This window comes from Bradyrhizobium ingae (assembly GCF_055791185.1).
In genome coordinates this window covers 394,997-451,902 of record NZ_JBVUBB010000001.1, presented here as the reverse complement: position 1 = coordinate 451,902, position 56,906 = coordinate 394,997, and the positions used below count along the sequence as shown (strand labels likewise).

Sequence of the window (56,906 nt, the reverse complement as noted above, 5' to 3'; positions counted from 1 at the left end):
TCGAAGACGATGCCGATGGCCGTGGGAGAAAGGCCGACCGAGGGCTCGTCGACCAGCAGGATCTTGGGTCGCTGCAGCACCGCCATCGCCACCTCGAGCAATTGCTGCTCGCCGCCGGACATGTTTCCCGCCAGCGTATTGCGGCGCGTCTTCAGGATCGGAAAGAGGTCGTAGACATAATCCCGCTCCGCCTTCACTTTGGCATCGCGCAAAGTGTAGGCGGCCATCTGGAGATTCTCGTCGACCGTCATGACCGGAAAATTGCAGCGCCCCTGTGGGACCCAGGAAATGCCCTCGGCCAGGATCGCGCGGGACTTGAAGGCGCTGATGTCCTTGCCCCGCCAGTTGATGCTGCCTCCTTTGACGGTGGTCATGCCATAGAGCGTCTTGAGCAGTGTCGATTTGCCTGCGCCGTTCGGGCCCATTAGGGCGACGAACTGCCCCTGGGGCACGTCGAGATCGACGCCATTGAGGATGTCGAGCGAGCCATAGCCCGCGCGCAGTCCCTTGATCGAGAGAGAGGGTTCAGCCACCGAGATAGGCCTCCCGTACTGCCTGGTTCCGGACAATCTCGTCGGGCGTTCCCTCCGCGAGCTTGCGTCCCTGATCGAGCACGACCACGCGCTTGCAGAGGCTCGTGACCACGTCGATGTTGTGCTCGATGATCAGAAAGCTGACGCCGAATGACGTGTTGGCAAGCCGGATGCTGTCGACGACGCGTTCGATGAGCTTGGGGTTGATGCCGGCCATCGGCTCGTCAAGCAGGATCAGCTTCGGCTCCGGCATCAGCATCGAGGCGAACTGGATCAGCTTCTGCTGGCCGCCCGACAGCTTGCCGGCGGGCTGAAAACGCACGTCCCACAGACCCGCGATCTTGATCAACTCGCGGGCCCGCTCCCGCAGTGCCGCGACCCGGTTGCGCGCCGCCGCACCGATCCCGAACGTCGACAGAATACCGGGAAAGGTGAACATCTGGCCCGCGATGACCAGGTTTTCCTCGATATCAAGGGCGCTGAACACGACCGTCTTCTGGAACGAACGCAGCATGCGGCCTTCGCGCGCGATGTCGTTCAGGGACCAGCCGGTGATGTCCTGGCCATCCAGCTTCACCGCTCCCGCGTTGGGCTTCGCAAGTCCCGTCACACAATCGAAGAACGTCGACTTGCCCGAGCCGTTCGGGCCGATCAGGCCGCAGATCTCGCCGCGCTCGACGTGGAGATCGACCGCGTCCACCGCGCGGACCGCACCGTAGGATTTGCAGAGGCCGGAGATGTCGAGGATGGGAAGGCCGGTCATTTACGCCTCTCCAGGAACGACCAGAAGCGGCCGATGAGGGGCGCGAAGCCGCTCGGGAACCAGAACACGAGACCGAGCAGGAAGAAGCCGTAAGCGATCATGCGCAGCTCGGGCGCAACGCGGAGGGCTTCGGTGAGGCCGACGAACAGCAGGCTGCCGAAGATAACGCCCGAAATGGTCCCTGCCCCTCCCCCGAGAACGATGATCAGCATCGTGGTCGAATAATACATCTGGAAAGTGAGTGGGCTGACCACGGTGAGGTAATGTGCATAGAGGCTGCCACCGAAGCCGGCAAAGGCGGCGCTGATCATGAAGACCAGCAGCTTGTAGTGCCACGTCGGGATGCCGACGGATTCTGCCAGGGTCTCGTTCTCGCGAATGGCGATCATATTCCGGCCCGCCGGCGACCGGACAATGAGGTAGACAATCAGTGTCGCGATCGCAGCGATAGCGAGGACCAGATAGTAAAAACCCACTGTCCCCGAGACCGTGAACGAGGCCGGGCCCAGCGCGAAGTAAGGTTTTGGAATGGCGGCGAGGCCCATGTCGCCCCGCGTCAGACTGATCCAGTTCTTGGCGATGGCCTGGCCGATGATGACGAAGCCGAGCGTACACATCACGAAGGACGTAGCGCGCAGCCTCAATGCGGGAACGCCGAGCGGCAGCGCGATGGCGCCGGCGGCGATCCCGGCCGCCGGGAAGTTCACATAGAACGGCGTGCCGAAATGCACCGCCAGCAGCGCGGACGCATAGGCGCCGATGCCGAAGAACGCCGCCTGCGCGAGCGATAAGAGCCCGGTATAGCCGAGCAGCAGGTTAAGTCCGTGCGCGGGCAGCAGGAAGATCAGCGCGATGATCAGCGCATGCAGCGGATAGTTCCCGAGGAAGAGCGGCGCGATGCATGCGAGGGCGATCAGCGCGACACCGAACGGAAGTCGAAGATCCCGCGCCGTCACTGGCAATGGGAGTTCGGCTGGTGTCATGTTGGGCCCTCGCACGATCTCGGACAACTGCGACTACCTCGGTTAAAAGCGTGCCTGGGCGGAGAACAGCCCGTGCGGACGCCACATCAAGACGAGCATCAGGGTCGCAAACCCCACGGTGTCGCGGAATTGCAGGCCGACATAGGTCGCGACCAGACTTTCCGCGATACCCAGGATCATCGCCGCGATGAACGTGCCGCGGACATTGCCAAGGCCGCCCATGATGATGATGGGCAGCGTCTTGAACGTGATGAGCTCACCCATGCCGCCGTAGACGCTGACATTCACCGGCGCGGTCAGCACGCCTGAGAGAGCCGCAAGGGAGGCGCCGATAATGAACGTCCACAGCGCAATGTGGCGAACATCGATGCCGACGACGGCGCAGCACTCGATGTTCTGCGACACCGCACGCATCGCCTTCCCCATGCGGCTATAGGTGACCATCAATTCGAGGCCGATGAACACGACGAGGCCAACGAGCAGGATCAGGATTCGCTGTTCGGCCAGCGTGAATCCGAAGATGCTCACGGGCTCGATATAGCCGCCCGAGAAGAACTTGTAGCTGCCGCCAAAGAGGAGAATGGTCGTGTTCTGGAGGATCAGCGCGACACCGAGTGTCGCAAGGACGCCGGCTTCGGCCGGCGCCCCCACGATCCGTTGCATCACGAAGTTGCCGACGACGACCGCGATCAATGCAGTCGCCACCACACCGATCACCACCGCCACCGGATATGGCAAATCGAAATAGTCGATGGCGAACCATGCCCCGAAGGTACCGAGCATGTAGTATTCGCCATGGGCGAAGTTGATCGCCCGCAGGACGCCGAAGATCATCGTCATGCCGACGGCAACGATCGCATAAACCGATCCGGAGACGATGCCGTTAATGACCTGCTCGACGACCGTGTAGAACATGCGCCTGACCGTTCCGTTTGGGCCTACTTGGGATAGTCGATCTCGCCCGTAAAGGTGCCCTTGATGACGGGCTTGCCCTTCTCGATCTCCAGCAGAATCATGGGCAAGCGCGCCTGGTTATGGTCATCGAAGGTCACCTCTCCGACCGCGCTCTCATAGTGAATTGCCGAGAGTGCAGCCCGGACCTTCTCGCGGTCAATGCTGTTGGCCTGCTCGATCGCCTTGGCCAGCAGATGCACCGTCTCCCAGTGCACGTAGGCATGATTGTTCGGCGCCTCGCCGTACTCGGCGATGAATTTTTCGACGAAGGCCTTGCTTTTCGGGGAATCGTACGCCGGAAGCCAGGCCGCCGCCTCGATCGCCCCTTCGAGCGCCTTCGGCGCCGCCTTGATCGTGCTTGCCGTATTGAACTCGGCATTCCCGATCAGTGGAATCTTGCCGGCGATCCCGCCTTCGATCATCTGGCGTCCGACGATGGGCGTCGTATCTGCGTTGCCATACATGATGATGGCCTGCGCGCCGGAATCGCGGATCTTGGAAAGCACGCTGCGGAAATCGACTTCACCTTCCTTATAGTAGTCCTCGGTCAGGATCTGGCTGTTGAAGCGAGGCAGGTACTTCTTGGTGAAGGCGATCGCCGCGCGCCCGTAATCGGTGTCGACCGAGAGGACGGCGTATTTCGTAAAGCCCTTCTTCTCGGCGGCATACTGCAGCACGATCAGCGCACGGTTCTCGTCCGTCGGATAATTGCGGAAGGTCCATTTGAAGCCACCGACGCCCGCCTTGTAGGTGATCATCGGGTTCGACGAAGCCGCGTTGAGGAGAAGGACGCCCGCGTCCTCGGCGACCGGCTGCATCGCCAGCGTAACCGAGCTGGAAACGTCGCCGATGATGTAGTCGACCTGGTCCTGATCGATCAGACGCCGGGTCGCCGAAACACCTTCGACCGGTGTTCCCTGGCTGTCCGCCGGCAGGACCTTGATTTTGCGCCCGCCCGCGCCTCCGGCTGCGTTGATCTCTTTCGCCGCCATCTCTGCGCCGCGCAGCGAAAACGCGCCGTATCGCGCATTCGGACCACTCATCGGCGCAACAAGGCCGAGCTTGACCGTGCCGTCTTCGCTTCGCGCGAACGCACCGGAGGAAATGGCCTGAAGGCCAATCAGGGCGGTTCCGATGCAAAATCCCCGCCGGCTCACGTCAATCGTCATTTCCCCGCTCCGCTGCTGCCAAGATTTGTGCATCTGCTAAGTCCGCCGCGTTTTTGATCTTGCGCTTAGAATTTTTTGCTTCGGCCGACGGTAAAAAATAGATTTACGCCCGCGTGTGGGGGAAGCACGACTGCGGTCTGCCGCCATAGCGATTTTTTATGGCGACGGCGCGCCTGGCCCATTCGGTTTGCCGCACTCAAGATAGAGCTTGTGGCGCGACCCAGCACTGGGACGGCCTCGGACGAACTCACCTATCTGCTTACTCGATACATCGTCCCAAGTGCGTTTTCGCACGGCACTGCGCAGCATTTCACGTAAGGGCTAGTCGCCTGTCTTCTTCGAAGGTCGCGCAGACTTCCGCTCTACCCGAGTGACGTCCAAGTCAGATCAAGCGCGCAGACATGGCGCTAACAAATGTCCGCTTGAATCAGATTGTCCCTGTGCTCGCTGCCCACCGCGCCTTTCGTCTTGCGCGTGCCGGCAAGCGTCGCTTCCGTGCCCTGGCCAAAAAATCGTAGATCGGCATTACGCCGACCAATGATGCCCCTACCCACGTCGGGAAGCCCTGCTGGCATTGGCTGTTATGAGATTTTTCTTGATCTCCCGGTGCACACGCCGCCCACTAACTGTTTGAGAAACTTAAACTCTCGCTCCAATCCATCATGGGCAAGCTTGAGCCAGCTCCGGCAAGCGATATCCGACTAGAGACAATAGAAAAGTTCTTAAACGGGCTTCGCTTCCAATTCCCAGATCCGAGCGACCATAGCATGTCTTGAACGTGCTCGTCACTGAAGCCGAGCGATCCCGGATGCCATTCCCACTCGAGTCCGTAAGGCAGCCAGCTTGCAGGCTCGACCTTCAGTTCGCCTTCGCCTTCACGTACCGGCCGGGCGCCGGTTCGCCACGCGGGTAGAGGTTACTTCCGAGCTGCGCGCGCGCCGGTAGCTGCTCTCCCGACTGCGGCTTGAGCCAGCCGATCCAGTCGTTCCACCAGCTGCCCGGCTTCTCTTCCGCACCCGCCAGCCATGTTGCCGGATCCTCGCATCGCTCGTCCGAAACCCAATAGCTCCGCTTGTTCTTCGATGCCGGGTTGATTACGCCGGCAATGTGTCCGCTCGCGCCGAGGACGAAGCGCGTATCGCCCCCGAACAAGCCTGTCGTCCGGTAGGCGGATCGCCATGGCACAATGTGGTCCTCGACGGTTGCCAGGACATAGGCCGGTAAATCGACCTGCCCCAAATCGACAGGCGTGCCGCACATCATCAACTTGCCGGGCTCGCGGAGATTGTTCTCCAGATACATATTGCGGATATACCAGCAATACATCGGGCCAGGCAGATTGGTTACGTCTGCGTTCCAGAACAGGAGATCGAAGCGCTCGGGCGGCTTTCCCTTCAAATAATGGTTGATCACATTCGGCCATATCAATTCTTTCGAACGCAGGGTCTGGAAGACGAATCCCAGCTCCGCGCCGCGGTAGATGCCACCATTTCCGATCGTCAATTCGCGCTGTCGCACGCTCTCTTCGTCCACGAACACGCCGAGATCGCCCGGCTCGCGGAAATCGAGCATGGTGGTCAGCAGGGTGACGCTGGCGACCTTTTCGTCGCCGCGAGTCCGCAGGATCGCGAGCGCCGACGACAGGATAGTGCCTCCGACACACCAGCCGACAACATTGATCTTGTCGGCTCCCGCGATCGATTGGACGATCTCGATAGCGCGCATCGCACCGTGCTCGACATAGTCGTCCCAGCCAAAATGCCCGCAGGACGCGTCGGGATTGCGCCAGGACACCACGAACACGGTCTGGCCGTGCTCAACGGCAAACCGGACGAAGGAATTGGCCGGCTGCAGGTCCAGGATGTAGAACTTGTTGATGCACGGCGGCACGATCAACAGGGGCCGTGCGGCCACCTGCTCGGTTGCCGGCTCGTACTGAATGAGCTGAAACAGCTCGTTCTCGAACACGATCGCGCCTTTGGACGTCGCGACGTTCTTGCCGACCTCGAATGCGGTCTCGTCCGTGATCGTCAAATTGCCCTTGCCCAGATCCGCCACCAGATTGTCCAGGCCGGTCTTGAGGCTCTGACCATCGGTATCGGTCGCAAGCTTGATCACATCCGGATTGGTGCCGATAAAATTGGTCGGGCTCATCGCTTCGACGAGTTGGCGCGTGAAGAAGCGCAGCCGATTTTTTCCCTTTTCGTCCATATCCAGGGCTTCGACGAAGGCGGTGCAGTAGCGCGAATTCAACAAATAGGATTGCTTCAACAGGCTGTAGAGCGGAGTCTCCCGCCACTCCGTGCTGCTGAACCTGCGGTCGCCGCGCACCGGTTCGACGCCCCCATTGCCCTGCCCTCCTGCCGCGGATGTCATGAAGTGCTCCGTGAGTTGGTACAGGCCCTTCAGATAGTCGGCCTGCAACTCGACGATTCGTCCCGACGACGCCAGAGACGGGGTTATCGCCGCGCCGTCGCGTTCATCGCTTGTCGGCCATCCCAGCGATCGCCACAGGCTCGCGCCCGCCTTCGCGAACGCGTCGACGAACTCATCAGGCATATTGAATGGCCGATCCATTGGACTTCCCTCACTCTGCACCCAGGATGATGTATTGCGTTTCGACCGGGGGCGGCTTCTATTCGGCGCCCTCTTCATTCTTCGCCGTGCGCATGCCACATCTGCCTGCCTGCATGGCACCGTCGCTTCGAAACGTCAGTTTCCCGCGCGAACGACCGAGCCCTCGCGGATGCCGTCGACGTTCACGGCGAGACGCTTGATCTTGTCGTACAAGGTCTGCTTCGGGATGCCCAAGAGCGTCGCGGTTGCCTGCACGTCGCCCTGCTTGCGCCGCAGCGCATCCTCGATGATCGATCGCTCGATGTTCTCGAGCTGTCGCGGCAACGACGGATCCGACGTGCCAAACCCGGATTTGTTGATGGCCTTGCCGTCGAGGACACCCAGCACGAAGCGGTCGGCGACGTTGCGCAGCTCGCGTACATTGCCGGGCCAGGAATAGGCCAGCAGAGCGGACATCGTCTGCTCGTCCAAGATCGGCGCATCACGCTCGAACCGCCTGGCGGCGTCCAGCGTGAAATGCTCGAACAACAGGGGAATGTCTTCGCGGCGCTCGCGAAGCGGGGGCAGCTCGATGAAAGCGACACCGAGGCGGTAATAGAGATCGGCACGAAACAGCTTCTTTTCGCTCAGCTCCAACAAGTTCGTCTTGCTCGCGGCGACCACCCGGCAATCCACCGAGATCGGCTTGTTGGTTCCGACGCGCTCGATCGACCGGTCCTGCAACGAGCGGAGCAACTTCACCTGAACGCTCAGCGGCATGCTTTCGATTTCGTCGAGGAACAGCGTTCCGCCATTGGCATACTCGATCTTGCCAATGCGCTGGCGGGTGGCTCCGGTGAAGGCTCCGACTTCGTGGCCGAACAGCTCGCTCTCGACCAGCGACTCCGGCAGGCCGCCGCAATTGACGGCGACGTAGTTGCCGGCGCGCCGCCCGCTGTGATTGTGCAGGCAACGCGCGACCACGTCCTTGCCGGTGCCGGTCTCGCCGTAGATCGTCACGTCCACATTGGTCGAGGCCAGGGTGGAGACCAGCCTGCGCACTTCCTGGATCTGCGGCGACCGGCCGAGCAGGCTCGCCTCGATTCCCTGGCGATCCGACAGCGCGGACCGCAGCGAGCGAACCTCAAGAGTGAGGCGCCGCTTCTCGGCCGCCCGCCGTACGACGGATACGAGTTGCTCCGACGAGCACGGCTTCTCGATGAAGTCGTAGGCACCGTTTCGCATCGCCTGCACGGCCATCGAGATATCGCCGTGTCCGGTGATCAGGATCACGGGCAGGTCCGGATCCAGCCTGCGCAGATCGGCCTGCCAATCAAGCCCGCTCTTGCCGCGCAGCCGCACGTCGCAGACCACGACAAAGGGCATGTCGGCGCGCACGGATGCGTTGGCGGTCTCGACCGAGGCAAAGCCTGCGACCGAGAACCCCGCAAGCTCGAGGGCCTGAACGCCGCCGATGCGGACATCCTCGTCGTCCTCGACGTAAATCACGCCAATGGATTGGTCATCGCCCATGCGACGTCGCCTCTGTCATCTCGGCCAATGGAAGGGTCACGACAAATTCGGCGCCATCAGGAAGATTTCGCCCATGCAATTCGCCGCCAAAAGAACGCGCGATGTGGTTGGACAGCATCAGGCCAAGACCGAGGCCCTTGCCCGCCGGCTTGGTCGTCACGAATGGCTCGAACATGCGCCTGAGGACATCGGGGGCGATCGCGGGCCCGCTATTGCTGATCGCGATGCGGCAGCGAGCAGCGTGCCCCTCCTCCCTGGCCGCCCCAATCACAATCGACTTTCGTTCGGCGCCCTCGACGGCATCCAGCGCATTCGCCACGATGTTGCATAGCAATTGCTCGAGCCTCGTCTGGTCGGCAACGACGCTGAGGTCGGCCTCGATCGTCGTGGCGACGCGAACGCCGCTCTCCTTGATGCGCGCGGCGAATATCTTGAGCGTCTCGCTCATGGCTTGTTCAACCGATGTCGCGCCAAGGGGGCTGCTAGACTTGTAGGCGAAAACCCTGAGCTGGCCGGTCAGCCGCCCGAGCCGGCGTACCAGCTCGCCGATCCGGGTGAGGTTGCTGCGGGCATCGGCGATCGACCCGCGATCGACGAGCAGAACAGCGTTGTCGGCAGCAGTCTGCAGCGCAGCCAAGGGCTGATTCAGTTCATGCACAATTCCAGCCGACATCTGTCCGAGGGCGGCCAGCTTGCCGGCATGGACCAGCTCATCCTGCGCCGCGCGTAGCTCGGCGGTTCGTTCCTGCACCCTGGTCTCGAGCATGTCGTGCGCCGCCTGCAACGCGGCCTGATTGGCCAGCCGTTGCCTGATCGCTCTGCGCCGCTGCACCACGAGCCCCAGCGCCAGCAAGGCAGCGACGGAGGCAAGCCCCGACAGCGTGCAGATAATCAGCGCGGTCTGCCGGATCGGCGCCTCGTCATCAAGGAGGACGAGCTTCCAGAGGCCCCGATTGATCGGAAGCTCGCTGACCGTATAGGCCGTTCCGTTCCCGGTCGCGACGCGCGCGCTACCGTCTTCCGGCCGAGCGACGACGGTCCAATCGAGTGGTGTCAGATTGTAGTCCGCATAAGGCTTGGACCGCGCAATATCGTCGAGCATCTCGAGCGACAGCGGCGCCATCGGGCGATAGCGCCACGCGTCGCGGGAGGCGAGTATCGTCACGCCCCGTTGGTCGACGAGAAGTGCATCGCCGGCAAGATCGCGCCATCCGCGTTCGAACGAATCCAGATTGATCTTGACGGTTGCGATCCCCTTGGTGACTCCGCCGTCCTTCAGGGCATAGGACAGATAATAGCCGGCGCGCGCACTGGTGATGCCAACACCGAAAAACGCACCCCGGCCGCGCGCAAGGGCCTCGCTCACATAGGGACGATATGAAAGATTGCGGCCGACCGGCGTACCGGGATCCTCGAAGTCGGCCGCGGCCAAGGCTTCGCCGGAGACGCTCAGAACGTAAAGATTGTCAGCCCCAGCAAGCAGATTGATCGACTTCAGGTACAGGCTGACCGATTGTTGCAGCGCGGGATCGGCGGGAGCGCCAAGCAACTTGAAGACGCTTGGCGAGGTCTCGAGCAGCGACGGCAAATATTCAAATCGGGAGAGATAACCGTCGAGCCTGGCAGCCTCCACCGCAAGCCGCTGCTGGGCGGCAACGTGCAAATGGTCAAGTCCCCGCTGGAACGCCAGGGCGTATCCGAGCCACGAAGCGGCTGTAACCAAGGCGAGAGCCGCTATTCCGCGAACAAGCCAACGCATGGAGCTGGACGCAGCCGAACCGACTTCAGACCTCCCTTTGATGGTCACCGGGAATGGAATCTCCGTCATCTTGCGAACCAGGACCAACCGAGGAGCGTCGGCCATGGCAAACGATGGCTCACGCATAGTCCAACTCTATGGTTTTGCCCCGGAATACGCGATAGGAAAATCCAGTATAGGCGACGATGACGGGCAGCGTGAGACAGACCCCGATCAGGATGATCCTGAGCGAATCCGGGCTGCTGGCAGCCTCCCATACCGTGAGCCTGTCGATCACCACGAAGGGATAGATGCTGTAGCTGAGGCCGAGAAAGCTCAGCAGGAAGACCAGCACGAGCAAGGCAAACGGCAACCAGCAGAGCGCGCCGCGCACGGCGGACGAGCCGAGCACCACGCGCACGGTCACGAGCGCGATCCCCGCGGTTACCGGAATCGATGCCACGGCAATGATTGCCGGCAAGGTGAACCAGCGCGCACGAACGGTCTCGCTGATCCACGGCGTTGCCATCGAAATCAGGATCAGGCCGAGGACCATCGGCGGCCAGGCGATCTTGCTCCACGCAATCGCCTTGCCTTGCAGCGCGCCATCCGTCTTCATCACCAGCCACGTGGCGCCGAGCAACGCGTAGGCCATCGGCAGCGCGACCGCGATGGCCCCGGCAAAGATCGGATAATTCCAGCCCTGGCCAAAACCGCTGATATAGCGGCCAAGCATCCATCCCTGACAGACGGAGGCAAGCATTGAGCCCGCGATGAACAGGCGGTCCCACATCACCTTCCGGCTGGCTTTGGCCTTGACCCTGAAATCGAAGGCTGCGCCGCGCAAGATCAGTCCGACCAGCATGAGCGTGGTCGGCAGGTACAGTTCCGACAGCACCAGCCCGTGCGCCTTGGGGAAGGCAATCAGGAGTAGGCCAACACCAAGCACGAGCCAAGTCTCGTTGGCGTCCCAGAACGGACCGATCGATGCGACCATCGTATCCCGCTCCTCGGGCGTCGCCCGGTGCATCAGCATGCCGACCCCGAGATCGTATCCGTCGCTCACGACGTAGACGAGCAGCGACACCCCCATCAGCCCGATGAAGATCAGCGGCAGCAGCTCGTCGAATGACATCGAGGTCATGCGAATTCTCCCTCGCGCTGATATGGCTTCGGCTCCCCCGGCACGGCGGCCGACGTACTTGCGTACGGCTTCTTATCGGCGGTCTCGGCGAGGTATTTGAGCACGCCGATATAGGCCGCGAGCAGCGCCAGATAGAGCGCGACATAGACGGAGAGGGTCACCGCGATGCTCGACGAAGGCACCCGGGAAGCGACATCAGCGGTTCGAACGAGACCGGACACGATGAAGGGCTGGCGGCCGATTTCCGTGACATACCATCCGGCTATGGTCGCCACCCAGCCGGCGAAGGTCATGACCGCGAACATCCGCAGCATCGGCCGCGGCACTCTGGCGAAATCCCAGCCATCGCGCCAATGCCACCACAGGCCGACCCAGCTGACGAGAAGCATCAATATGCCGGTGCCCACCATGATCCGAAACGACCAGAACAAGGGCAGGACCGGCGGATGAGCCGAGGGAAACTCGTTCAGCCCCTTGAGCTCCCCGTCCGAATCGTGCCGTAGAATCAGGCTCGCGAGCTTCGGCACCGCCAGCTCGAAATGGTTCGTTCTCGCCGCGTCATCGGGGATGGCGAACAGCAGGAGCGGCGCGCCTCGCGTGGTTTCCCAAATGCCCTCGACCGCCGCGATCTTCTGCGGCTGATGCTTGAGCGTATTGAGCCCGTGGAAATCGCCCGCCACCATCTGTGCCGGCGCCGCCAGCGCGGCCAGGATCAGCCCGGTGCGCAGCACGCGTGACGCACTGGTGGTCGCGACGCCTTTCAGCAGCTGCCAGGCGCTGATCCCGATTAACAGGAATGCGCAGGTCAGCACGGATGCGAGCACCATATGGACCAGGCGATACGGGAACGAGGGATTGAAGACGATCTCCAGCCAGCTGCGCGCATGAAACTGCCCGTTGACGATCTCGTAACCGGCAGGCGTCTGCATCCACGAATTGAGAGCCAGGATCCAGAAGGCGCTCATCAGCGTGCCGAACGCGACCAGGATGGTCGCACCGAGGTGAACGATCTCGCCGACGCGCCGATGGCCGAACAGCATGACGCCGAGGAAGCCCGCCTCCAGGAAGAACGCGGTCAACACCTCATAGCCGAGTAGCGGGCCGGCGATATTGCCGACGCGCTCCATGTAGCCCGGCCAGTTGGTTCCGAACTGGAAGCTCATGGTGACGCCGCTGACGACACCGAGCGCGAATGTCAGGGCGAACACCTTCGTCCACTGACGGTAGGCGCGGAGCCAGTCGCGCTTCTGCTGCGGATCGGTCGCGCGCAGGTACTTGAACCTGAAGAACAGGAGCATCCAGCCGAGCGCGATCGAAATCGACGGGAACAGAATATGGAAGGTTATGTTGGCGGCGAATTGCATGCGCGCAAGGAACACGGCGTCCATCAACATCCCTCCCCGTCCCAGGCAACATCTCGTAATTGGCTCAAAAGCGTGTCAATGCAGCTTCACATGCGGCTCGGTGCGCCGGGTGATCAGACGGGCCAGCGTATCGAGCACGACCTTGGTCGAACCATGCAGCGCATGTTCGTGCATCTTGTAGAGCGACAGGTACATCATCCGTGCGAACATGCCTTCGAACACCAGACTGCCGCCAACAAGCGCCCCCATCATCGAGCCGACCGTGCTGAATTCGCCGAGCGATACCAGCGATCCGAAGTCCCGGTAGCGATAGTCTTTCAGCGGCTCGCCCCGAAGATAGCGCGGGATCTGCGAATAGAGATGGGACGCTTGCTGATGCGCCGCCTGCGCGCGCGGCGGGACGCTGCCGCGCTCGCCCCATGCGCAGGCCGAGCAATCGCCGATGGCAAAGATGCCGTCGTCCCGCGTCGTCTGCAATGTCGGCCGCACCACCAGCTGATTGATGCGATTGGTCTCGAGGCCGGCGATATCCTTCAGGAAGTCTGGCGCCTTGACCCCAGCCGCCCAGACGATCAGTTCGGCGGGGATGGTCCGGCCGTCTGTCAGGCTCACGCGGTCGGAACCAACCTCGGAGACTTTGGCGCCGGTCAGCACATTGACCCCGAGCCTGGCGAGCAGCTTCTCCGTCTCCTTCGAGACCCGTTCGGGCAGAGCAGGAAGCACTCGATCGGCGGCTTCGATCAAGGTGATCCTGATGTCCTTGTGCGGATCGACCTGGTCGAGGCCATACGCCACCACCTCCCGCGTCGTCCTGTGGAGCTCGGCGGCCAGCTCGACACCGGTGGCCCCGGCACCGATGATCGCGACCTTCAGCTGGTGCATTGCCAGCGGCGCCGATTGGGCATGGGCGCGAATGCAGGCGGTGACCATACGCTCGTGGAACCGCCGCGCATCGAGCTGCGATTCCAGCTTGATCGCATGATCGGCGACGCCGCGCGTGCCGAAATCGTTGTTCTGGCTTCCGACGGCCATCACGAGGACGTCATAGTCGAAGGCCCGTTTCGGAGTGACCTCCCGGCCTTCGGAATCGAGATAGGGCGCGACCAGGACCTGGCGCTTGTCACGGTCGATCCCGATCATCTCGCCGATGCGGTAGCGGAAGCCGTGCCAATAGGACTGCGCGAGATAATCGACCTCGTGAGCCGAGATATCCATGCTGCCGGCTGCGATCTCGTGCAGCTTCGGCTTCCACACATGGGTACGGTTTCGCTCGATCAGCGTGACGTCGAGCTTGCCCTTGCGTCCGTATTTGTCGCCGAGGCGCGTCGCAAGCTCCAGTCCGCCGGCTCCGCCGCCGACGATCACAATCCGGGGTCTTTCCAATTGCGACTTGCCCATGATGGCCTCGACCAAGCGCGCTCACAACGCGTCTACGAATATCCTCCGGATCAGGCCCGCTCGGACACCGCATCCGCGACAGCGACCGCCGCCATGTTCACGATGCGCCGCACGGTGGACGATGGCGTCAGGATGTGGGCCGGCTTCGCCGCGCCGAGCAAGATGCCGCCGACCGTCAGTCCCTGCCCCGCCGCCATTCTGAGCAGATTGTAGGAGATGTTGGCGGCGTCGAGATTCGGCATCACCAGCACGTTCGCCGGTCCCTCGAAGCCGGACTCCGGAAACTCGTGGTGCAAAACCGACGGCGACAAGGCGGCGTCGCCGCGCATCTCGCCTTCGACGGCAAGATCGGGGGATCGCGCGAGAATGATCGCCCGCGCTTCCCGCATCTTGTGCGCCTCCGGAACCGCGGAGCTTCCGAAGCTCGAATGCGACAGCAACGCCACCCGCGGGGTAATCCCAAAGCGCCTCACCTCCGCCGCAGCCATCAGTGCGATGTCGGCGATCTGTTCGGCGGTCGGATTGAGATTGCAATGGGTGTCGCAGATGAAAAGCTGATGCTGCTGCAGGATCAGCATCTGCATCACGGCGAGCGTGCGCACGCCCTCGCGCGGTCCAATCACGTTGCGGATCGCCGCCAAGTGATCGGACGTTCTGCCGATGACCCCGCACAGCATCGCATCGCCGAGCCCTCTTTCGAGCAGGATCGCGGCGAGCACGCTCGCGTTGCTGCGCGTCTCCGAGAGCGCCAACGCGGATGACACGCCGTCGCGCTTCCTGCGCCCGTGATAGACATCTGCGCACTTTGAGTAGACCTCGGAATCGTGCGGATCGATGATCTCGCAGTCGGCCCCCGGCTTGAGACGGAGTCCGAAGGACTTGATCCGCTCCTCGATGGTCGAGGGACGGCCGACCAGCAACGGCCTGGCGATCCGCTCATCGACGACCACCTGCGCCGCGCGCAGGATGCGCTCGTCTTCACCCTCGGCCAGCAGCAGCGACTTGCCGCTTCCCTTCGCCACCGAGAACACCGGCTGCATCGCATTGCCGGAATGGTAGACGAACCGGCTGAGCTGCTGGCGATAGGCTTCCATGTCCGCGATCGGGCGCTTGGCGACGCCGCTGTCGGCCGCGGCCTTGGCAACCGCGGGCGCCACGACCTCGATCAGCCTGGGGTCGAGCGGCTTTGGAATGAGATAGCTGCGGCCAAAGCGAAGATCCTCTCCCTTGTAAGCAACGGCGACCACCTCAGGCACTTCCGCCATCGCCAGATCCGCCAGCGCCCGCACCGTCGCGAGCTTCATCTCCTCATTGATGGTCGTCGCACCGCAATCGAGCGCGCCTCTGAAGATGAACGGGAAGCAGAGGACGTTGTTGATCTGGTTGGGATAGTCGGACCGCCCCGTACCGATGATCGCATCCGGGCGAACCGCAAGCGCGTCTTCCGGCATGATCTCGGGAATCGGGTTGGCCATGGCAAAGATCAGGGGGTCCCGCGCCATCCGTTTGACCATGTCCTGGGTCAGCACATTACCAGCCGACAGGCCGAGAAAGATATCGGCATCCTGGATGATCTCGTCGAGCTTTCGCGCCTCGGTTTTCACCGCATAGCGCGCCTTGTTGTCGTCCATGCCGTCCGTGCGGCCGGCATAGACCACGCCTTTCGCGTCGGTGACGATGATACGATCCTGCGGCAGGCCGAGGCTGACGATGAGATCGAGACAAGCGAGCGCAGCAGCGCCTGCGCCAGAGCAGACCAGCTTGACCTTGGCGATATCCTTCTTGACCAGCTTCAATCCGTTGAGAATGGCCGCCGCCGCGATGATCGCGGTGCCGTGCTGGTCGTCATGGAAGACCGGAATCTTCATGCGCTTGCGGAGCTGTTGTTCGATGTAGAAGCATTCCGGCGCCTTGATGTCTTCCAGGTTGATGCCGCCGAAGGTCGGCTCCATCCTGGCGATGGTTTCGATCAGGGCGTCGGGATCCTCCTCGGCGAGCTCGATGTCGAACACATCGATGCCGGCGAACTTCTTGAACAGGCACGCCTTGCCCTCCATGACGGGCTTGCCCGCCAGAGCCCCGATATTGCCGAGCCCGAGCACGGCCGTGCCGTTGGTGACGACGGCGACCAGGTTGCTGCGCGCGGTCAGCTGGTCCGCCTGCAGCGGGTCCTTGGCGATGACGAGGCAGGGCTCCGCGACGCCGGGCGAGTAAGCCAGCGACAGATCGCGTTGCGTCGCCATCGCCGTGGTCGGCACCACCGAGATCTTTCCCGGCCTTGGCAGGCGATGATATTCGAGCGCAGCTTCCCTCAGATCCTGGTCCATCGTATTCCCCGTTCTTACGCTTGTTCGATGGGCGGATACGCCCTGTTGCCCCTCGCAGCCGGTCGACTTCAGGCGCTGCCGCCGCGCGCACGCAATGCGGCCATTCCTTCATCGAAGCGGCGCCGCAAGATGTCGATCGTCTGCTTCTGCTGCTCGGTTGCGGTCTCGGCGAGCTGGCGCATGTTGGCGAGCGCCGTCTCAAATCCCTGCCGCGCGATCTCGGCGCGTCGTCCCGCAGCAGCCTCGTTGCCCGCCTCGGCGGCGATCGCCGTCATCGTTTCTCGGAAGACCTCGGCTTGCCGCGCCATCAGGTTTCGCCAGCTCTCATAGGCCGAGCGGTTGACCTCGATCAGGGCGTCAATGTTCTTCTTCTCCATCTCCAGCAACGCCTTCATATCGACGCCGCTGATCTGGCAGGATTCGATGAGCTTCGCGAAGTCAAGACCCGGCAGACCCCAATCGGTCGTCCCTGCCTTCGGTTTTTCGTCGGTCATGTCCCTCTCCATCGTTGGTCGTCACGGCTCGTCTCAACCGGTCGGGATCGGCGCGGGTCGTCCCTCGGCATCCAGCGCGACGAAGGTGAAGATGCCCTCCGTCACCTTCACACGCTCGCCCAGGCGCCTGCGCAGCGCCCAGGCCTCCAGGCGGATCGCCAGCGACGTGCGCCCGACGCGCTCGGGCGAGGCGTAAACGCACAGGACGTCCCCGACATGGACCGGCTTGATGAAATGCATCGCCTCGATCGCCACCGTCGCAACACGCCCTTGCGCCCGCTGGCCGGCATGGATTCCGCCCGCGATGTCCATCTGCGAGAGCACCCAGCCGCCGAAGATATCGCCGCTCGGATTTGCGTCCGCCGGCATGGCGAGCGTTCGTGTCGTGAGATCCCCTCGTGGCTGGCTCGACATGGCGGCGGCTCACACCATGTGCTGGCCGCCATTCGCCGATATCGTCGAGCCCGTGATGAAGCCGGCGTCGTCGGATGCCAGGAACACGACGACGCGCGCGATCTCCTGGGGCTCGCCCAGGCGGCCGACCGGGATCTGCGGCAGGATGTTCTTGGCGACCACCTCCGGGTTGATCGCCTTGACCATCTCGGTCGCGATATAGCCCGGGCAGATCGTGTTGACGGTGATCCCGGCACGCGCGCCTTCCTGGGCCAGCGCTTTCACGAAGCCGATGTCACCCGCCTTGGCCGCGGAATAGTTGACCTGGCCCATCTGCCCCTTCTGGCCGTTGATCGAGGAGATGCAGATCACCCGGCCGAACTTGCGCTCACGCATGCCTTCCCATACGGGCCGAGTCATGTTGAACAGCGAGTTCAGATTGGTGTTGATGACGGCGTACCATTGCTCCGGCGTCATCTTGTGGAACATGCCGTCCTTGGTGATGCCGGCATTGTTGACCAGCACGTCCACCGGACCGAGGTCCGCTTCAACCTGTTTCAGGCCTGCGGCGCAGGCCTCATAGCTCGACACGTCCCATTTGTAGACGCTGATGCCGGTCTCGGCCTTGAATTTGGCGGCCGCTTCGTCGTTGCCGGCGTAGCTCGCGGCCACCTTGTAGCCGGCCGCTTTGAGCGCAACCGAGATTGCTTCGCCTATGCCGCGCGTTCCGCCGGTCACCACCGCAACTCTGGACATCATCCCCTCCTGATTGGTTCATGTTGTATTTGCCGGCTTCAAGGAGCCTTCGCCGTTCGCGGACGGCCGGTGGTCGTCCGCGTCTCGTTCCAGCCGAATGGATCGGCCGTCGGCCTAGCGCTCGACCGTCAGGGCGACGCCCATGCCGCCGCCGATGCACAGCGTGGCGAGGCCCTTCCTGGCGTTGCGCTTCTGCATCTCGAACAGTAGCGTCGTCAGCACCCGCGCGCCGGAGGCGCCAATGGGATGGCCGATGGCAATCGCGCCGCCGTTGACGTTCACGATTGACGGATCCCAGCCCATGTCCTTGTTGACTGCGATCGCCTGCGCCGCGAAGGCTTCGTTGGCCTCAACGAGATCGAGGTCCTTGACCTTCCAGCCAGCCTTCTCGAGCGCTTTTCGGGACGCAGGAATAGGCCCTGAGCCCATCACGGCGGGATCGACGCCCGCGGTCGCCCAGGAGACGATCCTGGCAAGCGGAGTGAGACCGCGCTTGCTCGCCTCGTCGGCGCTCATCAACACGAGGGCCGCCGCACCATCGTTGAGGCCGGAGGCATTGCCGGCGGTCACCGAGCCTTCCTTGTTGAAGGCCGGCTTCAGCTTGGCGAGCGCGTCCTGCGTCGTGCCGGGACGGATGTATTCGTCCTGATCGACGACGATGTCGCCCTTCCGGGTCTTGACGGTGACCGGAACGATCTCGTCCTTGAAGCGGCCGGCCTTCTGCGCGTCCTCGGCCTTGTTCTGCGAGCTGGCGGCGAACGCATCCTGCTCTTCCCGGGTGATCTGCCATTTGGCGGCGATGTTCTCGGCGGTGACACCCATGTGATAACCGTGGAACGCATCCATCAGGCCGTCCTTCAGCATGGAGTCGATGAACTTGACGTCGCCCATCTTGGTGCCATTGCGCAGCTGCGACAAATGCGGCGCCATCGACATGGATTCCATGCCGCCCGCGACGATGACCTTGGCATCGCCATTGGCGATCTGTTGCAGGCCGAGCGCGACCGAGCGCAGACCCGAGCCGCAGAGCTGGTTCATGCCCCACGCGGTCTTCTCCTGCGGAATGCCGGCAGCCATCGCGGCCTGCCGCGCCGGATTCTGCCCCTCGCCGCCGGCGAGGACCTGTCCGAGAATGACCTCGTCGACCTCCTCCGGCGCGACTTTGGCGCGCGCGAGGGCACCCTTGATCGCCACTGCCCCAAGTTCATGAGCGGTCAAGGAGCCGAACGCTCCGTTGAAGGAGCCAACCGGCGTCCGAGCCGCAGAAACAATTACCACATCCGTCATGATCAACTCCCGATTCCTCTGATTTGATGTGCACTGCGCCGCTGTCAGAGACCTCGCCCCTCCGTGACGGCGGTCTCGAAGTCGGTTAGATCAATCTCCCGTTCGAGCCCCGCGCGCAGCATGTCGCGGTCGAGCTCGCCTTCCCACCACGCCACCACCACGCAGGCAACGCCGTTGCCGCAGAGATTGGTGAGCGCCCGGCATTCGCTCATGAACTTGTCGATGCCGAGAACGATCGCCATGCCGGGGAGCAGTTCGGGCCTGACGGCGGCGAGCGTGCCAGCCAGCGTGATAAATCCCGCGCCCGTGATGCCCGAAGCGCCTTTCGAGGTCAGCATCGCCACGACGAGGATCGTCATCTGCTCGCCGAAGGAGAGCTCGACATTCATCGCCTGGGCGATGAAGAGCGTCGCCAGGGTCATGTAGATGTTGGTGCCGTCGAGGTTGAAGGAATAGCCGGTCGGCACCACCAGTCCGACGACGGACTTGGAACAGCCGAGTTTCTCCAGCTTCTCCATCATCTGCGGCAGTGCGCTCTCCGAGGACGAGGTACCGAGCACGATCAGCAGCTCGTCCTTGATGTATTTGAGGAACTTGAGGATCGAGAAGCCAGCAATGCGAGCGACGATGCCGAGCCCAACGACCACAAACAGAAACGCCGTGAGATAGAAAGTCGCGATCAGACCCGCCAGATTGCCAAGCGCCTGTGGACCGTAGCGACCGATCGTGTAGGCCATCGCGCCGAAGGCTCCGATCGGCGCGACCTTGACCACGATCGAGATGACGCCGAACATCGCATGAGCGACGTCGTCCACGAACGACCGGACCGTATGAGCCCGCTCGCCAAGCCCCATCAGCGCAAAGCCGAACAGGATGGCAAACAGCAGGACCTGCAGGATTTCGCCCTGGGCGAATGCCCCGACGACGGTGTCCGGAATGACGTGCAGAACGAAGTCCACCGACTTCATCTCGCTCGCCTGTTTCGCGTAGCCGGCGACGGCAGCGGCGTTCGACTGCCCCTGGAAACCCGAACCCGGGCGCAGCACGTTGGCGACGATCAGGCCCAGCGCCAGCGCAAAGGTCGAGACGACTTCGAAGTAGATCAACGCCTTGACGGCGACCCGGCCGACCTTCTTCACTTCGGAAATATGGGCGATGCCGGAGACCACCGTGCAGAAGATGATCGGCGCGATGGCCATCTTGATGAGCTTGACGAAGCCGTCACCCATCGCCTTGATCCAGTCATTCTTGCCGAGATCAGGCCAGAGCCAGCCGACCATGACGCCGAGCACGATCGCCGCGAGCACCTGGACATAGAGAACCCGGTAGAACGGCTTCTTCTGCGTCGCGATCGTCGCTCCGGACGTCGCCGTGGTGGCTACAGACATTGTTTCTCCTCCTCGCTGCACGCCGCGTACGACAGACGACGCTATTTCTTCTTCTGGGGCGGCAGATCGGTGCAGTGGCCTTCAAACACCTCTGCAGCCATGCCGATGGATTCGCCGAGCGTCGGATGTGGATGAATGGTCTTGCCGATATCGGCCGGCTCACATCCCATCTCGATTGCAAGGCAGATCTCGCTGATGAGATCGCCGGCGTGCGTCCCGACGATTCCGCCGCCGATGACGCGGTGGGTCGTCGTGTCGAACAGCAGCTTCGTGAAACCCTCGTCGCGGCCGTTGGCGATGGCGCGGCCGGATGCGGCCCACGGGAACACCGACTTGCCGAACTTGATGCCTTCGGCCTTGCACTGGTCCTCCGTCTTGCCGGCCCAGGCGACTTCGGGATCGGTGTAGGCGACGGACGGAATCTGGCGGACGTCGAAATAAGACTTTTCGCCGTGCGCGACCTCGGCGGCGACGTGGCCTTCGTGGACCGCCTTGTGGGCCAGCATCGGCTGTCCCACGATGTCTCCGATCGCATGGATGTGCGGCACGTTGGTGCGCATCTGCCGGTCGACATTGATGAAGCCGCGGTCGGTCACCGCGATGCCAGCCTTCTCAGCCCCGATCTTCTTGCCGTTCGGGCTTCGGCCGACAGCCACCAGGACGAGGTCATAGAGCTGCGGCCCGGCAGGGGCCTGCTCCCCTTCGAAGCTCACTTCGATACCGGCATCGGTTGCCTTCGCGCCGACCGTCTTGGTCTTCAGCATGATCTTGTCGAAGCGGCGCGCGTTCATCTTCTCCCAGACCTTGACCAGGTCACGGTCGGCTCCCTGCATCAACCCATCGAGCATTTCGACGACGTCGATGCGCGCGCCAAGCGTCGAATAGACCGTGGCCATTTCGAGCCCGATAATGCCGCCGCCGATCACCAGCATGCGCTTGGGGATCGACCTCAGAAGCAGCGCACCTGTCGAATCGACGATGCGAGGATCTTCAGGAAGGAAAGGCAGCTTCACGGCCTGGCTGCCCGCAGCGATGATGGCCTTGGCGAACTTGACCGTCTTCTTTCCCGCCGCGGTGACCACTTCAACGTGATGTGGATTGAGGAACGTACCGACGCCGGTCACGACCTCGACCTTGCGGGCCTTCGCTATGCCGGCAAGGCCGCCGGTCAGCTTCTTGATGACGCCATCCTTGAATCCTCGCAACTTGTCGAGATCGACCTGCGGCGCACCGAAGGTGATGCCATGGTCGGGCAGATGCTTGACCTCGTCGATTACGGACGCCGTGTGCAGCAGCGCCTTGCTCGGAATGCAGCCGACGTTGAGACAGACGCCGCCGAGCGTGTCGTAACGCTCGACCAGCACGGTTTTCATGCCGAGATCGGCGGCGCGGAAGGCGGCGGAGTAGCCGCCGGGGCCCGCACCCAGCACCAGCATGTCGCATTCGAGATCCGCCTTGCCCGAATGGGACGCGGCGGCGGGTGCGGCGGTTGGCGCCGTTGCGGCTGGCGGCGATGCCGGGGCCGGCGTTGCGGCAGCCGCCGCTCCCGCCGTCTCCAGCATGAGGATGACAGATCCCTCGCTGACCTTGTCGTCGACCTTGACCTTGATGTCCTTGACGACACCGGCATGCGAGGACGGAATCTCCATCGACGCCTTGTCGGACTCGACCATGATGAGGCTGGTGTCGACGGCGACGGTCTCGCCGGCCTTCACCATCACCTCGATGACAGCGACGTCCTTGAAGTCGCCGATATCGGGAACCTTGACTGCGATCTGAGCCATACTGCGCTCCCCAACCTCAGAACAGCACGCGCCGCAGATCGGCGAGCACGTTGGCGAAATAGACGTTGAAGCGCGCGGCCGCCGCACCGTCGATGACGCGGTGGTCCCACGAGAGCGACAGCGGCAAGGTCAGACGCGACGTCCAGGTCTTGCCGTCCGCCGAATGCTGCTTCCAGTAGCCCTTGCAGACGCCCATGATCGCGACCTCGGGCGCGTTGATGATCGGCGTGAAATAGATGCCGCCAATGCCGCCGAGCGAGGAGATCGAGAAGGTCCCGCCCTGCATCTGGTCCGGCTTGATCTTGCCCTCGCGCGCCAGCTTGGCAAGCGCGTTCATCTCATTGGCAATGTCTGGTATCGATTTCTTGTCGGCATCGCGGATGACAGGCACCATGAGGCCGTTCGGCGTGTCCGCGGCAAAGCCGATGTGCCAGTAATTCTTGTAGACGAGGGTGTCGCCGTCGAGGCTGGCGTTGAATTCCGGAAACTTCTTCAGCGCCGCGACGGCCGCCTTCACCATGAACGGCAGCAGCGAAAGCTTGACGCCGCTCTTCTCGAGCTCCTTGTTCATCTTCACCCGGAACTGCTCGAGTTCGGTGATGTCGGCCTCGTCATGCGTGGTGACGTGCGGGATGACGACCCAGTTGCGGTGCAGATTGGCCGCCGAAATCTTCTTGATGCGACCGAGCTCCTTGCGCTCGATCGGACCGAACTTTGCGAAGTCGATCTTGGGCCAGGGCAACAGATCGATGCCGCCGACACCGCTTCCGCCTGCGCTAGCGGCCTGCGGCTTGGCGGGCGCAGCCCCGCCCCTGGCGAAGGCCTCGACGTCCTCGCGCTGGACGCGGCCGTGATTGCCTGTACCCTTGACCTTGCCGAGATCGACGCCGAGTTCGCGCGCCAGCTTGCGGACTGCGGGGCCCGCATAGGCGAGCGCAAAGGCCTTCTCGTCGACCGCGCCGGCCTGCGCCACCGGGGCTGCGGCTGGTGCCGTTGACGCGGGTGTCGGCGCAGCAGCTGCTGGCGCGGCCGGCGCTCCCTCGCCGGTTGCGAGCACGAGAATGACCGCGCCCTCGCTGACCTTGTCGCCGGTCTTCAGCTTGATCTCGCGCACGATCCCCGAAAGCGGCGCCGGTACTTCCATCGTCGCCTTGTCCGATTCGAGCGCAATCAGCGGATCCTCCGCTTTCACGCTGTCGCCGGGCTTCACGAAGATCTCGATGACCGGGACGTCCTTGAAATCGCCGATATCTGGAACGCGCACCTCGGCAACGCCGGCCGGCGCGCTGACGGGTGATGGCGGAGCGCTGACGACGGGGCGCGCCTCGGCCTCTTCGGCGCCCGCGCCCTCGAATTGGACGATCACCGTGCCTTCGCTGACCTTGTCCCCGACCTTGACGACCACTGACTTCACGACGCCGTCACGCGGCGACGGCACCTCCATGGTCGCCTTGTCGGATTCCAGCGCAACCAGGGGATCTTCGGGCTTTACCCTGTCGCCCGGCTTGACGAATATCTCGATCACCGGCACGTCCTTGAAGTCGCCGATGTCGGGAACCTTGATGTCGATCAGACCACTCATCGCTCTGCCCTCGGCTCGCTGTCTCACACGGTCCACGGCGCAGCGCGCCCGGCGTCGATTTGGTACTTGGCGATGGCCTCCGCGACGATCGCGGGCTTGATCGTGCCTTCGTCGGCCAGCGCCTTGAGCGCGGCGATCGCGACGTAGTGCCGGTCGACCTCGAAGAATTTGCGCAATTTCACGCGATAGTCGCTGCGGCCAAAACCGTCGGTGCCGAGCACGACATAGCGGCGTCCGGCCGCCTGGACATACTCGCGGATCTGGTCGGGATAGTTGCGCATGTAATCGGTCGACGCCACGACCGGGCCCGGATGGGCTTCGAGCTGCGCTTCGACCCAGCTCTTGCGGCGCGGCTCCGTCGGGTGCAGCAGATTCCAGCGTTCAGTGGCCATGCCGTCGCGACGCAGCTCGTTGAAGCTCGTCGCGCTCCAGATGTCCGCGGTCACGCCGAAGTCCGCCTTGAGCAGATCCGCCGCCGCGATCACCTCGCGCAAGATCGTGCCCGAGCCGACGAGCTGGACGCGAGGTCCCTTCTTCGCCGTCTCGCCGCCGTTCTTCAGCAGATAGAGTCCTTTGAGGATGCCCTCCTCGGCTCCCTTGCCCGCCTCGGCGAGCGAGGGGTGCGGGTAGTTCTCGTTCATCAGCGTGATGTAATAGTAGACGTCCTCCTGCGCCTCATACATGCGGCGCATGCCTTCGCGCACGATGGTCACCACCTCATAGGCGAAGGTGGGATCATAGGAGATGCAGTTTGGGATGGTGCCCGCAAGCACGTGGCTGTGGCCGTCCTCGTGCTGCAAGCCTTCGCCGTTCAGCGTGGTGCGGCCGGCGGTGCCGCCGAGCAAAAATCCCCGCGCCCGCATGTCGCCCGCGAGCCAGGCGAGGTCGCCGACGCGCTGCAGGCCGAACATCGAATAATAGATGTAGAACGGAATCATCGGCACGTCGTTCGTCGAGTAGGACGTTGCCGCGACGATCCAGCTCGACATGGCGCCGCCTTCGTTGATGCCCTCCTGAAGCACCTGCCCGGTCTTGTCCTCGCGGTAGTACATGAGCTGGTCGGCGTCCTGGGGACGGTAGAGCTGGCCGACCGACGAATAGATGCCGAGCTGGCGGAACATGCCCTCCATGCCGAAGGTCCGGGACTCATCGGGCACGATCGGCACGATGTGCTTGCCGATCGCCTTGTCGCGCACCAGCGCGCCCAGCATCTGCACGAAAGCCATCGTCGTCGAGATTTCGCGGTCGCCGGTCGCGTCGAGGAGCCGCTGGAACGTCGACAACGGCGGAATTTGCAGGGACGCGGATTTGCGCCGGCGCTGCGGCAGACTGCCGCCGAGCTTTGCGCGCTGGGCGCGCAGATATGTCATCTCCGGACTATCTTCCGCCGGACGGATGAAGGGCACCTTGGCAAGCTCATCGTCGGCGACCGGGACCTGGAAGCGGTCCCGGAATCCGCGCAGCGCGTCCTGAGTCATCTTCTTGGCCTGATGCGCGATCATCTGGCCTTCGCCGGACTCGCCCATGCCGTAGCCTTTGACGGTCTTGGGCAGAATGACGGTCGGCTGTCCCTTGTGGTTCACCGCCGCGGTATAGGCCGCAAACACCTTTTCCGGATCGTGACCGCCTCGCGCAAGTTGCCAGATTTCGTCGTCGCTCATGTCGGCAACGAGTTGCTTCAGCTCCTCGTACTTGCCGAAGAAGTGCTCGCGGATATAGGCGCCGCTCTTGCTCTTGAAATCCTGGTACTCGCCGTCGACGCATTCCTCCATGCGCTTCAGCAGCAACCCGCTCTTGTCGTTCGCCAGCAGCCGATCCCAGCCCGATCCCCACAGCACCTTGATGACGTTCCAGCCGGCGCCGCGGAAAACGCTTTCGAGTTCCTGAACGATCTTGCCGTTGCCGCGCACCGGTCCGTCGAGCCGCTGCAGGTTGCAGTTGATGACGAAGATCAGATTGTCGAGGTTCTCGCGGCCGGCGAGTGATATCGCACCGAGCGACTCCGGTTCGTCGGTTTCGCCGTCCCCCATGAAGGCCCAGACCTTGCGATTGGCGGTCTCGGCCAGCTTGTGGTTCTCCAGATATTTCAGGAACCGGGCCTGATAGATCGCCATCAGCGGCCCCAGCCCCATCGACACCGTCGGGAACTGCCAGAAATCCGGCATCAGCCAGGGATGCGGATAGCTCGACAGGCCCTTGCCGCCGGTCTCCTGCCGGAAGCCGAGCAGCTGATCCTCGCTCAGCCGCCCTTCGAGAAACGCGCGCGCATAGATGCCGGGCGAACAGTGGCCCTGGACGAAGATCAGATCGCCGCCGTGTTTTTCCGTCGGCGCATGCCAAAAATGGCCGAAGCCGATGTCATAGAGCGTGGCGGCGGACTGGAAGCTCGCGATGTGCCCACCGAGCTCCGAGCTTTCCTTGTTGGCGCGCAGAACGATGGCGAGCGCATTCCACCGGATGATGGATCGCAGCTTGTGCTCGATGGCGCGGTCGCCCGGCAGCGGCGGCTGCTGATCCAGCGGAATCGTGTTACAATAGGGCGTAGTCAGCGTCTGCTGAATAGCGAGGCCGCCGCCGCGCGCGGCGGCAATGACGGCGTTGACGACGAATTCGGCGCGCTCGCTGCCGCGGTGACCTCGGATTGCCGACAGGGCATCGAGCCACTCCCGGGTCTCCTGCGGATCCAAATCGTGCGCGTCCGCAACTGTCATTACTCTCTCCCTTGCATGCCAAGCAGAAGTCAGGCGTCATCGTTCATTGCGACACCTCGGGGTCGAGGCGCGCGATGCCACGCAGGCGTTGCCCGTCGCTCTAGATTAAAGATGTGCTGGCTGGCATTTGAACGTTCCCCTCGCCGTGCTTGTTTCTGATCTGCTTGTTCTTTGCAGCCATCTAAGCAGCATTCGTGCCAGACCTCGAAGAGGCCTGGCGATCGCGCACATACCCTTCATTTTGCTCAGGATTGTCGGTCAGCCGCCCGACCGCGCCGATATGATCGGCCGGCATTCGTCTGAAGCTCCGGAAAACGGACCGCTGGTTCCGCCCGAAAGATCGGACCCGTTGATTGGTCCGGCAAGCAAGGGCGTTGCCGGCATGAGCGGCCGCGAACGCGAACCACGGCGGGACAACAGCCGGCGCGTGCGTGCATGACGATTTGACTAACGCGGCTCGAACAACGAATGTCTATGGCAGGACAGTCTTTGCATTTTCGCGCACGTCAATTCGCCAGCGTTTGAATACTCCGCGCCTTTCTTGCGCAACGCGAGGTAGCCCAGATGACCGTCGTACTCGATCTCCTCAACAAGGACCCGCGCGCGAAGCTGCGATCTGACGCGCCGCGCCACCCCGAGAAGGTGAACCGTCCGGAGACGCCCCTGCAGAGCAAGCCGGCGTGGATCCGCGTGAAGGCGCCGGGTTCGGACGCCTGGGCCGAGACCAGACGCATCGTGCGCGAGAACAAGCTCGTCACCGTGTGCGAGGAGGCGTCCTGCCCCAATATCGGCGAATGCTGGAGCAAGAAGCATGCGACCTTCATGATCATGGGCGATACCTGCACGCGCGCCTGCGCATTCTGCAATGTGCGCACCGGCCTGCCCGGCCCGCTCGACGCCGATGAACCCGCCAAGGTCGCCGAAGCCGTTGCTAAGCTTGGGCTCGAGCACGTCGTCGTCACGTCGGTCGATCGCGACGATCTGGCCGATGGCGGGGCGGCACACTTCGCTGCGACGATCGCCGCGATCCGCGCGGCGAGCCCGGCAACGTCGATCGAGATCCTGACGCCGGATTTCCTGCGCAAGCACGGCGCGCTCGAGACGGTCGTGGCGGCGAAGCCGGACGTGTTCAATCACAATCTGGAAACGGTGCCGTCCAAATATCTGGCCGTGCGCCCGGGAGCGCGCTACTTCCATTCGGTCCGGCTGCTGCAACGCGTGAAGGAGCTCGATCCGCAGATCTTCACCAAGTCCGGCATCATGGTTGGCCTCGGCGAGATCAAGAACGAGGTGTTGCAATTGATGGACGATTTGCGCTCCGCAGACGTCGACTTCCTGACCGTCGGCCAGTATCTGCAACCCACGCGAAAGCATCACCCCGTGGTCGACTTCGTGACGCCCGACGAATTCGATTCCTATGAGAAGACCGCCTATGCCAAGGGTTTTCTTCTCGTATCTGCGACGCCCTTGACGCGCTCTTCCCATCACGCCGGCGATCAGTTCCGCAAATTGCGCGCGCGCAGCCGCGAGTAGCGTGGCACCGCGCCGGCTAACGCAACTTTGCGGCGACTGTGCAAATCGCAGAGGGAGCGGGAGTCAAATCGCCGAGTTTCGATGATCCCGTGTGGAACAGCTGAGACTGCACGCAGCACTCGCTAGCCTCCTGCCCTCGGAACAGATTTGCCCATGGGCCACAAGCCTGCTCACGTCAGCTGTGAGGAGATTATTCTTGATCTCCCTGTGCACACGCCGTGCACACGCCGCCTTCCAACTCATTGAGAAACTTGAACTCTCGCTCCAATCCATCATGGGCAAGTTTGAGCAAGCTCCAGCCAGTACGATCAAGGCTGAGCCACAGTAGACAGCTTTGCGCCATGAGCTGCCTTCCCCGATAAGCAGTTTGACCCGAAGCAAACAGACTATGACTGGGCCCATCGGGCAAAATATGCCTCAATCTTCTCCTTCACTCCGTCGGCGGGTGCCTCCCTGAATTTGACGGTGCCGGGATGAAGAGGGTGCCATGAAGGTGCGCGTGCGAGCCAAGTTTCAGCCGTGGGTTCAAACTTCGATGGATCATCGAGGCTGCCGACGGTAAGCAGCAGCAATTGCGGCCTTGTCGGCCAATGTGCAGAAATTTGACTGCCACAATGATTGCAGAACCCTCTCCGGAACAGACGTCCACTTTCTGCAACGGTTTGGAAGAAGGCTGGCTCTGACTTCAGATAGCGAAACCTGTCGCTCGCCACCATAATGAAGGCCGAGAATGCAGTGCCGCTTGATCGTTGGCAATCCCGGCAGTGACACATCAACTGAACAATCGGAACGTCTGTGCATTCATAGCGAACTTTTTCACACGCGCATCCGCCGGTCAGCATTTTCATCTTTCCGTTCACTGAAGGAGTTGATGTAAGATACGTAAGGAGGGATTCGTCAAATGACGAGCTCCGGTTTTACTCCAGCAGACCCATCCGTCCCATGACGCCGAGAGCCGCTTCTCGACCTTCTCCGGCTTGGGTCTCACAACTGAATGCGTTTTGCACCAAAGGCTGCTGGCGTGTGGCTTGCTTTCGACGCCTGCCCTTCTGTCCATCGGATGCGCCGCACATTGCGAACGATAGCCGATCGCTCTACGGCGGCCTAACCGAGCGCGACTAAAAGCGTTTCGCCCGTCGCAACCAGCGACCGTTTGCCGGAACCGTCCTCCGCAAACAATTCTGCCCGAGCAAAGGTCTGCTTGCGACCGGCGCGAACCGTCGCGCCTTTCGCGATAAAACCGCGACCGACTGCGGGCCTCAAACAGTTCATGGAGAAATGCGATGCTGTTACGGGCCCGATGAGAGTCGCGGCGGCAAATCCGCAGGCCGTGTCGAGCAACGCCGCGATTGCCCCAGCATGAAGATGGCCGGCATATTGTGTGAGATCATCGCTCCATGGCATTCGGAGCTCCGCCTCTCCGTCGGCGGCCAACACGACTTCGAACCTGAAAAGGCGATTTAAGTTTGCCGCAGCGTTCGCTGCCGTGAGTTCTTGGAGGTTCATTGCCGGGCCGCCTGTCATCCTTGCTCCTTTACCGACACATTTCTTTTTCGAATTGACGAGCCAGGTCGGACTCTTGCTCATCGGCAAAACCGAACAGTCCTATGCTCGAGTGCTGATCTCCATGCAAAGCGCCAAGACGTCCGACGCGCCGCGTCTCCTCCGGCTAATTCACCTCAAGACGATCGCGAGCCCTCCAGTGTGACATGCAGCTACAACTACCTGCGATGCAAATCTGCTCGGGCCGCAGGTACCGTCAGCACGAACAAGGTTGCCATGCTCCGTCTTTTTGATCCCGCCTGGGGAGACCTGCGATGTCGTGTCTGCGCAGGCACTCAGCCGCTGGCGCCGGCGCCGTGTGGACCAAAATCAGTCGGATGAAGTGTCACAACCAGCTGCTCTATCTCGTCCTGCCTTGAGAACGCCCGACCAAAGTCAGAAAGGGAACGAGCATGTCGAAGAATATTCTTGTCATTGGCGGAGGTTTTGCCGGCTTTTGGGCAGCGATGGCGGCCCGGCGAGTTGCAAAATCGGCAGCAGATATCACTGTTGTTTCGAGAGAGCCGAGACTGGAAATAAGGCCAAGACTGTACGAGGCCAAGCCAGACACTCTCGCGGTCGATGTTCTTCCGTACCTGGACAAGGTCGACGTGAACTTCGTCCGTGGAGAGGCGGTCGGGCTGGACACGACTGCAAAGATCGTATCGCTCGATGACGCCACCTGCCTCACCTACGATCGCCTCATCGTCGCCACAGGCAGTCGGATGTGTCGTCCGCCAGTACCTGGCGCCGCAGAGGCTTATTCCGTCGACACTCAAGCGGAAGCAATCGCTTTCGATCGGCGCCTGAAGGAGCTCGCCTGCGACAAGAAAAAACCTACCATTGTCGTCGTTGGCGCCGGCTTTACGGGCATCGAACTTTCACTCGAGCTGCGCGACCGATTCGTGGCCCACGGCGCAGCCGAGGCTGCAGAACGAATGCATATCGTCCTAGTCGACCGCTCGGACGTGGTCGGACCCGAGCTTGGGCCGGGGCCGCGTTCGGAGATCGAGCGTGCCTTGCAGTCTGCGCGTATCGAGCTCCGACTTGGCGCTACAATCACAACGCTGGCTTCAAACCGTGTAAACTTCGCGGACGGCAGCGCTCTTTCAGCGGATGCCGTCGTGCTCGCGACGGGCATGAGAGCCTCGCCTTTCACAAATAATGTTCCCGGCGAGCGAGATGAGCTCGGTCGGATCGTCGTCGACGCAGAGCTCCGGGCTCCCGCCGCGCCGGAAATATTCGTCGCAGGCGACGCTGCGGCGGCCGACACTGGAGATGGACACCGGGCTCTGCAATCCTGTCAACACGCGCTGCAGATTGGGCGGGTAGCCGGAGAGAACGCCGCGCGGGACCTGCTTGGGATGCCGGCTGTGCCCTATTCTCAACTTAACTATGTTACCTGCCTGGACCTTGGTCGATGGGGCGCGGTCAGGACACAGGGCTGGGATCGACGAGTTGAGCTGACTGGTGCTGAAGGCAAGGCCCTGAAGCGAAAAATCAATACCAAGCTCATCTATCCACCAGCTGATGGCGGGGGTGAAGCTTTGCTTGCAAGCTCGACCATAGATATCGTCAAACGATATGCGATCGACGGGTCACGATAACTTACGGGCGCTTTCAAAGTCGAGTTCCGCCCGAATCCAGATTCCAGGCCATAAAGAGGCCGCCTCCTGAGGCGGCCTTGGCTTGTAGGGGTGACTGCCACCGAGAACGGCTTGGTCGGGCTCTGCTTTTCATCTCCTCGGGCATCGCACCGATGTATTAGTCGTTGTATCCGCAATCATTATTCATGCGACCCGGGGCGGCGGTCATGACCATCTACTCACAACGGGCGGCATTGCGGATAACAGGATCACCTCAACCCATCCAAGAAAGGGATTGCGCGAGGAACACAGATCCGCCATTCCGCTGCCACTGCCCGTGTGCCATCACGACGCGCTCTGGCTGCCAGTTCAACACTTTCGCACGCGCCTTGCGCGCCAAACGGCGATCGAGAAATGATAGACGGAGGTCGAGTGGCGCACGCGCACCGGTAAGTGCAGTGATGCCCGACAGACGCGCGAGGCACCGTTGCCATGGCTTCCATTTAGTCCTGAGGTAATCCTCGCCAAAGGCTTGGACGAGGTCGCCGAAAATCGCCGTACCGGATGCTCTGTGGAAGAATGCAAGTTCGTCCAGCAGCGGCGAACCCCGAAACCAGGCTTGATCGATGTCACTGCTCCAGGCGGCCGGCGGCTGATCTGTCAGGCCGCGTTCGAACGTCAGGTCGGGTCGCTTGTCGATCGTCGACGCTGGCCCCCAAAGATGTGCTTGCGGGAAGCGTTCCTGCCACCGTGACAGGAAGAGGTGGTGAAGCTTGTTCGGGCTGACGAGATGCTGCACGAGACCGAGGCTGGCCAGTTCCGCGCGTAGCTCTTCATTGAGTTCGATCGGCGACCAGACCCAGAGATCACCGTTTGAAAGTCTGACGATCACCATGCGGGTGGGATATGGAAATCCGTGGAAGCTCACGTCCGCCCCATCCGCTATCCAGATATTGTCCGCTATCGATTGAAGCATCGCCGTGTGCTTCCAGAAGCATTAAAGGATGAGTGAGGTCTCGAGCCAGTACGTCAAGGACGTGCTGGCACGCCATCCCGTGGGAGAGCTCTCGTCCCGCTCAGCCGAGAACTCCGCATAGCCGCTCAGTCGTTCGAGCTCTCCTGTTCCCGAACCCCTCACGATCTCCCAACGGCCGCGCACGACCGGGCCCGGCTCCATTGCTCCTTCGGCCTTTAGCAGAAATGATCCCTTCAGGCCTCCGATTGTACCTGCGATGCGCTCGTAGCAGATCAAGGTGCCCGTGCCGTCGGCACGTTCGAGCCTCAAGTGCGTGGCCCTCCCTTCGCCGACGATACCACCGACAAACTTTTCTACCAGGCGTGTCTCGACTATGGCAACGCCGCTCGCGTCCGCCTCGCTGAGAACCGACCTGTCGTATTTTTCGACCTCGACCTTACTCGCTACCGTGCGAGGCTCCCAGCTCCCCTCTCCAGCGGCCACCAGGCCGCCCTGAGACCTCGGAGCGGATCGGAAAGCGCCTTCAAGAGCAATCGTCCCTTCCCAGGCTCTTAATGTCGAGTATTCGGCGAGCACACGCAAAGCCTCGTGCATCTCGGCTGCTGTGATGCCAGCCCGAAGTGCCATACAAACGTGCGCTGCAAAGGCCTGTCCGAGGGTACCGCTCACAACATCGATTGCAAGACTGGCAAACAGGCGCTCGCGGTGGTCCAGGCCGGGTCGCGCCCAAAGCTCGGACGATTGTCTTTCGATAGCAAGAGCAAGCTTGGGATCGGCAGATCTGAGTGCTTCAAGAGCATGTGCCGGGTATGGCGTAGCGGGATGAGGCGATGGAGGGCGTGCTGCATGGCTGTCGGGGCTATGGCCGAGTTCTGCAACTACTTCCGCCAGTCGCTCGAATGCCCTTGAGACCGGATTGAGACCGGCCGCTGGCGCCACATGACGCAACAGCTCGCGCAGGTCTTCAACACACATCTCGGCCTTGCTCAAGGCCATGGCTACATGCAGCTCGAACGGGAGACCAAGCTCGTGCTCCGCAACATCTCCAGCAATAAGCAGGCACGCCTTTTCGCGCATTGAGAGCTGCGACGGCGACCAGATGCTGCGAGCGGCCTCAAGCCCCATGGATCCAAAAACAGGGTCAAGCCGCAGGACACGGTCGGGGGACACTAGCTCCATAACGCACTCCTTGTCGTTGATGTGACGGGGTTCGCAACGGTCTTCGATTAGTAGATGCCCGGCAACAGCCGGGCCGTACGAACTCGATAGGTCCGGTATTGCTCACCAAACGCGCCGATCAGCAGGGCTTCTTCGGCATCCATCCGCGCGATCACCGGCACAACCGTCGCCGCTGCCAGCAACGCGCCCGCAAGTGAGCGGAAGGCAAGGGCCCAGCCCAGGACACATAGAAGCATGCCTAGATAACTCGGATGACGGATCCAGCGATAAGGCCCGGTGGTGACGAGACGGTGTTCTGGCTGGATCGCGACAAGTCCACTGAAGCGATTCCCAAGGACGAATACGGGCCACAGCCTCAGCACTCCGCCCATCGCATAGATAACCACGCCACACCAACGCGTTGTGTCGCCGTCAATCGTACCCCAGTCCAATCGGTCCGTGAGAGCCGGAAGCCAGCCGATCAGAATGCCGAGGACCGCGAAAGCGGCAAGGACCCAGCGGTTCGACCGATCCTCACGCACGCCCGGGCTCAGATTACCGGCAGTGAACATGGATGCGATCGTCAGCACGACCGTGACCGCTGTCAGCACAGAGAGGGGTGCATGAGAAAAGAACGCGCGCAGCCCACCCCACCCCAGAATGGCCAGGGCGATAAACGCGGCCGTTCCCAGCCCTGCCGTGATGAGAAGGAGCAGGGAGTGCATATTACTGAGCTGGATCCGCTGTGAGAACGATCGAGCCTGCATTTGTCAGAATTTCCTCGTGGGTTGACTGCTTCGCCGGACTCCCGACAGAACTGCGCACAGCGCCAGCACCAATGCCAACAATGTCAGCGCCGCACTCCCGGCGTGCCCATATTCCCATTGCAGGCGGGCCGCCCCGAGACTTGTCGGTATCTCTGTCCAGTTCCGTGTGAGGGCGTTCATCGGATAGATAAAGCACCAGAAGATGACCTGGGCACCGATGAGCAAGGCAAGCGCCCCCAGCGAAAGCCAGCGCGCGACCGGAACGTCCCACATGACGACGGCATGACCCAGCGTGCAGCCAACCGCGATGACGATCGCAATACTAAAGAATGCCCAGCCGTCATAAGCCCTTTGCATCGTCATGTAGTCGACCGACGACATCTTCAATTTATTGAACATTTCAAAGAAGTGGGCGCCTTCCGGAATGAGGTAGATGGCGACGGAGACAACGGTCGCGATTCGCAGCAGGCCGACCCCATATTTCCTTCGGCCGTTGGCAGCCTCAAGCATCGTGGGGCCCTGCCCTGTTGACAACACGCGTCAGTTTGTCCGGATTCCGAACGACATAAACCTTGCCGATCTTGCCGCTGACAATTTCGAGGGCGATGGTGAGAAGTTCTCCATTTGCCAGCGTCGCCACGCATCCAGGGAGCCCGTTGATCATCGCAGGACGCAGGTTGACAACAGGTTGCACGCGCTTGCGCGCCAGGCCGGCGAAAAGCGCAACAATCCTGGCGCGTCCGACAATCGGATTGAGAGCGGCTCGTCGCTTGCCGCCGCCATCCGTGTACAACACGGCGTCGTTTGAGAGGATATTCGCCAGGCCATCGACATTACCGGTCCGATAGGCTGTCATGAACGCCTGAAGGATTTCGTTTCCTTTGTCAGGTTCAACCTCGAATCGTGGTCGTGACTCCCGGATGTGCGCACGGGCCCGCGCGGCGAGTTGCCGGCACGTTACCTGATTGCGTCCGAGCAGCCGGGCAACCTCCTCGAACTCGACATCAAAGACGTCATGCAACAGAAAGGCGGCCCGCTCGAGCGGTGAAAGCCGTTCCAGGGCCAACATCAATCCGACGGACAAATCGGAGGCATAGTCGCTCGCCGTCTCCGCCCCCAGGGTCTCGGCATCCAGCACGGGCTCCGGCAACCATGGGCCGACATAGGTCTCACGCTTTGCGCGGGCGGATTTCATCTGATCAAGACAGATGCGTGTGACGATCTTGGCCAGGAACGCTCGCGGCGACTCGACCCTCGCCCTGTCAGTTCCGTGCCATCGAAGGTAGGCTTCCTGCACAGCATCCTCGGCTTCCGTCAACGAACCAAGCATCCGGTAGGCCAAACCGGTCAAATAACGACGGTGCTTTTCGAACTGGTCTGCGGCGCTGTGCCCGCTCACTTCAGGCGATGTTTGCTCCTGTAAGGCGTCCGTCATGGTTCACTCCAGAGGAAGTGACCGAGCTGAAACTCAGCTGGCCTGGGGTTCGGCCGGATGGTGAGCGCGCGCTCCTATAGCAAGGCGGTTGAACGCATTGATGAGCGCGATTGCAACGGAGAGCGCGATGATCTCATCCTGCGAGAAGCGTCGCTGCACGTCTTCGAACACTTCGTCGGGCGCGTGAGTTTCTGCAATCCGCGTCAAACTCTCCGTCCACGCAAGCGCCGCCCGCTCCCGGTCCGAGAACAGCGCCGACTCGCGCCAGGCGTCCAGCAGGAGCAGCCGGGTAGGACTCTCGCCGTGCTTGAACGCCTCGCCGCTGTGCATGTGCAGACAGAAATTGCACCCGTTGATCTGGGAAGCTCTCACCTTGACCAGTCCGACCAGTTTTGGATCGAGAACGCTCGCCGCCCATTGATCGGCGGCGCGCATAGCCTCAATGCCCTCATTCGGGCTTGCAAGATTGATGCGGGGTTTCATTTGGCGGCCTCCTTGACTGTCTAATGACAAAGAGACGACCGACGGCATCGATCGTGACATGTGCATTGCCTGGAAAAACAGGGCTGCTTTGCAAAACGTTCCAGGCTCATGCGGATTGCCAGGAGCCGCTTCCCTTCTCCCTCCGGCAACGCCGTCATCTTTGCCAGCGAAGCTCGATTGCAGGGTGTTAACGGATATCGTGCCGGGATCCAGCCCGTTCGGGGATCGATCTTCCCCTGGCCAATTGCCAGGCCGTTTCGGCCACCCGCCGGCCAAGGAACCTGGCCGTGTCCAGGTCTGATCGGGGCGGAGCCAGATCCGGACCCTGATCCACGTTGGATTGGGCTCCTGCTCCAAGCCAGATTCCAAGCCGGTTCCGCTCTTCGTCGGATCCCTGAGATGAGTTGTTGGCGGGAGGAAGCCCCAGATTGATCCAATGCATCCCATGCTGGGCGGCAAATAGCGATAGCTGTACAAGAGTCGAGAGCTTGTCTCCGGAACGGGCTCCAGAATTGGTAAAACCTGCAGCAAGCTTTCCGGACCAGGCGAAGCCCTTGGCCAGGACCGGCCGGGACGTGGCTTCCTGAAACGCCTTAAATTCCGCCGACGCACTTCCCATATAGGTCGGCGCACCGAATATGATGGCTTCGCACACCTCAAGGTCGATCCACAGCTGCTGCGCTTCGATTACGTCCATGAGCAGTGCGTTGACACCCCGCACTTCCGCAGCTCCGTCTCGTACTGCTTCCGCTTGTTTTTTCGTGTGGCCGAAGCCGCTGTGATAGACGACAGCGACATTGATCGTCGATTCCATTACAGTCACCTCTTCCTGCATACTGACTGTTCAAGTACGCCGCCTTGCCGCTCTGCTTTCGTTCATCGTCATCTACGAGCTTCGGCGGATGACATTCGGCGGCGAAACTGACCAGACCGTCGGTTCTGGGCACGATCGCGCGACATGATCTATTTGCCGGGTGAAGAACCGCGTGAGGCGAGCAACTCTTCGGGATCGGCAAATTTCGCCGGCCGAACAGCCAGATTCGCAGCAACAGCCTCGATGTGATCCGGCGAGCCGATCAGGGCGTGTTGCTCCCGTCTCTCGCTCGCAAGACCCGCGCCTGCATCACAAGTAACGGCTTCGTTCAGGAGCCGCTTCGCGGCGCGGATTGCGAACGGGCTCCGGGTGGCGATTTCACGTGCGGTCTTCATAGCGGCCGCGTGGGGATTATCGACCACACGCGTGACGAGCCTGTAAGAAACAGCCTCTTCAGGACTGAAGATTCGACCGGTATAGGTCAGCTCCCTGACGACATCTTCCGCAGCAAGGTGACGCATCAGTTGCGTGCCCGACATGTCGGGCACCAAGCCCCACTTCGACTCGAGCACCGCCAGTTTGGTTCCCGGCGCCACGTAACGAATATCCGCACCGAGAGCGATCTGGAAGCCGCCACCGAACGCCAGGCCATGAACCGCCGCGATCACCGGCACGGGAAGCTGCCGCCATAACCAGACGACATGTTGAGCCCAACTAGCGATGCCGTGGGACGCTTGAGTAAGATCCGCAAACGGCAGCAAGCTTTCGCCTCGAGAAATTGCATCGAGCCGTTCGACATCCAGACCGGCGCAGAAGGCACGGCCTTCGCCGGACAGCACGACTGCTCGAACTGTTCTGTCGCGACTGAGCCGCTCACCCGCCTCTGCGAGGGCCATGAACATGGAGGGATCCAGAGCATTCATCTTTTCGGGACGATTCATGCGCACGTCAGCAACACTCTCTTCTACGACGATGGTCACGCGATCGTCCGTCATTGGGGCATCTCCGCGCTGGTACAACTCGAGCTAACTTCCTCGATGGACGAAGCGATCGCGACAAGGAACCGCCCGACCAACAAAGGGGAACAACCCGGTGAGGATGCCCTCACCGAATGCTCTCCCTCGACCGCTGTTGACCCGTCTTATCCATCAAAAACACTGACGAGATGGACGCAGGTGCCGTGACACGCCCGCGCAAAATTTTGTCAGGCAGCGAACCCAAAAGCGCGCTCTGTCAGCACCAATCCTACAGTGAAAGGAGGGACCATCGACCCAAGGCTGTTGGCGCGTGCAATTCAGCCCCTTTGACCAGATAATTAGTCTATGCTAATCATTAGTCACAACTTATGATCTCCTTGTATGCAGTTTGGCGGGCGGACAAGGTCCCCCTCCCCAGACTGCAGGCGTCAGAGCTTAGCCATGGTCAAAGATAGTGCGCAGCTTGCCGCCCTGGGAGATCCCACGCGAAGGCGAATATTCGAACTCGTGGGAACGCGGCCTCGCACTGTCGCTGAAATCACTCGAGAACTAACGGTCTCCCAGTCAGCCGTCTCCCAGCACCTCAAGGTTCTGCGCGAATCCCGTCTGGTTCGTGCCGAGCCGAAAGGTGCCAGCAACGTTTATCACATTGACCCGGCCGGGCTCGGCCAGATGCGCGCCTGGCTCGACCGGTTCTGGAGCAACACGTTGGCGGCTTACAAGGTAGCTGTCGAGAAATCACGAGAGGACTAGCATGAGCAGACACATATCGGCCGCACCCATCAAACAATCAATCGTGGTTGATGTCCCTATCGAGCGTGCGTTCAAGGTTTTCACTGAAGACTTCGGCAGCTTCAAACCACGCGAGCACAATCTGCTTTCTGTTCCCATAGCAGAGACGGTATTCGAGCCACGTGTGGGCGGTCACGTTTATGATCGTGGTATCGATGGCAGCGAGTGCCGCTGGGCGCGTGTGTTGGCTTTCGAGCCGCCTAATCGTGTGCTTCTGAGTTGGGACATCAGCCCACGCTGGCAACTCGAGACCAATCCCGACAAGACCAGTGAGTGGGAGGTGCGGTTCATCGCCGAGACGCAAAACCGGACCCGCCTGGAGCTTGAGCATCGTCACCTCGAACGCCATGGCGAAGGTTGGGAAGGCGTCCGCGAAGGCGTCAAGGGCGATCAGGGTTGGCCCCTCTATCTGAAAAGGTACCGCCAGCGGATCGCCGGTGAGGCTTGATGCTCGCCTTCTCCCTGCGTCCCTATCGTAATTGCGGAGGCCCTCATGGCAACTTATTCGTTGAGTGTTATCGGAGTACTTCTCCTCTGCCTCATATCCATTTTGCTGGCGATTCATTCGGGATCGTCCAAAGGCAGGGCGGGCGTCCTCTCCGGACCTGTCCTGCCGGCCGACGACGAAAACTTGTTGTACCGGATTGATCGCGTGCACATGAACGCGGTGGAGGCGCTGCCACCTTTTGTGGTCCCAGCCGTTCTGGCCATGATGGTAGGAGTCAGACCCGGCACACTTGCGACGCTCGTATGGATCTACGTTGCGATTCGTCTGATACACGTTGTGGTCTATTTGCGCGGCGGCAAAGCTGCCAAAGGCGGCAGCATCAGAACCATTCTCTATGTTTCAGGAGCGGCTGTGACTGTTATTCTAATTGCGACCACCGCCGTGGCAGCGATCGGCTGACATACCAAACAAAGCGACAGCTGAGCCCCCGAGAAATGCGGCTGCTTGCGAGCTCTCGTGGTCCAGTTGTCCCTTTTGCGCTAACAGCTGCTAATCTGTTGGCGAATGCTCGTACATGGAGTTCTAAGCGGCACCACCAGAAGTGCGAAATCGTCGAGGATCGTAAACTGGCGTATCAAATCGTACGATTGATGGCGGAGGAGTCCCCGATTCAACTGCTCCGTTGCGAGGTGGACGGGTCAAGCTGCGCAATGAGGGAGTGACGATCTTCATCTCCGACAACTGAGTCAGCCCGTCCCTACTCTCCTGTCCCCCAGACCCCGGAAATTTCTGTCTTCCAAAGCGCCAACCGAAGGGTCCCACCTTCCCATAGAAGGACTGCTGACATTGGCTTCGCAGGATTTTCTTTGATCTGCCGGTGCACACGTCGTGCACACTCGCCTTCTAACCGTATGAAAGACTTAAACTCTCGCTCCAATCCATCATGCGGTCGCGGTGCCCCTCGGCGTGGACGATCAGGTCGGCGCCGTCAGCACGGTATAAAGCGGCTTGCCGGCCACCAAATGGTCCTGGCTGTCCTGAACCGCGCGGCGCACGCAATTCCTTTGATACGACACGGTTCGTGCTGCAAGCGTGGCATCCTAGATTCGACAATGATCGCCGACATCAGTGGCTTGGGCAGCAACTCGAGGAGTGCGCCACGGGCTGGTCATGCGAGCGGATCATCACCCATTGCTCGCCGGTCCGACATATCGATCCGCCGTGGCGTCAGAAGCCTCTCTCTTCAAAAGCTCGACCTCAAGCTCAAGCGTAGTCTCCTAGACGCAACAGTAGCCAGTTTCCAACTCCGACAATTCTGTGCCCACCGTATCAGGCGCGATCCGGGGGGCAGAATTGAACGTGCTGCAACTTTGTCAGGGTTTCGGGTCAGGTAAATGGCGACGATCTTGCCGTCGCTGTGTTCGTTGGCCATGGTGTCGATCGACCCGTCGCTCTCGCGCATCACAAATCCGGGGGAGCCATTGACCATAGCATCCCGCGCCGTGATGGCGGCAAGGGCCGGATTCTTGCGGGCGAGACCGTGGAGAAAACGCAGTATTCTGTCCGCCTCGAATGGGATTGAGAGCTGCAGCGCGTTTGCCGCCACTGGCCGATATACTACGACTCGCATCGTGCTCGCGCCGACTTCATGCGGTCCAGGCAAAACCGCGTCACGACTGTCGCAAGATAGCGATAGGGTTCCTTGACCTCGGTACGGTCGATGGCGTGCCACCGCAGATAGGCATCCTGCACGTCATCCTCGGCCTCGGCGCGCAACGCGAGCATGCGGTAGGCAAGCTTCGTCAGCGCGCGCCGAAGCGTCTCGAGAGCCGCGGCACCGTGGTCGCGGGTTGTCATGCGGCCGATGCCCGTCTAGGCGGCGTCACGTCTCGCATTACAGGAACTGTTTCGCCGCCGATCTCCAAACGCGTGCAAGTCCGGCCATGACCGAGTGCATATTTGATCGTCGGATACATCCGGCCTGAGAGGATGGCGAAAGAGAGAGCGACCAGCGCTCGTCTTCCGAAGTTCCGCACGACCTCTTCGCGCAACTCGTCGGCTTCCGGCGCGTGCCGCAAGGTCGCCTCTGCAAAGCGGGTAGCTAGGACCGCTTCCGGCGGCATGGCCGCGAAATCACGGGTGACGATGGCACGCAGCACCTTCGGGTCGACCCCCTCCTTCTCGGCCATGATGATGCCGAGTTGCGTGCAGGGTCCGCAGTCCTCCGCCATGACTGCGACCAAGCCGGCAGCGGTATAGGCGTTGACCGGGGCGCCGCCGCGATAGCGGCCTAGCGCCTGAAGCTTGCCGAATGCCAACATCGCCCACGGATCGATGTCGATGAGCTCGCGCATATAGCTGGCGTCGTAGTTCCACTTGCGTTCAAAGGCAGCGATCTGCCGCTTCAAAAACCAACGCAACATACCTCTCCTCCTACGTTCGGTCCAAGCGGAAAGCCTAGGCGAGCGGTTCCAATACGCTAACTGGCCGCCATGGGCTTTCGCGTCTACGACGATGCAGGCGTTCGGTCTGTGACATGCTATCTGAAATATTTTGGCCTGTCGGGGGCTTCGCAGAGCGTCCAAGGCAGGGCCGACCCTATTCGGAGATCGCATCGGCACGGGTCTCGTCGTGCTGATACTCGTAGACGGGGCACGAAGTCGTTAGACGAAAGTCGAGGCGCGAGAGAGGAAGGAAACATCGGACCCCGCTAGGAATGGGCATTCTGATGATCGTGCAATAGCGCCGACACGGGGCGGGTTAAGCTTCAGAGCCGATGCGGGTCACATTGGGCGCCGAATAACACCAGCGCGCTGAGCGCGGTATGCACGATCGCCGGATCGATGGACGAGGAAAACATCAGCTCGCCGATCAAGTCGTGGATGGCGTCCGCCGAATGAGAACTTCATCGGCCCGATCGCAGGCGTTCGGGAACGGCACGGCCTTCTCCACGTTGGCGCCTTCTGGCGGCCCGAAGCAGCCTGCGATGGGGTCGAACGCGCACTCAATGTTTTTTGCGGAATCTTTTTGAAGCAAGTGGGCTCACTACGTGAACGAGCAATCGATATTGCTGCTTTGCGCATAGGCACCTTCAACCGCAGGCTCCAGAGCCGCTGCAACTAAGTCGGCGACCGGTAGCGTGCGCACTCGTAGAGCCTCTGTAGCTTAGAACAAACGCTCGGCAACAGCTGCAACAGATCTGCCCCGTTGGCGTCCTCAATTAACGTCATTTGCAACTGCGGCTCTCGCATGAGAATGGGGGGCCGAATGCCCAACCATACTCAACAGATGATGCTCGGATGCACGCATTCGCAGCATTTTCTGGTAAAGCTTCACGTACTCGGCTGCCATACGCGTTGCGGAGAACCGCTCCTCGAAGCGGGCGCGGACGGCCTTTCGATCCAGCGAAAGCACTTTTGGCATTCTCTGTACGGCTTCGTCTGCGCTTTCGACGATGGATCCGGTGATGCCCTCTTCCACGATCTCGGCGACCGATCCTCCGCGGAACGCCAAGACGGGTGTGCCGCATGCCATGGCCTCGATCATGACGAGACCAAACGGCTCTGGCCAATCGATCGGAAACAGCAGTGCTGCGGCGTTTCCCAGAAATTCCGTTTTTTCGCTCTCATTGATTTCGCCGATGAACTCCACCCCCGGGCCGTCGAGCAACGGCGCAATGGTATCGGAAGTAGACCTCATCGGCATGATCGATCTTCGCGGCAATCTTCAACGGCAGTCCTGCTGCACGCGCGATTGCGATGGCGCGGTCTGGCCGCTTCTCGGGTGAAATTCGCCCGAGGAAGGCGAGATAGTTATCGCGCGGGTCATAGGCCGGCTTGTGCAGATCGAGCGGCAGCCCGTGGTATACAGTTGAGATGAAATTGGCTCGCGGCAGGGGCGCGCGCTGCGCGTTGGAGATCGACACCAACGGCATCTCAGGAAAATGGGCATAGAACGGCAGGTGGTCTGGCAGGTCCTGCCGCCCGTGGAGGGTCGTTAATGTCCGTCCCGCCTCGGTCCGAAACAGCGGAAAGTGCAAGTAGTCGACGTGGAAGTGGAGGACGTCGAACTCCACAGAGCGCTCCCGCACCTTGTCGAGCAGCACCATTTGATGCGGGGTGGAATTTGCAACATCCGGGTCGAGGCGCAGGGCCCGCGGCGTGCAGGGAACGAGCTCGGCGGAAGTGATGGAGTCCCCGCTCGCGAACAGGGTGATCTTGTGACCCTGTCTGACCAATTCTTCCGTCAGGTAGTGCACGACCCGCTCAGTACCGCCATAGAGCCGGGGCGGCACGCTCTCGAATAGCGGGGCAATCTGCGCGATCTTCATTCGGTCCTCCGCATTTCCAATTCGGGACATTACTCGTCCAACATCAGGCCTGGGCGCCGCCAGCATGGCCATGCCGGCGCGCGGCAGCGCTATGAACCTCAGAAGGCATCACCCGTTCCGCGAGGGCACCATCCACTGCTATCATGGAGCGACGCCGCCTTGAGAATGGCTGTCCGCGACCAGCGGCGGTTATCTTCCGCCCGGCCCGCTCCGCAGCCGAGCGCCCGGGACTAAGCTCAAGGGGCCCCGCGCGCGAGATCCCAAGCCGGCTAGGAGATCCGATGTTGACACCGAGCGCGGCGAAGCACGGCGGATCACTCGCAGGAAAGGATTCCAGAAGCGCTGTCTCGATCACAACGTCGGGGGCTGCTTGGGCCATGGTCAGTCTCACCTCAGGTAAGCTTCGAGGGACCGGCCGAGGCGCAGCAGGACGATAGGAACCCCTTCCAGATTCGTCTCAGCCGGAACCAGCAAAGACATGGGTGCGACACTGCAATTTTCGCAAGTGCCTGGAAGGCCTTGAAACGATGCGACCCGCTTCTACTTTCATGGGTAGCCGCGCAGCAATTGCGCGGCACGATCGGGCGCCTAGTAGGGCCCGGTCAGCGGGCACCCGGCGGTGTCCGGGGTGCTCTTATCCATGTTGCTCAAAGGAGGATATGGCTATGACCACGCTTGATCTTGCTCCCCTGTGGCGATCGACCGTTGGGTTCGATCGTCTGTTCGACCTCCTCGAGGACACCGGCCGATGGACCGGTGGGGACAATTACCCGCCCTACGACATTGAACGTGTCGGTGAGGATCACTACCAAATCTCGCTGGCTCTTGCCGGCTTCACGCCTGACGAGGTCTCCATCACGGCCGAGCAGAACACGCTGAGCGTTGAGGGTCGCAAGGCCGAAAAGGGCAGCCATCAATATCTCTATCAAGGCATCTCTTCGCGCCCGTTCCGACGGACCTTCAATCTGGCCGAGTACGTGCAAGTGAAGGGCGCCTCGTTCGAGAATGGCATGCTCAAGATCGATCTGGTTCGGGAGGTTCCCGAGGCGATGAAGCCGCGCCAGATTGCGATCAGCACAGGTGGTGATCACCAGCAAGGTGAAAACAAGCAGGCGGCATAATACCGCCTGCTCGCAATTGAATTTTGCGGCGTGGCTTGGCCGCGTCGCGAAGCTTTGGAACAAAGCGAAAGGAGAAACTCTATGGCTATCACTGATCTGATTCCCTGGGGCCGCGGTCGTGATCTGACCACCCGTCGCTCCGAAAACTACAATCCGGTTCTAGCCCTGCACCGGGAGATGAACCGGCTATTCGATGATGCCTTCCGCGGCTTCGATGTCGCGCCATTTGGCGGCAGTTTTCTCGAGCAGTCGGTGAACTGGCCGAGCATCGAGGTCAACGAGACCGACAAGGACGTGAAAGTCACAGCGGAGTTGCCAGGTCTCGACGAGAAAGACGTCCAGATCGAACTCGCCAATGGCGTTCTCTCGATCAAGGGAGAGAAGAAGACCGAGACGGAAGACAAGGATCGCCGGTTCAGCGAGCGGTACTACGGCAGATTTGAACGGCGCATCCCGATTGAAGACGTAGACCAGGACAAGATTTCTGCTGAGTTCAAGAACGGCGTGCTGACTGTCACCATGCCAAAGCTGCCGCAAGCAGAATCCAAGGTGAAGCGTATTGCGATCAACTCGAAATGACAAAATCGACGGGAGCGGTCTCCGCTCCCGTCGTGCTCCTATTGTAGCAACCGTCCCGGGGACGTGCCGGACATGGACACAAAGCGGAAATCCAGTTTTGCAGACGCTGCGGATATTGTTGCGTATGCGGAGATCGCGACTCAGCACATCAACGACCTGAAAGCGGCCTGCGCGAATGGGGATAAGAGCGCGGCCCGCCGATCGCTGCGCCAAGCCATCAGCGAACTCGAGCTGGCTCGCGCTATGGTGCGGACCGGTATCGACTGAGTCCGCGCGGCTTTAAGCCGCGTTCGCGTGCGTCCGAGTCAAGCAGACTGTTGGCTGGGTTTGGCGCGGAGCACCGCTTCCAGCTTGGCTGAGAGTTCCCGCGAGGAAAACGGCTTGCTGAGGAGCAGACTGCCGTTCATATGTTTGCCAGTCTCTTCGATGAGGTCCGGATAGCCACTGCAGTACACGACCGGCAGGCCGGGGTGCTTCCGTTGAAGCTCAAGTCCGACGTCCAGACCAGAAACGCCGGGCATCGCGAGGTCGATAATCGCCAAATCGATGGCTTGATGAGAAAGGGTTGCTAACGCAGCATCCAGATTGTCAGCCGCGATCGCCTGGTACCCGAGATCGTCAAGCATGCTCCGTGTCGTTTCGAGCACGCTGGCATCGTCGTCCACAACAAGGATGTGCTCCCTTGCTCCCACACGTGGAGGACTCAATTGGCGATCTTCGCCTCGTACAACCACATTGGTCGATCGGGGCAAGAGTATTCGCACAACCGTTCCCCGCCCAACCTGACTCTCAATTTTCGCTGTCCCGCCGGACTGGCGGGCAAACCCGTAGACCTGCGACAATCCAAGGCCCGTCCCCTTACCGGGCTCCTTGGTGGTGAAAAATGGATCGAAAGCTCGGGCCAGAACATCCGGAGGCATTCCAGTGCCGGTGTCTTTCACGCTGATCGAGACATACTCACCTGGCTTGAGCTCGGTCTGCAGATCTTCCGGGACGCCGTAGAGAACGTTTGTCTCTATCGTAAGAAGGCCACCCTCGGGCATCGCGTCTCGCGCGTTGATCGCAAGGTTGAGCAACATCAATTCCAGTTGGGTCGCGTCGACCAATGCAGGCCAAAGGTCCTTGTGCGTGACGACGTCAACCCGAATAGAGGCGCCCAAGGTTCTGGACAACATTTCTGCAACGGTACCCACGAGCTGATTGACGTCCACGGGTTCCGGCGCGAGACGCTGCTTACGGGAGAATGTCAGCAGTTGTCCGACGAGCTTGGCCCCGCGATGCGCTCCATGCATGGCATTCCGGACATACCGCTGAATGCGTTCGTCCTCTACTCGCCGGGCAATCAGCTCAAGATTGCCGATGATTGCCATCAAGAGATTGTTGAAGTCGTGTGCAATCCCGCCTGTCAGTTGCCCGACAGCCTCCATTTTCTGTGCCTGACGCAGCGCGACTTCAGTGCGCTCTCGTTCTACCATCTCGTCTCGCAGCCGCTTGTTCGTTTCCGAGAGCTGCTCGGTTCGCTCTTCCACGCGCCGCTCGAGCGTGTCGGCCAGCTGCTTCAACTGCCTCAGATACTGTTCAGCCTGTCGCTGCCGCCTGCGACCGCGCACTGCTGCGAGCACCGCACTCTTGAGAGAGGTGGCGGCCAATGGTCGCTCGAGGACCGTGACGTGTCCAAGCAGATCGATGAGTTCGGTAAGAGCCGGGCCATTGTTGCCGGTTCTCAGCGTTAGCAGCACGAAGGGAAAATCCGACCATGGCGGCTGATTGGCGATCCAATCAGCCAAGGCGCCACGATGCTCGTGAACGAGCGCTTCCTCTGCAATGACGGCGGCGGCAGCATCACTCAAGCTGGACACCAGTTCGGAAAGACTCGACTGTTCTAACGCTTGAATGCCGACATCGCGCAGAGCCGAACAAACCACCCTGGCGTCACGGCCAAACGGCGCTAGGACGAGTACCGGGCCGCTTTGGCTCTTCTCACGACCGTCCATTGGTAGCTGCCGTAAGTAGCGCGCCGTGCTGGCCGGTATAGATCGGCGAGCCTGATAACACGCCCTGGAATTCCGCCAGCGGCGGCCCGACGCGAATACCGCGGTTATCTAGCCGGTACTCTCTGATTTCGTCTTCGTGGCGTCCGGTGCGTTTCTTTAGGACCGAGATCGCGCGGCGGATTTTTCCAGCAGCTTCGAAGAAGCGCAACAGCAAGACCGCGTCGCTCAGATAGGTGAGGTCGACGCTTGATTGCATCGACCCGACAAGGCCGTGCTGCGCAAGGGTCAGGATCGTCACGACACCGCGGTGGTTCAGATAGGTCAGCATTTCGTGCATGAGGAGCAGCATGAACTGCTCGGCAGGCATGGCGTTCTGATATCCGCTTAAGCTGTCCAGTACCACTACCCGGACATTGTCCGTCTCGACCCGCCGGCGAACCATCCCTGTGAGTTCTCCGGGGGAAAGCTCTGCGGGATCGACTTGCTCGAGCACCAACTGCCCCGATGCGATCGGCTGATCTAAGTACCAGCCCATGCCGGCTGCACGTTTCATCAGGATTGCTTTGGTCTCATCAAAGGTCACAAAGAGGGCGCGCTCACCACGAGCGAGCGCCGCCATCACGAACTGCATGGCGATGGATGATTTGCCGGAGCCAGACGGCCCCATGAGCAGGGTACTCGTGCCACGGTCGAGACCGCGACCCAATAATTGGTCCAGCTCGCTGATCCCGCTCAGAAGCGGTTCTGCGGGAGGCATGCCATCGACGTGCTCGGACGCAATCAGCCGGGGAAACAGAACTATTCCGCCCTTGCGGATGACGAAATCATGGAAGCCACCACGGAAGCTGCGTCCCCTCATCTTGAAGATGCGCAGCCTGCGGCGCTCCGCACCATATTGCAGCGCATTATGCTCAAGCCTGACGACGCCATGGACGAGACTGTGCAGATTGAGATCGTCGGCCTGATCGGTAAGGTCGTCCAGAAACAACCCGGTGCAGCCCTCCTGGGCCAGGAAATGCTTCAGAGCAATGACCTGCCGGCGGTATCGCAGCGGATTTTGCGCCAGGAGCCTAATTTCGGAGAGGCTATCGAAAACGACCCGCTTAGGTGCAACCCGCTTCACCTCGTCGAAGGTCATTTTCGTCGTTTCGCCAAGCTCAAGGTCAGAGGCATAGACGACGGTCTGTTGCTGCTTGGGGTCGAGGCTGAGTTCCGCCGGGACGAGCTCAAAAATCTCGATCCCATCGAGATCCCAGCCGTGGGTTTCAGCCACTTGGCGCAGCTCGTCCTTACTTTCGGAGAGCGTGATGTACAGACAGCGCTCCCCCTTGGAGGCGCCGTCGAGAAGAAACTGCAGGGCCAGGGTGGTCTTGCCGGTTCCTGGTTGGCCCTCGATCAAATGCACGCGGTGCGATGCGTATCCGCCATCGAGAATGCCATCGAAGCCGGCGATGCCCGTAGAGATTGCCTGCGTTTTTGTGCTGCCTTCAGGAATGTTCATTTGTCTCCGGATGTCCAAGCGCGGGCCGGCCAGCAGGCGTTGCTCCGCCCGGCTGGCATGGCTGGATATGATTGGCGTGGTTCTCGCGAAGACAGGGCCAAAGCCCTTGAGCAGGCACCATGGCTGCAAACATCTTCCTGAAGCGTATTTTCGTACGAATTTCCGGCGTTCTGTCAAGCCGCTGAAACTGCAGCGGCCGGAACCCGGAGTAGAGGTTGGAGTTACCCGGCTCCCACGGAAAATCTCTGAGCACGACGGCTGCTCGGCGGGCAAAAGGGACTCGGAAGACTGTGGCTTGGAATCAATTTGTCGGCACCATCATGCTTCTTTATGCCCTGACGAACCCGGTCGGAGCCATCCCGGTTTTCCTGGCAATGACTGGGCGCGCCGGCGCGGTGAAGACCCACCGGATCATCGTTTTGGCCTGCGCGGCGGTAGCCGTTTTCTTCATTGGGTCTGCGATGTTCGGGAAGGAGATCTTGGCCTTCTTCGGTGGGGCTCGATGACTTCCGGATCGCGGGTGGGCTGCTCGTTCTGGTGATCGCGTTCGAAATGTTTCAGGCACAATATGGAAAGTTCATTCCTCGCGCCGACGAGGCAAACTATAGCGAAGTCGACATACATGGTCTGGCCATCACGCCATTTGCGTTTCCCTTGCTGGTGGGGCCGGCCGAGTTGAGCATCATGATCACCCTCTCGAACGATAACCCAGGGGCTTGGCAAGGCCTTCTTGGCCGCCGCAGCCGTCCTCGCGACCTCACTGATCGGTTTGACATTGTGGATGGCTGCTGCGATCGAACGCTTCTTGGGCCGAACCGGCATCAACATTATGACCCGTGTGATGGCTCTCATCATCGCGGCAATCGCCGTGAATTTCATCATGACGGGGATCAAGAGCCAACTGCCTGGCTTGGTGAGCCGGTAGGACCACCCTCATTCTATTAGGGCAAGACTTGGCGACGAACGCTAGCGATCGCAGCGCCATCGAAATCAATCCCTCATCTCGAGAAGACGCGCCCGGGACTACGCCGCCGAGTTGAAGTCGCTCCTCTTGGCCCGCTCAGTCGCTGCACGGCTCGCCGCAATCGCCATCCAATCTCGCAACAAACCTCTGTCCTCCCTGGAAAAGGAGGCTCGCCGTTTGAGATCGTCAAGAGTCTCGCCGGGATGGCATCGCTCGAAGTCGTGGCGGATCAGCGATTCGAGATACGCTGTCTCATCTTGAGCGGCTCCGCCCAAGTCGGAATCCGGCTCGATCGGCATAGATGCCCCTCCTTTCCGCGGTTCTCAAAGCCTATCCGGGCTATCAACTGCGTCGAGTTCGGCATCTAGTTTTTCGAGAAGACGTTCGATCTCCTCGCGCTCTCTTGGACCTGGATCTTCTTCTAGGCGACTGATCAGGTGCTGCTTTCGCGTCAGGAGCCTTGCCACGCTCATCATCGGAGGCGTGAGTTCGGGATGCTGGTACATTGGTCGACACCCTATCTTCATTGTCGCAATGCAGCGAAGGCGACACTCCGAGGCGCTCGGCCGGAGCGTGCCAGAGTCCGCTCTGGATACGCGCAAAACTCGCGACCGGAACGTCAGTTCCTGCGATGCCAAGGGATTGCTATGGAGCAATCCGTCCAGCGCAGGGTTGATCGCCATGGGCACAGGCGCTTCTTGGAACGGGCGATGTTCAGCATAGTTGCCAGCCGAATAGCACCGAGTTCGCGTCGGCCGGCGGATGACAGCGCAGCCGTTCTCGGCTCTCGGCAGCGCTCTTAGGAAACTCGGTAGCGAATGCGATGCCAACCCTCCCTATGACTGCGGCCGGTTATGCCGCTCTTCAGAACGAATTAGCCAACCGCATACGAATTACGAGGCCCCATCTTGCCGAGCGTATTCAGCAAGCGATCGCGGACGAGCCCAATCTCGTTGAGAATTCGGAGTATCAGGCCGCGCTGACCGAGCAAGGCCTCAACGAGGCTCGCATCGCCGAGTTGGAGACCAAGCTTGCACGTGCAGAGGTCATTGATGTCTCGAAGCTCTCCGGTGAAATCGTCAAATTCGGCGCGACGGTCACGCTGACGGATCAGGATACGGGCGAGGAGCGAATTTGCCATATCGTCGGCGAGCCGGAGGCTGATGCGGCCAGAGGCAAGATTTCAGTCAGCTCACCGCTCGCACGGGCGTTGATAAGCAAGTCCCAAGGCGCAGTCGTAGCTGTCGAGACTCCAGGGGGTGAGAGGAGTTACAAGATTGAGCAAGTTAAATGGCTTCCCTAAGGGCAGAAGAATAGTCTTTAGCAAATGGTCTTGCACGACCGGCAGATACCCGGCGGTGCGAAGCCGTTGTCTTGAACCCGTTTGCATCAGCGCAACAGACGAGTGGATGTGCTGCTTGCCTGGACGGGCGGAGCTACTTTCACGACTGCGGAACTGGTTTGGCCGCCCCGCACGATGGTAAGCTTCACATCCTGCCCGATGCGTGCAAGGCCAATTTTGTTCCGAAGTTGCGACGCGGTGCGGATCGGACGGTCATCTGCCATGACCACGATATCATCCCTTCGCAAGCCGGCCTTTTCAGCCGGAGAGTCTGGCGCGACCTCCGCGATCACCGCCCCTTCGTTGCGGCCTTGGTTGGTCGACCGTTGGAGTTCGCGCAGCGAAACGCCAATGCGGCCACGCTCAACGTGTCCCTGAGCTACAATCTGCTCCATAACCAGCCGGGCCATATTCGCGGGAATTGCAAAGCCTATCCCGACATTCCCTCCGCCCGGCGAAATGATTGCGGAGTTGATGCCGATCAACTCGCCGCGAAGATTCACCAATGCGCCGCCGGAATTTCCTGGATTGATCGCAGCGTCGGTCTGGATGAAGTCCTCGTAGCCTTCCTTGCTCAAGCCAGTCCGACCCAGCGCACTGACGAGCCCGGACGTAACGGTCTGGCCGAGTCCGAAGGGATTTCCGATCGCAAGCACGAAATCCCCGACCTCAAGCGCATCACTGTCGCCGAAAGGAAGCCCCTGAAGGCCGGCAGGGTTTTGGATCTGCAGAACTGCGACGTCAGTCGGCGCGTCGCGTCCGATCACCTTCGCAGATAGCTGCCGGCCATCCTTGGTCGTTATCTGAACGACGGAGGCGCCTTCGACAACGTGATTATTGGTCAACACATAGCCGCGCTTGGCATCGACGATGACGCCCGAACCCGTCGAATTGATTTCCTTCTCGACCTGCTTGGGAATGTCGAAAAACTCACGAAAGAACGGGTCGCGGTAAAGCGGATTGTCCTCACGGACACGGCCGTGCACGGAAATATTCACGACTGCCGGCGTCACCTGTCGAACCACCGGCGCCAATGTTGGCACAGAACCGCCCGTCTTCAGGTCCGGCACTTGAGCTACTGCCGGATGAGAAGCGAAGAGCACAACAAACAGAAGCCATGCCAATATTGTTCGTTGTCCTGACATTCAATCACCCTTGCATGGGATCACCAGGCAGCGGGAGAATCGCCCGTTGCAATGCTACGATCGGAATCGCCCAGAACGCCGCGGCATGGCCGAGCAGCACGATGCCTAGGACTGCGTCCGTGACCATCACAGCGCCCTCCGCTGTGCGGCGGCGGTCCAAGGCCGCCGCAGCCGCATGGGGACACCACCGCCACGGGGCGGATCATCATCGCCGTCTCCGTCGAGTTGCCGCAACGCCGCCAGTATGTCCGCCAACTTCACAGCGCGGCCCGTTCCGGGGACCTCCCGCAGGTCGGGACAGGATTCCACGGCGTACATGTCCGACGCCCACGAGGAAAGGATGATCCGCTTCTCAGGCGTCGAGAGCTCCTTGTCATTCAGGACTTCCGCCGGAGAAACGTAGTGAGCGGCGGGATGGAAGAATGGGTGAAGACCACCGCCGTCGATTTTTACGTTAGTCATGGCTCGCCTCCCTATTCACTCCTTTCCAAGGGATGGTGCTCGAGATTTAGGTGGCGGCGTAGTCGATGTCGCCACCCACGTCGAGATGAGATAGGACAGAGAGCAACTTCCGTTGAGAATCGCCCGTCCATTGATCGAGGCTACTACGCAGCCTTCTTCTGCTCAATCTGCGATGAAGTCGCCGCTCCACTTCCGATCTGGATCTTGCGCGGCTTCATCGCTTCCGGAATCTCTCGAACGAGATCAATGATCAAGAGGCCGTCCTGGAAGGATGCCTGCTTCACCTGAACGTAGTCGGCCAGACTCAAGACTCTCCGGAAGGGTCGCGCCGAAATACCCCGATACAGATACTCACGCGCAGCACCATCGGACTTCCTGCCTTCGATCGTGAGAGCATTCTGCTCGGCAGTCACGGAGATATCGTTGGCACCGAAGCCTGCCACCGCCAGCGTGATTCGATAGTGGTCTTCGCCGGACCGCTCGATATTGTACGGCGGGTAGTTGTCCTCGGTCGGCTGGCGCGACATGCCGTCGACGAGGTCAGCCAGATGATCGAAGCCGACGGTGGTGCGCCAAAGTGGTGCGAAATCAAGTGTCCTCATAGCCAAGTCCTCCAAAGAGCAATATGGATACGAAGCAAGGCAGGATCGGAGTTCGATATCGTCGAACAACCCAGTCCAGCGCCTCGTGCCGAGTCCGGTTCTGGCGCCCGACACACCGCAGTCGCGGTCGAGAAACGATCTAGAACTGACACTCGTGAATTCAAGAGGCTATGCACTTTTCTCTGACCGAACCTCGCCTGGCGGCTCATCGACTACGCGGCCAAGCGATCCGGGTAAGCGCCCTGGCGTAGGACATCCATCGCTCGCTGCTCTCGCTCAATCCGGGCTTGATAGAGCTGGCGCTCTTGCTCGCTCCTCGCAGTTGAGAGCAGGCGCTCGTAGTGACCGATCACCTTCTGACAGCCTCGGATGAGGAAGTCGCGGACGCCAAGCTCCAGTGCTGTGCTTGAGGCTGCATCGGAGCTCCCGCGCACGGAATGCCTCGCCGAATTCGCTTCAAACATGATTGTCGCTCGCTCTTGACGATCTTGCATAAGTTAGCGAGCGGCCTTAGCGGGCCGCTCACTGACGTTCAGCTTGCTGCCACCAGTCCGGCGGGATGGGGCGTCGGCTGCGGCCAAATACCTGTCGGCGCGGAGGTCGGCGGCAGCAAGATGTCGATCTTCATCGTTGCCGTCGCAGGCTGCCACTTCAACCACGGCATCGTGTCGAGATACGGGATTGGCGGCAGTGGCAGTCCAGTGAACGCACCCTGTGTAGCCTCGGCTCCCCGCGGGCTTTCCACGCCGTAAGCACCGAAGGCGGTCAGGGACATTGCGCTGCCCATTACCAGAGCGAGCAAGCGTCGCCGCAAATTGCGGTTGGTCTCCGTCCGGGCGGAGAACGTATGGTGATGGCTCAGCATCTATACTCCTCCCATCGTTCGAAAACAGATCCAGGCAATGGTGACAAAGCTCAGGGAGAACATGAACCAATGGATCGCGTCCTGCCTCATCCTGAGCCGACGACGATTAGACTTGTTCATGAGACACTCCATCTTTGGAAGCGGTCTTCTCTCCTCTCATCGGTGGAGCCCGGCCTCGATCGGCCGGGCTCTCTCGTTCAGAAGTCCATGGCGGGAGCGGCCGGAACTGGTTCAGCTTTTTTCGGCTTTTCCGCCACCAATGCCTCGGTCGTGATCAGCAGCGAAGCTATCGACGCGGCGTCCTGCAAGGCGGTGCGGACGACCTTGGCGGGATCGATCACACCGGCTTTCACCAAGTCCTCGTACTCGCCAGTCGCCGCGTTGAAGCCCCAGTTGTAGCTCTGGTGCTCCAGAAGCTTGCCGACGACCAATGAACCATCCTCGCCGGCGTTCTGCACGATTTGGCGAGCCGGCACCTGGATTGCACGGCGGATGATATCGATACCGGCCTTTTGGTCGGCATTTGATGTCTTGATGCCACCAAGCGCCTTGAGAGACCGCAGAAGCGCTACCCCGCCGCCGGGGAGAATGCCTTCCTCCACCGCTGCGCGGGTAGCATGCATCGCATCGTCGACACGGTCTTTGCGTTCCTTGACTTCGACCTCCGTCGCACCACCCACCCGGATCACGGCGACGCCTCCGGCAAGTTTGGCGAGGCGCTCTTGCAGTTTTTCACGATCATAGTCGGAGGTCGTTTCCTCGATCTGAAGCCTGATTTGCTGGGCGCGCGCCTCGATATCCTTCTTGGCGCCCGCGCCTCCGACGATGGTGGTATTGTCCTTGTCAATGACCACCTTCTTGGCGCGCCCGAGCATCTTCACCGTCACGTTTTCCAGCTTGATGCCGAGGTCCTCGCTGATGACATTGCCGCAGGTCAGGATCGCGATGTCCTCCAGCATGGCCTTGCGACGATCGCCGAAGCCCGGCGCCTTGACGGCCGCGACCTTCAATCCGCCGCGCAGCCTGTTGACGACCAACGTCGCAAGCGCTTCACCTTCGATGTCCTCTGCGATGATCAGGAGCGGCTTACCGGACTGAACGACCTGCTCCAACAGCGGCAGCATGGTCTGCAAGCCGGACAGCTTCTTCTCGTGAATCAGAACGTAGGGATCCTCGAGTTCGACGCGCATCTTCTCAGGGTTCGTGACGAAATATGGCGAGATATAACCGCGGTCGAACTGCATACCCTCAACCACTTCGAGTTCGGTATGCAGGCTCTTGGCCTCCTCGACGGTAATCACGCCCTCATTGCCGACCTTGTTCATGGCGTCGGCTAGGAAGCGGCCGATCTCGGTATCACCATTGGCGGAGATTGTGCCGACCTGCGCGATCTCGTCATTGGCGGTGATTTTCTTGGCGTGGGATTTCAGATCGGTCACGATGGCCTCGACAGCGAGGTCAATGCCCCGCTTCAGGTCCATCGGGTTCATGCCGGCGGCGACGGATTTGCTGCCCTCCCTGAAGATGGCTTGAGCGAGCACGGTCGCCGTTGTGGTGCCGTCACCGGCGGCATCGCTCGTCTTTGAGGCGACCTCGCGCACCATCTGCGCGCCCATGTTCTCGAACTTGTCCTCCAGTTCGATCTCTTTGGCGACGGTCACGCCATCTTTGGTAATGCGCGGCGCACCGAACGATTTCTCGATCACGACGTTACGCCCCTTCGGACCGAGTGTGACCTTCACCGCGTTTGCCAGTGTGTCGACGCCCCGCAGCATGCGCTCTCGGGCCTCGGTTGCGAACTTCACGTCCTTGGCAGCCATTTGATCTCTCCTTTCCTCTATGACTGTCAGCGCGCTAAGCTGCCTTCTTGACGGTCGATGTCGTGTCGACAACACCCAGAAGGTCGCTCTCCTTCATGATCAGGAATTCCTCGCCGTCGATCTTGACCTCTGTGCCAGACCACTTGCCGAACAGAACGCGGTCACCGGGCTTGACGTCGAGTTGAGCGAGCTGGCCCTGCTCGTTGCGTGCGCCTGGGCCAGTGGCGACAATCTCGCCCTGCTGCGGCTTCTCCTTTGCTGTGTCTGGAATGATGATACCGCCGGCGGTTTTCTCCTCGGCGTCGAGACGTCGCACGAGCACGCGATCGTGCAAGGGACGGAAATGCATGCACATCCTCCTTGGGTAGGTTCAGCGATGTCCAAAATCCAGGTCCGTAACGGCCCCCGGGCGACAAAGCACCTAGGCGCGAGGGATCTACTTTCAAGAGGAGGGAACAAATTTTTCGGGCGTAGGCCGGCTCGCGATGTGGGGCGCGGGTTCGCTCCCGGAGGTCGGCCCCCAGCGTCCTCAATCGCTCGCCGCATGTTGAAAACTAGGATCATCAAACCAAGATGTCTTCTCGGCTGCAGAGCATCTCTGCGCGGCAGATTGGAGCATCGTCGAAAGGAGGGTAACTAGAGATGCGGACGCTATTGGTACTTGCTGCTCTACTCGGGATGTTGGTTTCGCTGCGGGCGAAAGAAGCGGATTCGCCGCGGGCAGCGCGAAGCCCCGAGGCCGCCGTCAAGCAGGTTGTCAGCAATCAAAGCGGCCAGCCGCCGGGCAAGCCCGCAAGAACAAGGTCAGATGGT

53 protein-coding genes and 2 pseudogenes (2 of these 55 running past the window's edge) are annotated in these 56,906 nt (G+C 61.1%); 12 read left to right on the top strand and 43 right to left on the bottom strand.

Going from position 1 to position 56,906, the window contains the following annotated elements; all coding sequences use genetic code 11:
• The 20 genes from ACV1FX_RS02110 to aceE form a co-directional block, all read right to left on the bottom strand.
• Positions 1-533, bottom strand: partial view of a branched-chain amino acid ABC transporter ATP-binding protein gene (locus ACV1FX_RS02110; RefSeq protein ID WP_473115860.1) — the 5' portion only. 208 nt of this gene lie to the left of the window's left edge; the window shows 533 of its 741 coding nt (coding positions 1-533); its start codon is at positions 531-533; its stop codon lies beyond the left edge, outside the window.
• A complete protein-coding gene (locus ACV1FX_RS02105) occupies positions 526-1,296 on the bottom strand; it encodes an ABC transporter ATP-binding protein (RefSeq protein WP_473115859.1) in 771 nt (256 codons plus the stop codon). The genes ACV1FX_RS02110 and ACV1FX_RS02105 overlap by 8 nt, the downstream gene beginning before the upstream one ends.
• Positions 1,293-2,279: a branched-chain amino acid ABC transporter permease gene (locus ACV1FX_RS02100; RefSeq protein ID WP_473115858.1), complete on the bottom strand. Its 987-nt coding sequence runs from the start codon at positions 2,277-2,279 to the stop codon at positions 1,293-1,295. Before ACV1FX_RS02100 ends, ACV1FX_RS02105 begins: the two co-directional genes overlap by 4 nt.
• A 42-nt stretch (positions 2,280-2,321) precedes the next feature.
• The gene (locus tag ACV1FX_RS02095) at positions 2,322-3,194 is read right to left on the bottom strand and encodes a branched-chain amino acid ABC transporter permease (RefSeq protein WP_473115857.1); all 873 of its coding nucleotides are present in this window, start codon (positions 3,192-3,194) and stop codon (positions 2,322-2,324) included.
• A gap of 23 nt (positions 3,195-3,217) precedes the next feature.
• Positions 3,218-4,402 (bottom strand): ABC transporter substrate-binding protein, encoded by a 1,185-nt coding sequence (locus tag ACV1FX_RS02090; protein ID WP_473115856.1) that lies wholly within the window; start codon positions 4,400-4,402, stop codon positions 3,218-3,220.
• 858 nt (positions 4,403-5,260) lie between these two features.
• A complete protein-coding gene (locus ACV1FX_RS02085; RefSeq protein WP_473115855.1) occupies positions 5,261-6,979 on the bottom strand; it encodes a PHA/PHB synthase family protein in 1,719 nt (572 codons plus the stop codon).
• Positions 6,980-7,114: 135 nt separating this feature from the next.
• Positions 7,115-8,491 carry a sigma-54-dependent transcriptional regulator gene (locus ACV1FX_RS02080; protein ID WP_473115854.1) on the bottom strand — a complete coding sequence of 459 codons (1,377 nt, stop codon included), beginning with the start codon at positions 8,489-8,491 and terminating at the stop codon, positions 7,115-7,117.
• Positions 8,481-10,154 (bottom strand): sensor histidine kinase, encoded by a 1,674-nt coding sequence (locus ACV1FX_RS02075; protein WP_473115853.1) that lies wholly within the window; start codon positions 10,152-10,154, stop codon positions 8,481-8,483. The genes ACV1FX_RS02080 and ACV1FX_RS02075 overlap by 11 nt, the downstream gene beginning before the upstream one ends.
• 214 nt (positions 10,155-10,368) lie before the next feature.
• Positions 10,369-11,373, bottom strand: a complete 1,005-nt coding sequence (locus tag ACV1FX_RS02070) for a cytochrome d ubiquinol oxidase subunit II (protein ID WP_473115852.1) — start codon at positions 11,371-11,373, stop codon at positions 10,369-10,371.
• Entirely contained in the window at positions 11,370-12,761 is a 1,392-nt protein-coding gene (locus tag ACV1FX_RS02065) for a cytochrome ubiquinol oxidase subunit I (RefSeq protein WP_473115851.1), read from the bottom strand. The genes ACV1FX_RS02070 and ACV1FX_RS02065 overlap by 4 nt, the downstream gene beginning before the upstream one ends.
• A gap of 51 nt (positions 12,762-12,812) precedes the next feature.
• A complete protein-coding gene (locus ACV1FX_RS02060; protein ID WP_473115980.1) occupies positions 12,813-14,135 on the bottom strand; it encodes an NAD(P)/FAD-dependent oxidoreductase in 1,323 nt (440 codons plus the stop codon).
• 50 nt (positions 14,136-14,185) lie between these two features.
• Entirely contained in the window at positions 14,186-16,462 is a 2,277-nt protein-coding gene (locus tag ACV1FX_RS02055) for an NADP-dependent malic enzyme (protein WP_473115850.1), read from the bottom strand.
• 68 nt (positions 16,463-16,530) lie between these two features.
• Positions 16,531-16,956: a TIGR01841 family phasin gene (gene phaP, locus ACV1FX_RS02050; RefSeq protein ID WP_473115849.1), complete on the bottom strand. Its 426-nt coding sequence runs from the start codon at positions 16,954-16,956 to the stop codon at positions 16,531-16,533.
• Positions 16,957-16,989: 33 nt separating this feature from the next.
• Positions 16,990-17,370, bottom strand: a complete 381-nt coding sequence (locus tag ACV1FX_RS02045) for an acyl-CoA thioesterase (protein WP_473115848.1) — start codon at positions 17,368-17,370, stop codon at positions 16,990-16,992.
• 9 nt (positions 17,371-17,379) lie between these two features.
• Positions 17,380-18,105, bottom strand: a complete 726-nt coding sequence (gene phbB / locus ACV1FX_RS02040; protein ID WP_473115847.1) for an acetoacetyl-CoA reductase — start codon at positions 18,103-18,105, stop codon at positions 17,380-17,382.
• A gap of 114 nt (positions 18,106-18,219) precedes the next feature.
• Positions 18,220-19,392: an acetyl-CoA C-acetyltransferase gene (locus ACV1FX_RS02035; protein ID WP_473115846.1), complete on the bottom strand. Its 1,173-nt coding sequence runs from the start codon at positions 19,390-19,392 to the stop codon at positions 18,220-18,222.
• A gap of 44 nt (positions 19,393-19,436) precedes the next feature.
• Entirely contained in the window at positions 19,437-20,780 is a 1,344-nt protein-coding gene (locus ACV1FX_RS02030; protein WP_473115845.1) for a dicarboxylate/amino acid:cation symporter, read from the bottom strand.
• 41 nt (positions 20,781-20,821) lie between these two features.
• Positions 20,822-22,564 carry a dihydrolipoyl dehydrogenase gene (lpdA, locus tag ACV1FX_RS02025; RefSeq protein ID WP_473115844.1) on the bottom strand — a complete coding sequence of 581 codons (1,743 nt, stop codon included), beginning with the start codon at positions 22,562-22,564 and terminating at the stop codon, positions 20,822-20,824.
• Positions 22,565-22,580: 16 nt separating this feature from the next.
• A complete protein-coding gene (locus tag ACV1FX_RS02020; protein ID WP_473115843.1) occupies positions 22,581-24,146 on the bottom strand; it encodes a dihydrolipoyllysine-residue acetyltransferase in 1,566 nt (521 codons plus the stop codon).
• 23 nt (positions 24,147-24,169) lie between these two features.
• Positions 24,170-26,857, bottom strand: coding sequence for a pyruvate dehydrogenase (acetyl-transferring), homodimeric type (gene aceE / locus ACV1FX_RS02015; RefSeq protein ID WP_260379625.1), 2,688 nt, complete (start codon positions 26,855-26,857; stop codon positions 24,170-24,172).
• 564 nt (positions 26,858-27,421) lie between these two features.
• On the opposite strand from aceE, the gene lipA reads away from it, so the two are divergent.
• A complete protein-coding gene (gene lipA / locus ACV1FX_RS02010; RefSeq protein WP_473115842.1) occupies positions 27,422-28,390 on the top strand; it encodes a lipoyl synthase in 969 nt (322 codons plus the stop codon).
• Between the two features lie 386 nt (positions 28,391-28,776).
• On the opposite strand, the gene ACV1FX_RS02005 is transcribed toward lipA, so the two are convergent.
• On the bottom strand, positions 28,777-29,238 hold the full coding sequence (locus ACV1FX_RS02005; protein ID WP_473115841.1) for a GFA family protein: 462 nt from the start codon (positions 29,236-29,238) through the stop codon (positions 28,777-28,779).
• A 256-nt stretch (positions 29,239-29,494) separates the two neighbouring features.
• Complete coding sequence (locus tag ACV1FX_RS02000; protein ID WP_473115840.1) at positions 29,495-29,977, bottom strand: PaaI family thioesterase; 483 nt, start codon at positions 29,975-29,977, stop codon at positions 29,495-29,497.
• 368 nt (positions 29,978-30,345) lie between these two features.
• Here ACV1FX_RS02000 and ACV1FX_RS01995 point away from each other — a divergent pair, with 368 nt between their 5' ends.
• On the top strand, positions 30,346-31,539 hold the full coding sequence (locus ACV1FX_RS01995) for an NAD(P)/FAD-dependent oxidoreductase (protein ID WP_473115839.1): 1,194 nt from the start codon (positions 30,346-30,348) through the stop codon (positions 31,537-31,539).
• Between the two features lie 253 nt (positions 31,540-31,792).
• Here ACV1FX_RS01995 and ACV1FX_RS01990 read toward each other — a convergent pair whose 3' ends face one another.
• The 8 genes from ACV1FX_RS01990 to ACV1FX_RS01955 all read right to left on the bottom strand — a co-directional run bounded on the left by ACV1FX_RS01990 (position 31,793) and on the right by ACV1FX_RS01955 (position 38,146).
• Positions 31,793-32,494 (bottom strand): DUF4336 domain-containing protein, encoded by a 702-nt coding sequence (locus ACV1FX_RS01990; protein ID WP_473115838.1) that lies wholly within the window; start codon positions 32,492-32,494, stop codon positions 31,793-31,795.
• A 21-nt stretch (positions 32,495-32,515) separates the two neighbouring features.
• Positions 32,516-33,673 carry a DUF3224 domain-containing protein gene (locus ACV1FX_RS01985; protein WP_473115837.1) on the bottom strand — a complete coding sequence of 386 codons (1,158 nt, stop codon included), beginning with the start codon at positions 33,671-33,673 and terminating at the stop codon, positions 32,516-32,518.
• Between the two features lie 47 nt (positions 33,674-33,720).
• Positions 33,721-34,419 (bottom strand): methyltransferase family protein, encoded by a 699-nt coding sequence (locus ACV1FX_RS01980; RefSeq protein WP_473115836.1) that lies wholly within the window; start codon positions 34,417-34,419, stop codon positions 33,721-33,723.
• Between the two features lie 3 nt (positions 34,420-34,422).
• Entirely contained in the window at positions 34,423-34,929 is a 507-nt protein-coding gene (locus ACV1FX_RS01975) for a hypothetical protein (RefSeq protein WP_473115835.1), read from the bottom strand.
• The gene (locus ACV1FX_RS01970; RefSeq protein WP_473115834.1) at positions 34,922-35,854 is read right to left on the bottom strand and encodes a sigma-70 family RNA polymerase sigma factor; all 933 of its coding nucleotides are present in this window, start codon (positions 35,852-35,854) and stop codon (positions 34,922-34,924) included. Before ACV1FX_RS01970 ends, ACV1FX_RS01975 begins: the two co-directional genes overlap by 8 nt.
• Before the next feature lie 33 nt (positions 35,855-35,887).
• A complete protein-coding gene (locus ACV1FX_RS01965) occupies positions 35,888-36,337 on the bottom strand; it encodes a carboxymuconolactone decarboxylase family protein (protein ID WP_473115979.1) in 450 nt (149 codons plus the stop codon).
• 187 nt (positions 36,338-36,524) lie between these two features.
• Positions 36,525-37,151 (bottom strand): flavodoxin family protein, encoded by a 627-nt coding sequence (locus ACV1FX_RS01960; protein WP_473115833.1) that lies wholly within the window; start codon positions 37,149-37,151, stop codon positions 36,525-36,527.
• Between the two features lie 149 nt (positions 37,152-37,300).
• Entirely contained in the window at positions 37,301-38,146 is an 846-nt protein-coding gene (locus ACV1FX_RS01955; protein ID WP_194402613.1) for a crotonase/enoyl-CoA hydratase family protein, read from the bottom strand.
• A gap of 423 nt (positions 38,147-38,569) precedes the next feature.
• Here ACV1FX_RS01955 and ACV1FX_RS01950 point away from each other — a divergent pair, with 423 nt between their 5' ends.
• From ACV1FX_RS01950 to ACV1FX_RS01940, 3 genes are read left to right on the top strand one after another with little or no spacing between them, the layout of a single operon-like run.
• Complete coding sequence (locus tag ACV1FX_RS01950) at positions 38,570-38,881, top strand: ArsR/SmtB family transcription factor (protein WP_194402614.1); 312 nt, start codon at positions 38,570-38,572, stop codon at positions 38,879-38,881.
• Between the two features lies 1 nt (position 38,882).
• Positions 38,883-39,368, top strand: coding sequence for an SRPBCC family protein (locus ACV1FX_RS01945; protein WP_194402615.1), 486 nt, complete (start codon positions 38,883-38,885; stop codon positions 39,366-39,368).
• 45 nt (positions 39,369-39,413) lie between these two features.
• Positions 39,414-39,827 carry an MAPEG family protein gene (locus ACV1FX_RS01940; protein WP_194402616.1) on the top strand — a complete coding sequence of 138 codons (414 nt, stop codon included), beginning with the start codon at positions 39,414-39,416 and terminating at the stop codon, positions 39,825-39,827.
• Positions 39,828-40,985: 1,158 nt separating this feature from the next.
• Here ACV1FX_RS01940 and ACV1FX_RS01935 read toward each other — a convergent pair.
• The 3 genes and pseudogenes from ACV1FX_RS01935 to ACV1FX_RS01925 all read right to left on the bottom strand — a co-directional run bounded on the left by ACV1FX_RS01935 (position 40,986) and on the right by ACV1FX_RS01925 (position 43,698).
• Complete coding sequence (locus tag ACV1FX_RS01935) at positions 40,986-41,225, bottom strand: sigma factor (RefSeq protein ID WP_246776281.1); 240 nt, start codon at positions 41,223-41,225, stop codon at positions 40,986-40,988.
• On the bottom strand, positions 41,222-41,791 hold the full coding sequence (locus tag ACV1FX_RS01930; protein WP_473115832.1) for a hypothetical protein: 570 nt from the start codon (positions 41,789-41,791) through the stop codon (positions 41,222-41,224). Before ACV1FX_RS01930 ends, ACV1FX_RS01935 begins: the two co-directional genes overlap by 4 nt.
• A gap of 793 nt (positions 41,792-42,584) precedes the next feature.
• Positions 42,585-43,698: pseudogene (locus ACV1FX_RS01925) on the bottom strand (glycosyltransferase family 4 protein).
• Positions 43,699-44,363: 665 nt separating this feature from the next.
• Here ACV1FX_RS01925 and ACV1FX_RS01920 point away from each other — a divergent pair.
• From ACV1FX_RS01920 to ACV1FX_RS01910, 3 genes are all read left to right on the top strand, one after another.
• A complete protein-coding gene (locus ACV1FX_RS01920; RefSeq protein ID WP_473115831.1) occupies positions 44,364-44,819 on the top strand; it encodes an Hsp20 family protein in 456 nt (151 codons plus the stop codon).
• 81 nt (positions 44,820-44,900) lie between these two features.
• A complete protein-coding gene (locus ACV1FX_RS01915) occupies positions 44,901-45,398 on the top strand; it encodes an Hsp20/alpha crystallin family protein (protein ID WP_473115978.1) in 498 nt (165 codons plus the stop codon).
• A 72-nt stretch (positions 45,399-45,470) separates the two neighbouring features.
• Complete coding sequence (locus ACV1FX_RS01910; protein WP_473115830.1) at positions 45,471-45,665, top strand: hypothetical protein; 195 nt, start codon at positions 45,471-45,473, stop codon at positions 45,663-45,665.
• Positions 45,666-45,703: 38 nt separating this feature from the next.
• Here ACV1FX_RS01910 and ACV1FX_RS01905 read toward each other — a convergent pair whose 3' ends face one another.
• Both ACV1FX_RS01905 and ACV1FX_RS01900 read right to left on the bottom strand, forming a co-directional pair.
• Positions 45,704-47,392, bottom strand: coding sequence for an ATP-binding protein (locus ACV1FX_RS01905; RefSeq protein ID WP_473115829.1), 1,689 nt, complete (start codon positions 47,390-47,392; stop codon positions 45,704-45,706).
• Positions 47,379-48,893, bottom strand: a complete 1,515-nt coding sequence (locus tag ACV1FX_RS01900; RefSeq protein WP_473115828.1) for an ATPase domain-containing protein — start codon at positions 48,891-48,893, stop codon at positions 47,379-47,381. Before ACV1FX_RS01900 ends, ACV1FX_RS01905 begins: the two co-directional genes overlap by 14 nt.
• A 320-nt stretch (positions 48,894-49,213) precedes the next feature.
• Here ACV1FX_RS01900 and ACV1FX_RS01895 point away from each other — a divergent pair.
• Positions 49,214-49,541, top strand: a pseudogene (locus tag ACV1FX_RS01895) (MarC family protein); the annotation flags it as partial.
• A gap of 82 nt (positions 49,542-49,623) precedes the next feature.
• Positions 49,624-49,818 (top strand): MarC family protein, encoded by a 195-nt coding sequence (locus ACV1FX_RS01890; protein WP_473115977.1) that lies wholly within the window; start codon positions 49,624-49,626, stop codon positions 49,816-49,818.
• A 98-nt stretch (positions 49,819-49,916) separates the two neighbouring features.
• Here the strand turns inward: ACV1FX_RS01890 and ACV1FX_RS01885 are convergent, their stop codons facing one another.
• Together ACV1FX_RS01885 and ACV1FX_RS01880 are read right to left on the bottom strand one after the other, a co-directional pair.
• On the bottom strand, positions 49,917-50,156 hold the full coding sequence (locus ACV1FX_RS01885; RefSeq protein ID WP_473115827.1) for a hypothetical protein: 240 nt from the start codon (positions 50,154-50,156) through the stop codon (positions 49,917-49,919).
• A gap of 24 nt (positions 50,157-50,180) precedes the next feature.
• Complete coding sequence (locus ACV1FX_RS01880) at positions 50,181-50,363, bottom strand: hypothetical protein (RefSeq protein WP_232955846.1); 183 nt, start codon at positions 50,361-50,363, stop codon at positions 50,181-50,183.
• Between the two features lie 317 nt (positions 50,364-50,680).
• Between ACV1FX_RS01880 and greA the strand changes: the two genes are divergently transcribed.
• Positions 50,681-51,160, top strand: coding sequence for a transcription elongation factor GreA (greA, locus tag ACV1FX_RS01875; RefSeq protein WP_473115826.1), 480 nt, complete (start codon positions 50,681-50,683; stop codon positions 51,158-51,160).
• 86 nt (positions 51,161-51,246) lie between these two features.
• Here greA and ACV1FX_RS01870 read toward each other — a convergent pair whose 3' ends face one another.
• The 6 genes from ACV1FX_RS01870 to groES all read right to left on the bottom strand — a co-directional run bounded on the left by ACV1FX_RS01870 (position 51,247) and on the right by groES (position 56,442).
• A complete protein-coding gene (locus ACV1FX_RS01870) occupies positions 51,247-52,344 on the bottom strand; it encodes a trypsin-like peptidase domain-containing protein (protein WP_473115825.1) in 1,098 nt (365 codons plus the stop codon).
• 126 nt (positions 52,345-52,470) lie between these two features.
• Positions 52,471-52,806, bottom strand: a complete 336-nt coding sequence (locus tag ACV1FX_RS01865; RefSeq protein WP_473115824.1) for a hypothetical protein — start codon at positions 52,804-52,806, stop codon at positions 52,471-52,473.
• Between the two features lie 143 nt (positions 52,807-52,949).
• A complete protein-coding gene (locus tag ACV1FX_RS01860; RefSeq protein WP_473115976.1) occupies positions 52,950-53,408 on the bottom strand; it encodes an Hsp20 family protein in 459 nt (152 codons plus the stop codon).
• A 532-nt stretch (positions 53,409-53,940) separates the two neighbouring features.
• Positions 53,941-54,273, bottom strand: a complete 333-nt coding sequence (locus tag ACV1FX_RS01855) for a hypothetical protein (RefSeq protein WP_473115823.1) — start codon at positions 54,271-54,273, stop codon at positions 53,941-53,943.
• A gap of 197 nt (positions 54,274-54,470) precedes the next feature.
• Complete coding sequence (gene groL / locus ACV1FX_RS01850; protein WP_473115822.1) at positions 54,471-56,093, bottom strand: chaperonin GroEL; 1,623 nt, start codon at positions 56,091-56,093, stop codon at positions 54,471-54,473.
• A 34-nt stretch (positions 56,094-56,127) separates the two neighbouring features.
• Positions 56,128-56,442 carry a co-chaperone GroES gene (gene groES / locus ACV1FX_RS01845; RefSeq protein WP_473115821.1) on the bottom strand — a complete coding sequence of 105 codons (315 nt, stop codon included), beginning with the start codon at positions 56,440-56,442 and terminating at the stop codon, positions 56,128-56,130.
• A 293-nt stretch (positions 56,443-56,735) separates the two neighbouring features.
• Here groES and ACV1FX_RS01840 point away from each other — a divergent pair, with 293 nt between their 5' ends.
• Positions 56,736-56,906, top strand: partial view of a hypothetical protein gene (locus ACV1FX_RS01840; protein WP_473115820.1) — the 5' portion only. Its footprint extends 60 nt past the window's final position; only the first 171 of its 231 coding nucleotides appear in the window; it begins with the start codon at positions 56,736-56,738; its stop codon lies beyond the right edge, outside the window.

Coding starts and splice junctions, on each gene's coding strand:
- ACV1FX_RS02105 (WP_473115859.1), bottom strand. CDS start 1,296: ATGACCGGCCTTCCCATCCTCGACATCTCCGGCCTCTGCAAATCCTAC.
- ACV1FX_RS02100 (WP_473115858.1), bottom strand. CDS start 2,279: ATGACACCAGCCGAACTCCCATTGCCAGTGACGGCGCGGGATCTTCGA.
- ACV1FX_RS02095 (WP_473115857.1), bottom strand. CDS start 3,194: ATGTTCTACACGGTCGTCGAGCAGGTCATTAACGGCATCGTCTCCGGA.
- ACV1FX_RS02090 (WP_473115856.1), bottom strand. CDS start 4,402: ATGACGATTGACGTGAGCCGGCGGGGATTTTGCATCGGAACCGCCCTG.
- ACV1FX_RS02085 (WP_473115855.1), bottom strand. CDS start 6,979: ATGGATCGGCCATTCAATATGCCTGATGAGTTCGTCGACGCGTTCGCG.
- ACV1FX_RS02080 (WP_473115854.1), bottom strand. CDS start 8,491: ATGGGCGATGACCAATCCATTGGCGTGATTTACGTCGAGGACGACGAG.
- ACV1FX_RS02070 (WP_473115852.1), bottom strand. CDS start 11,373: ATGACCTCGATGTCATTCGACGAGCTGCTGCCGCTGATCTTCATCGGG.
- ACV1FX_RS02065 (WP_473115851.1), bottom strand. CDS start 12,761: ATGGACGCCGTGTTCCTTGCGCGCATGCAATTCGCCGCCAACATAACC.
- ACV1FX_RS02060 (WP_473115980.1), bottom strand. CDS start 14,135: ATGGGCAAGTCGCAATTGGAAAGACCCCGGATTGTGATCGTCGGCGGC.
- ACV1FX_RS02055 (WP_473115850.1), bottom strand. CDS start 16,462: ATGGACCAGGATCTGAGGGAAGCTGCGCTCGAATATCATCGCCTGCCA.
- phaP (WP_473115849.1), bottom strand. CDS start 16,956: ATGACCGACGAAAAACCGAAGGCAGGGACGACCGATTGGGGTCTGCCG.
- ACV1FX_RS02045 (WP_473115848.1), bottom strand. CDS start 17,370: ATGTCGAGCCAGCCACGAGGGGATCTCACGACACGAACGCTCGCCATG.
- phbB (WP_473115847.1), bottom strand. CDS start 18,105: ATGTCCAGAGTTGCGGTGGTGACCGGCGGAACGCGCGGCATAGGCGAA.
- ACV1FX_RS02035 (WP_473115846.1), bottom strand. CDS start 19,392: ATGACGGATGTGGTAATTGTTTCTGCGGCTCGGACGCCGGTTGGCTCC.
- ACV1FX_RS02030 (WP_473115845.1), bottom strand. CDS start 20,780: ATGTCTGTAGCCACCACGGCGACGTCCGGAGCGACGATCGCGACGCAG.
- lpdA (WP_473115844.1), bottom strand. CDS start 22,564: ATGGCTCAGATCGCAGTCAAGGTTCCCGATATCGGCGACTTCAAGGAC.
- ACV1FX_RS02020 (WP_473115843.1), bottom strand. CDS start 24,146: ATGAGTGGTCTGATCGACATCAAGGTTCCCGACATCGGCGACTTCAAG.
- aceE (WP_260379625.1), bottom strand. CDS start 26,857: ATGACAGTTGCGGACGCGCACGATTTGGATCCGCAGGAGACCCGGGAG.
- lipA (WP_473115842.1), top strand. CDS start 27,422: ATGACCGTCGTACTCGATCTCCTCAACAAGGACCCGCGCGCGAAGCTG.
- ACV1FX_RS02005 (WP_473115841.1), bottom strand. CDS start 29,238: ATGAAAATGCTGACCGGCGGATGCGCGTGTGAAAAAGTTCGCTATGAA.
- ACV1FX_RS02000 (WP_473115840.1), bottom strand. CDS start 29,977: ATGAGCAAGAGTCCGACCTGGCTCGTCAATTCGAAAAAGAAATGTGTC.
- ACV1FX_RS01995 (WP_473115839.1), top strand. CDS start 30,346: ATGTCGAAGAATATTCTTGTCATTGGCGGAGGTTTTGCCGGCTTTTGG.
- ACV1FX_RS01990 (WP_473115838.1), bottom strand. CDS start 32,494: ATGCTTCAATCGATAGCGGACAATATCTGGATAGCGGATGGGGCGGAC.
- ACV1FX_RS01985 (WP_473115837.1), bottom strand. CDS start 33,673: ATGGAGCTAGTGTCCCCCGACCGTGTCCTGCGGCTTGACCCTGTTTTT.
- ACV1FX_RS01980 (WP_473115836.1), bottom strand. CDS start 34,419: ATGCAGGCTCGATCGTTCTCACAGCGGATCCAGCTCAGTAATATGCAC.
- ACV1FX_RS01975 (WP_473115835.1), bottom strand. CDS start 34,929: ATGCTTGAGGCTGCCAACGGCCGAAGGAAATATGGGGTCGGCCTGCTG.
- ACV1FX_RS01970 (WP_473115834.1), bottom strand. CDS start 35,854: ATGACGGACGCCTTACAGGAGCAAACATCGCCTGAAGTGAGCGGGCAC.
- ACV1FX_RS01965 (WP_473115979.1), bottom strand. CDS start 36,337: ATGAAACCCCGCATCAATCTTGCAAGCCCGAATGAGGGCATTGAGGCT.
- ACV1FX_RS01960 (WP_473115833.1), bottom strand. CDS start 37,151: ATGGAATCGACGATCAATGTCGCTGTCGTCTATCACAGCGGCTTCGGC.
- ACV1FX_RS01955 (WP_194402613.1), bottom strand. CDS start 38,146: ATGACGGACGATCGCGTGACCATCGTCGTAGAAGAGAGTGTTGCTGAC.
- ACV1FX_RS01950 (WP_194402614.1), top strand. CDS start 38,570: ATGGTCAAAGATAGTGCGCAGCTTGCCGCCCTGGGAGATCCCACGCGA.
- ACV1FX_RS01945 (WP_194402615.1), top strand. CDS start 38,883: ATGAGCAGACACATATCGGCCGCACCCATCAAACAATCAATCGTGGTT.
- ACV1FX_RS01940 (WP_194402616.1), top strand. CDS start 39,414: ATGGCAACTTATTCGTTGAGTGTTATCGGAGTACTTCTCCTCTGCCTC.
- ACV1FX_RS01935 (WP_246776281.1), bottom strand. CDS start 41,225: ATGACAACCCGCGACCACGGTGCCGCGGCTCTCGAGACGCTTCGGCGC.
- ACV1FX_RS01930 (WP_473115832.1), bottom strand. CDS start 41,791: ATGTTGCGTTGGTTTTTGAAGCGGCAGATCGCTGCCTTTGAACGCAAG.
- ACV1FX_RS01920 (WP_473115831.1), top strand. CDS start 44,364: ATGACCACGCTTGATCTTGCTCCCCTGTGGCGATCGACCGTTGGGTTC.
- ACV1FX_RS01915 (WP_473115978.1), top strand. CDS start 44,901: ATGGCTATCACTGATCTGATTCCCTGGGGCCGCGGTCGTGATCTGACC.
- ACV1FX_RS01910 (WP_473115830.1), top strand. CDS start 45,471: ATGGACACAAAGCGGAAATCCAGTTTTGCAGACGCTGCGGATATTGTT.
- ACV1FX_RS01905 (WP_473115829.1), bottom strand. CDS start 47,392: ATGGACGGTCGTGAGAAGAGCCAAAGCGGCCCGGTACTCGTCCTAGCG.
- ACV1FX_RS01900 (WP_473115828.1), bottom strand. CDS start 48,893: ATGAACATTCCTGAAGGCAGCACAAAAACGCAGGCAATCTCTACGGGC.
- ACV1FX_RS01885 (WP_473115827.1), bottom strand. CDS start 50,156: ATGCCGATCGAGCCGGATTCCGACTTGGGCGGAGCCGCTCAAGATGAG.
- ACV1FX_RS01880 (WP_232955846.1), bottom strand. CDS start 50,363: ATGTACCAGCATCCCGAACTCACGCCTCCGATGATGAGCGTGGCAAGG.
- greA (WP_473115826.1), top strand. CDS start 50,681: ATGCCAACCCTCCCTATGACTGCGGCCGGTTATGCCGCTCTTCAGAAC.
- ACV1FX_RS01870 (WP_473115825.1), bottom strand. CDS start 52,344: ATGTCAGGACAACGAACAATATTGGCATGGCTTCTGTTTGTTGTGCTC.
- ACV1FX_RS01865 (WP_473115824.1), bottom strand. CDS start 52,806: ATGACTAACGTAAAAATCGACGGCGGTGGTCTTCACCCATTCTTCCAT.
- ACV1FX_RS01860 (WP_473115976.1), bottom strand. CDS start 53,408: ATGAGGACACTTGATTTCGCACCACTTTGGCGCACCACCGTCGGCTTC.
- ACV1FX_RS01855 (WP_473115823.1), bottom strand. CDS start 54,273: ATGCTGAGCCATCACCATACGTTCTCCGCCCGGACGGAGACCAACCGC.
- groL (WP_473115822.1), bottom strand. CDS start 56,093: ATGGCTGCCAAGGACGTGAAGTTCGCAACCGAGGCCCGAGAGCGCATG.
- groES (WP_473115821.1), bottom strand. CDS start 56,442: ATGCATTTCCGTCCCTTGCACGATCGCGTGCTCGTGCGACGTCTCGAC.